Annotated in this window: 47 protein-coding genes and 2 CRISPR repeat arrays (2 of these 49 cut by a window edge); of the genes, 17 read left to right on the top strand and 30 right to left on the bottom strand. The window is 72.6% G+C overall.

What is annotated here, in order from left to right:
• The 4 genes from B086_RS0103780 to B086_RS0103795 all read right to left on the bottom strand — a co-directional run.
• Positions 1-271: the 5' end (the start) of a Maf family protein gene (locus tag B086_RS0103780; protein WP_018565068.1), read on the bottom strand. Its footprint begins 347 nt before the window's first position; the window shows 271 of its 618 coding nt (coding positions 1-271); its start codon is at positions 269-271; its stop codon lies beyond the left edge, outside the window.
• A gap of 76 nt (positions 272-347) precedes the next feature.
• A complete protein-coding gene (gene mmpB, locus B086_RS45860) occupies positions 348-476 on the bottom strand; it encodes a morphogenic membrane protein MmpB (RefSeq protein ID WP_018565069.1) in 129 nt (42 codons plus the stop codon).
• An 89-nt stretch (positions 477-565) separates the two neighbouring features.
• Positions 566-775, bottom strand: coding sequence for an acyl-CoA carboxylase epsilon subunit (locus B086_RS0103790; protein WP_018565070.1), 210 nt, complete (start codon positions 773-775; stop codon positions 566-568).
• Between the two features lie 17 nt (positions 776-792).
• Entirely contained in the window at positions 793-2,385 is a 1,593-nt protein-coding gene (locus B086_RS0103795) for an acyl-CoA carboxylase subunit beta (RefSeq protein WP_018565071.1), read from the bottom strand.
• Positions 2,386-2,498: 113 nt separating this feature from the next.
• Here B086_RS0103795 and B086_RS0103800 point away from each other — a divergent pair, with 113 nt between their 5' ends.
• From B086_RS0103800 to hutH, 5 genes are all read left to right on the top strand, one after another.
• Positions 2,499-3,395 (top strand): biotin--[acetyl-CoA-carboxylase] ligase, encoded by an 897-nt coding sequence (locus B086_RS0103800; protein WP_018565072.1) that lies wholly within the window; start codon positions 2,499-2,501, stop codon positions 3,393-3,395.
• Between the two features lie 398 nt (positions 3,396-3,793).
• Complete coding sequence (locus tag B086_RS0103805) at positions 3,794-4,933, top strand: adenylate/guanylate cyclase domain-containing protein (RefSeq protein ID WP_018565073.1); 1,140 nt, start codon at positions 3,794-3,796, stop codon at positions 4,931-4,933.
• A 1,103-nt stretch (positions 4,934-6,036) separates the two neighbouring features.
• Positions 6,037-6,831, top strand: a complete 795-nt coding sequence (locus tag B086_RS0103810) for an enoyl-CoA hydratase/isomerase family protein (RefSeq protein WP_018565074.1) — start codon at positions 6,037-6,039, stop codon at positions 6,829-6,831.
• Between the two features lie 103 nt (positions 6,832-6,934).
• Positions 6,935-8,086 carry a GGDEF domain-containing protein gene (locus B086_RS0103815; protein ID WP_018565075.1) on the top strand — a complete coding sequence of 384 codons (1,152 nt, stop codon included), beginning with the start codon at positions 6,935-6,937 and terminating at the stop codon, positions 8,084-8,086.
• Positions 8,087-8,219: 133 nt separating this feature from the next.
• Positions 8,220-9,758 carry a histidine ammonia-lyase gene (hutH, locus tag B086_RS0103820; protein WP_018565076.1) on the top strand — a complete coding sequence of 513 codons (1,539 nt, stop codon included), beginning with the start codon at positions 8,220-8,222 and terminating at the stop codon, positions 9,756-9,758.
• 282 nt (positions 9,759-10,040) lie between these two features.
• Here the strand turns inward: hutH and B086_RS0103825 are convergent, their stop codons facing one another.
• A complete protein-coding gene (locus B086_RS0103825; RefSeq protein WP_018565077.1) occupies positions 10,041-10,460 on the bottom strand; it encodes a hypothetical protein in 420 nt (139 codons plus the stop codon).
• A 391-nt stretch (positions 10,461-10,851) separates the two neighbouring features.
• Between B086_RS0103825 and B086_RS0103830 the strand changes: the two genes are divergently transcribed.
• The 3 genes from B086_RS0103830 (at position 10,852) to B086_RS0103840 (ending at position 14,626) form a co-directional block, all read left to right on the top strand.
• Positions 10,852-12,114 carry a L,D-transpeptidase gene (locus B086_RS0103830; RefSeq protein ID WP_199785503.1) on the top strand — a complete coding sequence of 421 codons (1,263 nt, stop codon included), beginning with the start codon at positions 10,852-10,854 and terminating at the stop codon, positions 12,112-12,114.
• Positions 12,115-12,282: 168 nt separating this feature from the next.
• Complete coding sequence (locus B086_RS0103835; protein WP_018565079.1) at positions 12,283-13,770, top strand: ABC transporter permease; 1,488 nt, start codon at positions 12,283-12,285, stop codon at positions 13,768-13,770.
• 160 nt (positions 13,771-13,930) lie between these two features.
• Entirely contained in the window at positions 13,931-14,626 is a 696-nt protein-coding gene (locus B086_RS0103840; protein ID WP_018565080.1) for an ABC transporter ATP-binding protein, read from the top strand.
• Between the two features lie 22 nt (positions 14,627-14,648).
• On the opposite strand, the gene B086_RS0103845 is transcribed toward B086_RS0103840, so the two are convergent.
• A complete protein-coding gene (locus tag B086_RS0103845) occupies positions 14,649-15,593 on the bottom strand; it encodes a helix-turn-helix transcriptional regulator (RefSeq protein WP_018565081.1) in 945 nt (314 codons plus the stop codon).
• Between the two features lie 215 nt (positions 15,594-15,808).
• Here B086_RS0103845 and B086_RS0103850 point away from each other — a divergent pair, with 215 nt between their 5' ends.
• On the top strand, positions 15,809-16,849 hold the full coding sequence (locus B086_RS0103850; protein ID WP_018565082.1) for an NAD(P)-dependent alcohol dehydrogenase: 1,041 nt from the start codon (positions 15,809-15,811) through the stop codon (positions 16,847-16,849).
• Between the two features lie 163 nt (positions 16,850-17,012).
• Here the strand turns inward: B086_RS0103850 and B086_RS0103855 are convergent, their stop codons facing one another.
• The gene (locus tag B086_RS0103855; protein ID WP_026252071.1) at positions 17,013-18,131 is read right to left on the bottom strand and encodes a hypothetical protein; all 1,119 of its coding nucleotides are present in this window, start codon (positions 18,129-18,131) and stop codon (positions 17,013-17,015) included.
• A 127-nt stretch (positions 18,132-18,258) separates the two neighbouring features.
• Here B086_RS0103855 and B086_RS0103860 point away from each other — a divergent pair, with 127 nt between their 5' ends.
• Positions 18,259-19,413 (top strand): cystathionine gamma-synthase, encoded by a 1,155-nt coding sequence (locus B086_RS0103860; protein ID WP_018565084.1) that lies wholly within the window; start codon positions 18,259-18,261, stop codon positions 19,411-19,413.
• Positions 19,414-19,502: 89 nt separating this feature from the next.
• Here the strand turns inward: B086_RS0103860 and B086_RS0103865 are convergent, their stop codons facing one another.
• The 3 genes from B086_RS0103865 to B086_RS0103875 form a co-directional block, all read right to left on the bottom strand.
• Positions 19,503-19,751 (bottom strand): hypothetical protein, encoded by a 249-nt coding sequence (locus tag B086_RS0103865; protein ID WP_018565085.1) that lies wholly within the window; start codon positions 19,749-19,751, stop codon positions 19,503-19,505.
• A gap of 72 nt (positions 19,752-19,823) precedes the next feature.
• Positions 19,824-20,327 (bottom strand): sigma factor-like helix-turn-helix DNA-binding protein, encoded by a 504-nt coding sequence (locus tag B086_RS0103870; RefSeq protein ID WP_026252072.1) that lies wholly within the window; start codon positions 20,325-20,327, stop codon positions 19,824-19,826.
• A 226-nt stretch (positions 20,328-20,553) separates the two neighbouring features.
• A complete protein-coding gene (locus B086_RS0103875) occupies positions 20,554-21,111 on the bottom strand; it encodes a MarR family winged helix-turn-helix transcriptional regulator (RefSeq protein ID WP_234020685.1) in 558 nt (185 codons plus the stop codon).
• Between the two features lie 143 nt (positions 21,112-21,254).
• On the opposite strand from B086_RS0103875, the gene ilvA reads away from it, so the two are divergent.
• A complete protein-coding gene (gene ilvA / locus B086_RS0103880; protein ID WP_018565088.1) occupies positions 21,255-22,505 on the top strand; it encodes a threonine ammonia-lyase in 1,251 nt (416 codons plus the stop codon).
• Positions 22,506-22,665: 160 nt separating this feature from the next.
• On the opposite strand, the gene greA is transcribed toward ilvA, so the two are convergent.
• Entirely contained in the window at positions 22,666-23,166 is a 501-nt protein-coding gene (gene greA, locus B086_RS0103885) for a transcription elongation factor GreA (RefSeq protein ID WP_018565089.1), read from the bottom strand.
• A 176-nt stretch (positions 23,167-23,342) separates the two neighbouring features.
• Entirely contained in the window at positions 23,343-23,741 is a 399-nt protein-coding gene (locus B086_RS0103890; RefSeq protein WP_018565090.1) for a DUF4307 domain-containing protein, read from the bottom strand.
• A 204-nt stretch (positions 23,742-23,945) separates the two neighbouring features.
• Here B086_RS0103890 and mca point away from each other — a divergent pair, with 204 nt between their 5' ends.
• Together mca and B086_RS0103900 are read left to right on the top strand one after the other, a co-directional pair.
• Positions 23,946-24,818 carry a mycothiol conjugate amidase Mca gene (gene mca / locus B086_RS0103895; RefSeq protein ID WP_026252073.1) on the top strand — a complete coding sequence of 291 codons (873 nt, stop codon included), beginning with the start codon at positions 23,946-23,948 and terminating at the stop codon, positions 24,816-24,818.
• A 12-nt stretch (positions 24,819-24,830) separates the two neighbouring features.
• Complete coding sequence (locus tag B086_RS0103900; protein WP_026252074.1) at positions 24,831-25,091, top strand: hypothetical protein; 261 nt, start codon at positions 24,831-24,833, stop codon at positions 25,089-25,091.
• A 148-nt stretch (positions 25,092-25,239) separates the two neighbouring features.
• Here B086_RS0103900 and B086_RS0103905 read toward each other — a convergent pair whose 3' ends face one another.
• The 3 genes from B086_RS0103905 to B086_RS0103915 form a co-directional block, all read right to left on the bottom strand.
• Positions 25,240-28,458: a tetratricopeptide repeat protein gene (locus tag B086_RS0103905; protein ID WP_018565093.1), complete on the bottom strand. Its 3,219-nt coding sequence runs from the start codon at positions 28,456-28,458 to the stop codon at positions 25,240-25,242.
• A 445-nt stretch (positions 28,459-28,903) separates the two neighbouring features.
• Positions 28,904-29,467, bottom strand: a complete 564-nt coding sequence (locus tag B086_RS0103910) for an NUDIX domain-containing protein (RefSeq protein ID WP_051115745.1) — start codon at positions 29,465-29,467, stop codon at positions 28,904-28,906.
• A gap of 13 nt (positions 29,468-29,480) precedes the next feature.
• Positions 29,481-30,818, bottom strand: coding sequence for a hypothetical protein (locus B086_RS0103915; RefSeq protein WP_018565095.1), 1,338 nt, complete (start codon positions 30,816-30,818; stop codon positions 29,481-29,483).
• Between the two features lie 166 nt (positions 30,819-30,984).
• On the opposite strand from B086_RS0103915, the gene B086_RS0103920 reads away from it, so the two are divergent.
• Positions 30,985-31,311 (top strand): hypothetical protein, encoded by a 327-nt coding sequence (locus tag B086_RS0103920; RefSeq protein ID WP_018565096.1) that lies wholly within the window; start codon positions 30,985-30,987, stop codon positions 31,309-31,311.
• Positions 31,312-32,044: 733 nt separating this feature from the next.
• Here the strand turns inward: B086_RS0103920 and B086_RS45270 are convergent.
• From B086_RS45270 to B086_RS0103975, 9 genes are all read right to left on the bottom strand, one after another.
• A complete protein-coding gene (locus B086_RS45270; RefSeq protein ID WP_026252077.1) occupies positions 32,045-32,251 on the bottom strand; it encodes a helix-turn-helix domain-containing protein in 207 nt (68 codons plus the stop codon).
• An 8-nt stretch (positions 32,252-32,259) separates the two neighbouring features.
• Positions 32,260-34,604: direct repeats of the CRISPR family, unit length 29 nt; unit sequence CGGACCACCTCCGCTCGCGCGGAGAGCAC.
• A gap of 462 nt (positions 34,605-35,066) precedes the next feature.
• Positions 35,067-35,387: a type I-E CRISPR-associated endoribonuclease Cas2e gene (gene cas2e / locus B086_RS0103940; protein WP_026252078.1), complete on the bottom strand. Its 321-nt coding sequence runs from the start codon at positions 35,385-35,387 to the stop codon at positions 35,067-35,069.
• Between the two features lie 51 nt (positions 35,388-35,438).
• Entirely contained in the window at positions 35,439-36,503 is a 1,065-nt protein-coding gene (gene cas1e / locus B086_RS0103945; protein WP_018565100.1) for a type I-E CRISPR-associated endonuclease Cas1e, read from the bottom strand.
• Between the two features lie 85 nt (positions 36,504-36,588).
• Positions 36,589-37,344, bottom strand: a complete 756-nt coding sequence (locus B086_RS0103950) for a type I-E CRISPR-associated protein Cas6/Cse3/CasE (protein WP_051115746.1) — start codon at positions 37,342-37,344, stop codon at positions 36,589-36,591.
• Positions 37,341-38,171, bottom strand: a complete 831-nt coding sequence (gene cas5e, locus B086_RS0103955; RefSeq protein WP_018565102.1) for a type I-E CRISPR-associated protein Cas5/CasD — start codon at positions 38,169-38,171, stop codon at positions 37,341-37,343. Before cas5e ends, B086_RS0103950 begins: the two co-directional genes overlap by 4 nt.
• A complete protein-coding gene (gene cas7e / locus B086_RS0103960) occupies positions 38,168-39,328 on the bottom strand; it encodes a type I-E CRISPR-associated protein Cas7/Cse4/CasC (protein ID WP_018565103.1) in 1,161 nt (386 codons plus the stop codon). Before cas7e ends, cas5e begins: the two co-directional genes overlap by 4 nt.
• Positions 39,329-39,437: 109 nt before the next feature.
• Complete coding sequence (casB, locus tag B086_RS41825; protein WP_018565104.1) at positions 39,438-40,157, bottom strand: type I-E CRISPR-associated protein Cse2/CasB; 720 nt, start codon at positions 40,155-40,157, stop codon at positions 39,438-39,440.
• A gap of 42 nt (positions 40,158-40,199) precedes the next feature.
• Complete coding sequence (gene casA / locus B086_RS0103970; RefSeq protein ID WP_267880880.1) at positions 40,200-42,086, bottom strand: type I-E CRISPR-associated protein Cse1/CasA; 1,887 nt, start codon at positions 42,084-42,086, stop codon at positions 40,200-40,202.
• Entirely contained in the window at positions 42,083-45,004 is a 2,922-nt protein-coding gene (locus tag B086_RS0103975; protein WP_018565106.1) for a CRISPR-associated endonuclease Cas3'', read from the bottom strand. Before B086_RS0103975 ends, casA begins: the two co-directional genes overlap by 4 nt.
• Positions 45,005-46,427: 1,423 nt before the next feature.
• Between B086_RS0103975 and B086_RS39070 the strand changes: the two genes are divergently transcribed.
• Positions 46,428-46,610: a hypothetical protein gene (locus B086_RS39070; RefSeq protein ID WP_018565108.1), complete on the top strand. Its 183-nt coding sequence runs from the start codon at positions 46,428-46,430 to the stop codon at positions 46,608-46,610.
• Positions 46,611-46,663: 53 nt separating this feature from the next.
• Here the strand turns inward: B086_RS39070 and B086_RS0103990 are convergent, their stop codons facing one another.
• Genes B086_RS0103990 through B086_RS0104000 form a run of 3 tightly spaced genes read right to left on the bottom strand, consistent with a single transcriptional unit; the run spans position 46,664 to position 48,298 of the window.
• Positions 46,664-47,515: a helix-turn-helix domain-containing protein gene (locus tag B086_RS0103990; RefSeq protein ID WP_026252080.1), complete on the bottom strand. Its 852-nt coding sequence runs from the start codon at positions 47,513-47,515 to the stop codon at positions 46,664-46,666.
• A gap of 20 nt (positions 47,516-47,535) precedes the next feature.
• Positions 47,536-48,066, bottom strand: a complete 531-nt coding sequence (locus B086_RS0103995) for a DUF6879 family protein (protein ID WP_018565110.1) — start codon at positions 48,064-48,066, stop codon at positions 47,536-47,538.
• Positions 48,038-48,298 (bottom strand): hypothetical protein, encoded by a 261-nt coding sequence (locus B086_RS0104000; RefSeq protein ID WP_018565111.1) that lies wholly within the window; start codon positions 48,296-48,298, stop codon positions 48,038-48,040. The genes B086_RS0103995 and B086_RS0104000 overlap by 29 nt, the downstream gene beginning before the upstream one ends.
• A 672-nt stretch (positions 48,299-48,970) precedes the next feature.
• Here B086_RS0104000 and B086_RS0104005 point away from each other — a divergent pair.
• On the top strand, positions 48,971-49,453 hold the full coding sequence (locus tag B086_RS0104005; RefSeq protein ID WP_018565112.1) for a hypothetical protein: 483 nt from the start codon (positions 48,971-48,973) through the stop codon (positions 49,451-49,453).
• A gap of 479 nt (positions 49,454-49,932) precedes the next feature.
• Positions 49,933-52,950: a CRISPR direct-repeat array (repeat unit 29 nt; unit sequence CGGACCACCTCCGCTCGCGCGGAGACCAC).
• Positions 52,951-53,265: 315 nt separating this feature from the next.
• The gene (locus B086_RS0104020) at positions 53,266-55,296 is read left to right on the top strand and encodes a thioredoxin domain-containing protein (RefSeq protein ID WP_026252081.1); all 2,031 of its coding nucleotides are present in this window, start codon (positions 53,266-53,268) and stop codon (positions 55,294-55,296) included.
• 75 nt (positions 55,297-55,371) lie between these two features.
• Here the strand turns inward: B086_RS0104020 and B086_RS0104025 are convergent, their stop codons facing one another.
• The 3 genes from B086_RS0104025 to trhA all read right to left on the bottom strand — a co-directional run.
• Positions 55,372-56,103: a Mut7-C RNAse domain-containing protein gene (locus B086_RS0104025; RefSeq protein WP_018565116.1), complete on the bottom strand. Its 732-nt coding sequence runs from the start codon at positions 56,101-56,103 to the stop codon at positions 55,372-55,374.
• A 59-nt stretch (positions 56,104-56,162) separates the two neighbouring features.
• Positions 56,163-56,831: a TetR/AcrR family transcriptional regulator gene (locus tag B086_RS0104030; RefSeq protein ID WP_018565117.1), complete on the bottom strand. Its 669-nt coding sequence runs from the start codon at positions 56,829-56,831 to the stop codon at positions 56,163-56,165.
• A 140-nt stretch (positions 56,832-56,971) separates the two neighbouring features.
• Positions 56,972-57,534 carry the 3' portion of a PAQR family membrane homeostasis protein TrhA gene (gene trhA, locus B086_RS0104035; protein ID WP_026252082.1) on the bottom strand. It continues 151 nt past the right edge of the window, so only the last 563 of its 714 coding nucleotides appear in the window; its start codon lies beyond the right edge, outside the window — the gene reads right to left on this strand; its stop codon occupies positions 56,972-56,974.

Consider the following 57,534-nt stretch of genomic DNA (forward strand, 5'->3'; position numbering starts at 1 on the left):
CGGCGGGCTTGCCGAGCGCCCGGCCGTCCAGGTCGAGCACCGAGTCGCAGCCGATCACCAGGGCACCGGCGGCCTCCGGCCGGGCCGCCACGACGGACGCCTTCGCCTGGGCCAGGGCGAGCGCCAGTTCGGCGGGCGTGGGCGCGCTGACCGCGTCCTCGTCGACCCCGCTCACGATCACCTCGGGGTCCAGTCCGGCCTGCCGCAGCAGACCGAGCCGGGCGGGGGACTGGGAGGCGAGTACGAGTCGGCGGCGCGGCTGGTCAGTCATGCGGTCAGCGTATCGGCGCGGGCCGCCCGCCCGCTCGTCCCGGCCCGTCCGTCCCGGCCCGCTCGTCCCGGACCGCTCATCTCAGCCCGATCGCGAACATCGCGAGCACCATGGCCAGCGCCATGAGGACACCGAGCCGCCGCAACATCGCCTGCATGTCGCGCAGTTCCTTCGGCGGCTCGTTGTCGGGGTCGGACCACAGCATCCCTCGATGGTCCGGCGGGGGACGGGTCCGGCGCCTGAGTACGCGTACTCAAGTTGGCGGCCGGGCCCGCCGGGCGCCCCCAGGGCTGCTCAGCCGGGCCAGTACGTGCGGGCCCAGGCCGCCGGGCCCGGCCGCGGGGTGCGGTGCGCGGCGATCCGGGACGGGTCGGACCAGGAGTCGCGGGGGCCGGGCGCGCCGGACGGCTCGGCGGTGGCCGCCGCGGCGCGCGCCCTGACCACCGCCAGTGCGGCGGCCAGCTCCTCGGGGGTCGGGTTGCCTCGTAGGACCTTGATCGTCATGTGGTCTCCCGGCGGGCTCAGAGGGGGATGTTGCCGTGCTTCTTGGGCGGCAGGGACTCCCGCTTGGTGCGCAGCTGGCGCAGGCCGCGCACCAGGTGGGCGCGGGTGTCGGAGGGCCTGATCACCGCGTCGACATAGCCGCGTTCGGCGGCGGTGTAGGGGTTGAGCAGGGTGTCCTCGTACTCCTGGATCAGCCGGGCCCGGGTGGCGTCGGCGTCGTCGGCCGCCGCGATGGTGCGCCGGTGCAGGATGTTGACGGCGCCCTGGGCGCCCATGACGGCGATCTGCGCGGTGGGCCAGGCCAGGTTGAGGTCGGCGCCCAGGTGCTTGGAGCCCATCACGTCGTAGGCGCCGCCGAACGCCTTGCGGGTGATGACGGTGATCAGCGGGACGGTGGCCTCGGCGTAGGCGAAGATCAGCTTGGCGCCGCGGCGGATGATGCCGTCGTGCTCCTGGCCGACGCCGGGCAGGAAGCCGGGGACGTCGACGAAGGTCAGCACCGGGATGTTGAACGCGTCGCAGGTGCGGACGAAGCGGGCGGCCTTCTCGCTGGCGTCGATGTCCAGGCAGCCGGCGAACTGCATCGGCTGGTTGGCGACGAGGCCCACCGGGTGGCCCTCCACCCGGCCGTAGCCGGTGAGGATGTTGGGCGCGAACAGCGGCTGCGTCTCGAAGAACTCCCCGTCGTCCAGCACGTGTTCGATCACGGTGTGCATGTCGTACGGCTGGTTGGCGCTGTCCGGGACCAGGGTGTCCAGCTCCCGGTCCTCGTCGGTGACCGCGAGATCGGCCTGCTCGGGGAAGACCGGCGGCTCGGAGAGGTTGTTGGACGGCAGGTACGACAGGAGCTGCTTGACGTACTCGACCGCGTCCTTCTCGTCGCCCGCCATGTGGTGGGCGACACCGGAGGCGGTGTTGTGGGTGCGGGCGCCGCCCAGCTCCTCGAAGCCGACGTCCTCGCCGGTGACGGTCTTGATGACGTCCGGGCCGGTGATGAACATGTGCGAGGTCTGGTCGACCATGACCGTGAAGTCGGTGATCGCGGGCGAGTAGACCGCCCCGCCCGCGCACGGGCCGACGACCAGGCTGATCTGCGGGATGACACCGGAGGCGTGCGTGTTGCGGCGGAAGATCTCGCCGTACGCGCCCAGCGAGGCCACACCCTCCTGGATGCGGGCGCCCCCGGAGTCGTTGATGCCGATGACCGGGCAGCCGGTCTTGAGCGCGAAGTCCATGACCTTGACGATCTTCTGGCCGTACACCTCGCCCAGCGCGCCGCCGAAGACCGTGAAGTCCTGCGAGAACACGGCGACGGGACGGCCGTCGACCGTGCCGTAGCCGGTGACCACGCCGTCCCCGTAAGGGCGGTTGGCGTCCAGGCCGAAGTTGCTGGAGCGGTGCCGGGCGAACTCGTCCAGCTCGACGAACGAGTCCTCGTCCAGGAGCAGTTCGATGCGCTCGCGGGCGGTCAGCTTGCCCTTGGCGTGCTGCTTCTCGACCGCGCGGTCCGAACCGGCGTGCGTCGCTTCCTCGATACGCCGCTGGAGATCCGCGAGTTTGCCCGCGGTCGTGTGGATGTCGATCTCTTGGCGCTCTTCCGGCTCGGACATCGGGATCGCGGCTCCCTGCCTGCTCAAAAACGGGGGGACGGTTACTCATCCGTAGAGTAATGGGGGCCCCTCCGTCCGGCAGTGCGGCGTTTCCCACACCTAGGGTGGGTTGCATGACGCCGCGAGATGCAGCAGACGACAGCCACGGCACACCGGGCGACTCCGGGCGGTCCGGCCGCTGGTCCGACCTGGACCGGCCGCCCCTCAACGCGGCCGCGCTGCGGCGCGGTCTGGTGCGCGACGGCGGCCTGTGGACCCGGGTGGAGGTCGTGCAGCGCACCGGCTCCACCAACGCCGATCTGGTGGCGCGCGCCGCGGCGGGCGAGGCGGCCGAGGGCACCGTCCTGATCGCCGAGGAGCAGACGGCGGCGCGGGGCCGGCTGGACCGCCGCTGGACGGCGCCCGCCCGCTCCGGGCTCTTCTTCTCGGTGCTGCTGCGGCCCGGCGACGGCGTGCCGGTGGCCCGCTGGGGCTGGCTGCCGCTGCTCACCGGCGTGGCCGTCGCCACCGGTCTGGCCAGGGCCGCCGGGGTCGACACCGCCCTGAAGTGGCCCAACGACCTGCTGGTCACCGTGGACGGCGAGGAGCGCAAGGCCGGCGGCATCCTGGCGGAGGGCGCCGGTGACGGCGGCGTCGTCATCGGCGTCGGCATCAACGTCACCCTGCGCCAGGACGAACTGCCCGTGCCGCAGGCCGGCTCCCTGGCGCTGGCCGGGGCCGTGAGCACCGACCGCGATCCGCTGCTGCGCGCCGTGCTGCGCTCCCTGGAGGAGTGGTACGGCCGGTGGCGCGCTGCCGACGGCGATCCGGCCGCCGCGGGCCTCCAGGAGACCTACGCCGCAGGCTGCGCCACCCTGGGCCGCACCGTGCGCGCCGAACTCCCCGGGGACCGCTCCCTCGTCGGCGAGGCGGTCGCGGTCGACGGCGACGGCCGTCTGGTCCTCGCCACCCAGGACGGGGTGCAGCAGCCGGTGGGGGCGGGGGACATCGTGCATCTGCGGCCCGCGTAGGGGAGCAGGCGAGTAGGTGAGTAGGGGGGAGTAGCGGAGTTAGGCGCGCAGAGACGTAGGGACGTAGGGACGTAGGGGCGGAGGGGAACGGCAGAGGAGCAGCGGGAGGGGAACAGGGGAGGGGCGGGCGGTCTGTGCGCCGGGCGTGCGCCTGGCGCGGTGGGTGTGCGCTCCGTGCGCCGGGGTGCTCCCGGAGGGGGGCCAGGAGGGGGCCCGGAGGGCGCTTCCCGGGCGGGGCGCGAAGGGCGCGGGAGCAGGGGGTCGCGCGGGTGCGCGGACGGTGACGGCCCAGTTCAGGTCACCCTTCGGGGCGGACTGGCGGAGTGAGCTGGGGCACATCTGCCGTAGAGTTGAGGCCGGTCGGTACCTGACCGTGGCAGATCGGAAGGGCAGCAGGCGTGACCGTCGACGACACGGGCTCGGGCGCGCAGGACGCGGACGGCCGGGGGGACCCCCACGCCGCCGACCCCGCCGATTCCGGCGAGGACCCGCTCGCGCTCCGTCTCGAACAGCTCATCCTGGGCGCGGAGCGCCGCTACACCCCCTTCCAGGCGGCCCGCAGCGCGGGCGTCTCCATGGAGCTGGCCTCCCGCTTCTGGCGGGCCATGGGCTTCGCGGACATCGGCCAGGCCAAGGCGCTCACCGAGGCCGACGTCCTGGCGCTGCGGCGGCTGGCCGGTCTGGTGGAGGCCGGGCTGCTCAGCGAGGCCATGGCCGTGCAGGTCGCCCGCTCCACCGGGCAGACCACCGCCCGGCTGGCCGAATGGCAGATCGACTCCTTCCTGGAGGGCCTGACCGAGCCGCCCGAGCCGGGCATGACCCGCACCGAGGTCACCTATCCGATCGTCGAGCTGCTCCTGCCCGAGCTGGAGGAGTTCCTGGTCTACGTCTGGCGGCGGCAGCTCGCCGCCTCCGCCGGGCGGGTCGTGCAGGTCGCCGACGACGAGGAGATGGTGGACCGCCGCCTGGCCGTCGGCTTCGCCGACCTCGTCGGCTTCACCCGGCTGACCCGCCGGATGGAGGAGGAGGAGCTGGGCGAGCTGGTCGAGGCCTTCGAGACGACCGCCGCCGACCTGGTGGCCGCGCGCGGCGGACGGCTGATCAAGACCCTCGGCGACGAGGTGCTGTACGCCGCCGACGACGCGGGCACCGCCGCCGACATCGCGCTGCGCCTGGTCGAGACCATGGAGAACGACGAGACCATGCCGGAGCTGCGGGTCGGGATGGCCTTCGGCACGGTGACCACCCGCATGGGCGACGTCTTCGGCACGACCGTCAACCTCGCCTCCCGGCTGACCTCCATAGCCCCGCGCGACGCCGTGCTCGTCGACAGCGCCTTCGCCGAGGAGCTGATCCGCACGGGCGACTCCCCGGCGTCCGAGGCGGCGGCGGCCGAGGCCGCGGCAGCGGCGGAGAAGGAGGGCGCGGAGCCCCCGGTGTACCGCTTCGCCCTCCAGCCGACCTGGCAGCGCCCGGTGCGCGGCCTCGGCGTGGTGGAACCGTGGCTGCTCACCCGGCGGGCCGACGCGCCGCAGTGACGGGGGCGGGGGCGCGGCCGGGCGTGCCGGACGGGCGCGTGGGGTGCGTGCGGGTGCGCGCGGTGGTGCGTCTCAGCGGAGTCCGACGCAGAGCTTGTTTCAGCGGAGTCCGACGCAGAGCTTGATGAACGGCAGGCACAGGCGCCCGCCGTCACCGCCGCCTGAGGGCGGGGCCGGGGGCGCGGATGCCGGTGTGGTCCTGGGGGACGGTGGGCGGGTCTGCTGCGCGGGGGCGGTCGGGCGGGCGGTGGTCCGCGCGGGTGTCCGAGGCGTACCGGCGGAAGCGGCCGGGCGCGCCGGACCGCCCCCGGACGCGTGCGTGGCTCCCGGCGGAGGAGCCGGGGCCGTGGGCCCGCTCATACCGGGCAGGGGAGCGGGCGGCGCCGCTCCCGCTCCCGGGGCGGCCACGGTGCCGATCCCGCCCATGGGGAGCGGCGCGGTGGGCAGTGCCGAGGGGCCCGTCCGGTCCGGGGCCGCGGATCCCGGGGACGCCGTGGTGGCGATTCCGGCGGGCCCGCCACCCGGGCCGCCCCCTGGCCGGGTGCCCGGTCCGGTGTCCGCGCGCGGCGCCGCCTCCGCCGCCCCGGGACCGCCGGCCTGCGGCGAGGTCTGCGCGCTCTGCGGTGTCAGGCGTACGAGACTCAGCACACCGGCGGCGAGGGCGAGGCCCCCGGCGGTGAGCAGTACCCGGCGGGGCCGGGGCCTGCGGTGCCGGCCCCGGACGTGCGGGAGGCGGAACGGCGCCCCGGGGCCGCCGACCGCGGCACCTATGGCGCCCATGCCGTCCCGGGCACCCTGCCGTCCCGTACCGGCCGTGTCCGTCGTCATCGCCGCACCCTCCCCGAACGCCCCGCGCCCCCGTCGCGCCTGGCGCGACGCACGTTATGCGTCGGCGCAGGCGGTTTCACGGGGGTTGGGCGGGATGTCACCCGAACGGGTGGCCGGGCCGCCCCGAGTCCGTACAAGTCCGCACGAGTCCGCACGAGTCTGTGCAAGTCCGTGCGAGCCCGTACGGGCCCTCGGGGTCGCCCCTTCCGTCGCGCGCGGGGCGGCTGAGATGATCGGGGCCGGATGCTGTTAACCCGCGTTAACCGGAGGGTGTCATGAGCGAGGAGCGGTTCGGGGAGTTCGTGCTGGTGCGGCGGCACGACCAGGTGGCGGAACTCGTCCTGGACCGGCCCCAGGCCATGAACGCCGTGTCCACGGACATGGCCCGGTCGATCGCCGGGGCGTGCGCGGCGCTCGCCGCCGATCCCGGGGCGCGCGTGGTCGTGCTGACCTCCACGCACGAACGGGCGTTCTGCGTCGGCGCCGACCTGAAGGAGCGCAACTCCTTCAGTGACGCCGACCTCCGGCGCCAGCGGCCGGTCGCGCGCGGGGCGTACACCGGCGTACTGGAGCTGCCGATGCCGACCGTCGCCGCGGTGCACGGCTTCGCGCTCGGCGGCGGGTTCGAGCTGGCGCTGTCCTGCGATGTGATCGTGGCCGACCGCACGGCCGTGGTCGGGCTGCCCGAGGTGTCCGTGGGGGTGATTCCCGGCGGCGGCGGTACGCAGCTGCTGCCCCGGCGGGTCGGCGCGGCGCGGGCCGCGGAGCTGATCTTCACCGCCCGGCGGCTGGAGGCGGCCGAGGCGCACGGTCTGGGGCTGGTGGACGTGCTGGTGAACGAGGGCCGGGACCGTACCGAGGCGCTGGAACTGGCCGCCCGGATGGCGGCCAACTCCCCGGTCGGCCTGCGCGCCGCCAAGCGCGCGCTGCGGCTCGGCCAGGGGCTCGACCTGCGCGCGGGCCTGGAGGTCGAGGACGCGGCCTGGCGTACGGCGGCCTTCTCGGCGGACCGTGCCGAGGGCGTCGCGGCTTTCAACGAGAAGCGCGCCCCGCGCTGGCCGGGCGAGTGAGAGCGCCCGGCGGCCCGGCCTGACGCGCGGCCGGTCCCCGGCGGGTCCCCCGGGCGCCCCCACCGATGTCCCGGTCCGCGCGAAACATCCCTAGCCTGGGGTGATGGGCGAGAACAGGCGGCTGGCCGCCGTCGTGGCGTTGGCACAGGGGATGGCCGCGGCGCACAGTCCGCGCGAGTCGTGGCGGGCGGCGGCGCTCGGGGCGTGCGGGGCGCTGGAGGGAAGCTTCGCCGCGCTCTCGGTGTGGGAGCGCGAGCGCGGGCGGCTGCGGGTGCTGGTGAACGTGGGGGAGCGCTCTCCCGGGGAGGAGGAGTTCCCGGAGGGCGAGGCGTACCCGGTGCACCAGTTCCCGGAGATCGCCGAGTTCCTGCACGAGCGGTGGGCGTCCGGCGGGGAGCCGGACGCCTGGGTGGAGACCGCCGAGGGGCCGGCCGAGGGGCGGCCCGGCTACTGCCACCAGCGGGTCGCCGCGCTGCGCAGGCGCGGGCGCGGCAGCTGCGTGGTCGCGCCGATCGTGCTGCACGGGCGGGCCTGGGGCGAGCTGTACGTCGCCCGCTCGGCCGGTGCCCCCTTCTTCGGGCGGGCCGACGCCGACTTCGCCACGGTCCTGGCCGCGGTGGTCGCGGCGGGCCTCGCCCAGACGGAGCGGCTGGAGGAGGCCCACAGGCTGGCCTTCACGGACGCGCTCACCGGGCTCGCCAACCGGCGCGCGGTGGACGTACGGCTGGAGGAGGCGATCGAGCGGCACCGGGAGGACGGGGTCGTGGTGAGCCTGGTCGTCTGCGACCTCAACGGCCTCAAGCGGGTCAACGACACCCTCGGCCACGCGGTCGGCGACCGGCTGCTGGAACGGTTCGGCTCGGTGCTGTCGCTGTGCGGGGCGATGGTGCCGGGGGCGCTCGCGGCCCGGCTGGGCGGGGACGAGTTCTGCCTGCTGGCGGTCGGCCCCTCCGTCGAGGAGGTGGTCAAGGCGGCGGACGAGCTGTGCCGCCGCGCGGCCGGGCTGGAGCTGGGGGAGGGCGTCGCCTGCGGGGTGGCGTCGACCGAGGACGCGGTCGGGCCGGTGCGCTCGGCCCGCCGGCTGTTCCGGCTCGCGGACGCCGCGCAGTACCGGGCGAAGGCGCTGCGCACGGACCATCCGGTGGTCGCCGGGCGGGAGGGCCCCGGGGATCCGGTGGTCCGGCTGGCCGACGAGCCCTCGCCCACGCCCGAGGCGCCGGTCGAACGGCGCAGCTTCCGGGGCCGCCCCCGGTGAGGCCCTGGCCCCGGGTGAGCCGGGTGAGCCGGGCAGGCCGGGCGGGCCGCCGGGCCATCCGCTGGGTAAGGGGCACTCCCGGCACCCACTAGTGACACCGTCGCATTCACTGCGTACGCTCCTGAATATGGATATGCACACTGTGGTGGTGGGGACGTCCGGTGTCACCGCGTCCGACGTCCTCGCCGTGGCGCGCGCCGGCGCGCGGGTCGAACTCTCCGAGCAGGCGGTGGCGGCCCTCGCGGCGGCCCGCGAGGTCGTGGACGCGCTGGCGGCCAAGCCCGAGCCCGTCTACGGCGTCAGCACCGGCTTCGGCGCCCTGGCGACCCGGCACATCAGCCCCGAGCTGCGTGCCCGGCTCCAGCGCAACATCGTCCGCTCGCACGCCGCGGGCATGGGCCCGCGGGTCGAGCGCGAGGTCGTACGCGCTCTGATGTTCCTGCGGCTGAAGACCGTCTGCTCGGGCCACACCGGGGTGCGCCCCGAGGTCGCGCAGACCATGGCCGACGTCCTCAACGCGGGCATCACCCCGGTCGTGCACGAGTACGGCTCCCTCGGCTGCTCCGGTGACCTGGCCCCGCTCTCGCACTGCGCGCTCACGCTGATGGGCGAGGGCGACGCGGAGGGCCCGGACGGTACGGTGCGGCCCGCCGCCGAGCTGCTCGCCGAGCACGGCATCGCGCCCGTCGAACTGCGCGAGAAGGAGGGCCTCGCCCTCCTCAACGGCACCGACGGCATGCTCGGCATGCTGGTCATGGCCCTCGCCGACCTCGACACCCTCTACAAGTCCGCCGACATCACCGCCGCCCTCTCGCTGGAGGCGCTGCTCGGCACCGACAAGGTGCTCGCCCCCGAGCTGCACGCCATCCGCCCGCACCCGGGCCAGGGCGCCTCCGCCGCCAACATGCTCGCCGTGCTCAAGGGCTCCCAGCTCACCGGGCACCACCAGGACGACGCGCCGCGCGTCCAGGACGCCTACTCCGTGCGCTGCGCCCCGCAGGTCGCCGGTGCCGGCCGGGACACCCTGGCGCACGCCCGGCTCGTCGCCGAACGCGAACTCGCCGCGGCCGTCGACAACCCCGTCGTCCTGCCGGACGGCCGGGTGGAGTCCAACGGCAACTTCCACGGCGCCCCGGTCGCCTATGTACTGGACTTCCTCGCCATCGCCGCCGCCGACCTCGGCTCCATCGCCGAGCGCCGCACGGACCGGCTGCTGGACAAGAACCGCAGCCACGGCCTGCCCCCGTTCCTCGCCGACGACCCCGGCGTGGACTCCGGGCTCATGATCGCCCAGTACACCCAGGCCGCGCTGGTCAGCGAGCTGAAGCGGCTGGCCGTGCCCGCCTCCGCCGACTCCATCCCGTCCTCCGCCATGCAGGAGGACCACGTCTCCATGGGCTGGTCGGCGGCGCGCAAGCTGCGCACGGCGGTGGGCAACCTGACCCGGATCATCGCGATCGAGCTGTACGCCGCCGCGCGCGCCGTCGAGCTGCGGGCGGGCCTGGAACCGGCCCCGGCCAGCCGGGCGGTCATCGAGGCCGCGCGCGCCGCCGGGGTGGGCGGTCCCGGCCCGGACCGCTTCCTGGCGCCCGACCTGGCCGCCGCCGACACCTTCGTGGCCCAGGGCGCGCTGGTCGCGGCGGCGGAGACGGTCACCGGCCCGCTGAACTGAGCCCTGTCCGCGCCGGGCGGGACGGGGCGGACACCTGCCCCATGCCGGGCCACCCGCGGGGGTCCGTGCCCGCCCGGCACGGGGCAGGTGTCCGTCCGCGCCCGCCCGGCCGGGGAGGCGTCCACGGGTCGGCCGGCCTGCCGGTCGGGGCCTCGGTGCGTGGTCGGGCGGAAGAAGTGCGCGCTCACGCGGCCGCGCCCTCCGTCCCACCCGTGGGCAGGATTGGTGGGGCCGACCCGCTCGGGTCGGGTGGGAGCGCCGGGGCCGCCCCGCCAGGGGCCGTCAGAAGCCGAGGCGTTCCCGGCGTACCGAATACACCACGAAGCCGGCGCCCGCGGCGAGGAAGAGGGATCCGCCGATGACGTAGGGGGTGGTGTCGATGCTTCCGGTGTCGGCCAGCTCAGTGCCGTCGGCCGGGAGGGATCCGGCGGAGGCCGCCGCGTCCCCGGCCGTGCTGACGGCCGTCGTGTCCGCTGACGTGTCCGCCGCCGAGGTGCGCACCGCCGTGGTCCGCATCCCGGTGCCGTCCGTCGGCGTACCCGCGGCCCGGCCCTGCCGGGTGGCCTGCGCGGTCGGTACCGCGTCGGCCACCGTTCTCGTCGGCGCGTCCCCGCTCGCGCTCGCGGAGGGGACGAACCACAGGGCGCCCAGCAGGGTGCCCGCGGCGGTGGCGGTCAGCAGCGTACGGCGAGCGGTTGACACGGAATATCGATCCCCTTGTGGCACTGGCGAATTGGCCGTGTGGGGCGATCGTAGTGAACGTCACGGGTCACGGGAAAGTCACGGGAGGTTTGAGATCCGGCCGGTCGTGGCGGGCGTCGTGGACTGTCACTCTTTGTACCGTTTCGTCCGCTCCGGGTGTACGAGTGCGGCCGGTGTGACGCACGACACCGGGACGGCCCGTACCGGCGCGGGCGGCCGTCCGGCATGACGCCGTCCAGCCGGGGCAGGGACTTGGCGGGACGGGCGGCGCCCGGGGCCGTGCCGACGTGGCGAGGCCCACACTCGGGCGCCCTGGGGAACGGGACGAAACGGTCGTAGCGTTGATGATTCGCGACGGGGGGAATCGGGGGTCCTGGGGATTACGGCAACGATGGAGAAGCGTGTGATGACGAACAGTAGGCGGCGTAGGGCCCTGATGGGCTCGTCCGCACTGCTCGGCGGTGTACTGGTGCTCACGGCCTGTTCCGGCAGCAGCAACGCGGCCGGCGGAGGCGACGGCGACCCCTCGCAGGCCAAGGCCGACAAGGCCGCGGCCCAGCAGACGTCGGAGGCCCAGATCAAGATCACTCCGGCGGACGGTTCCGCCGACGCCTCCATCAACAACTCGGCCGCGGTCACCGTGGCCAAGGGCACGCTGACGGACGTCACCATGACGACCGCGGACGGCAAGGCCGTCAAGGGCGAGATATCCGCCGACAAGGCGAGCTGGAAGCCCAGCGCCCCGCTGGCCCGCTCCACCACCTACAAGGTCGCCGCCACCGCCACGGACGCCAAGGGCCGCGCCGCCCACGAGAACGCCTCGTTCACCACGGTCGCTCCGGCGCACAGCTTCATCGGCACCTTCACGCCGGACAACGGCAGCACCGTCGGCGTGGGCATGCCGGTCTCGATCAACTTCGACAAGTCGATCACCGACAAGGCGGCCGTGCAGAAGCACATCACCGTCAGCTCCTCCGGCGGCCAGCAGGTCGTCGGCCACTGGTTCGGCGCCAACCGCCTCGACTTCCGCCCCGAGCAGTACTGGAAGGAAGGCTCCACCGTCACGCTCAAGCTCGACCTCGACGGCGTCCAGGGCGCGCAGGGCGTCTACGGCGTCCAGCAGAAGACGGTCACCTTCCACATCGGCCGCAACCAGGTCTCCTACGTCGACGCGAAGACCAAGCAGATGAAGGTCACGCGGAACGGAAAGACCGTCAAGACCATCCCGATCTCCGCCGGTTCGCCCGAGCACACCACCTACGAGGGCGCGATGGTGATCTCGGAGAAGTTCACCCAGACCCGGATGAACGGCGCGTCGGTCGGCTTCACGGACTCCGACGGCAAGGGCGAGTACGACATCAAGGACGTCCCGCACGCCATGCGCCTGACCACCTCCGGCACCTTCATCCACGGCGCCTACTGGAACGCGCCGTCCGTCTTCGGCAGCGCCAACACCAGCCACGGCTGCGTCGGCCTCCAGGACACCAAGGGCGCCAAGGACACCAAGACGCCCGCCGCGTGGTTCTACAACCACTCCCTGATCGGTGACGTCGTCGTGGTCCAGCACACCGGTGACAGGACGGTCTCCCCGGACAACGGCCTCAACGGCTGGAACATGAGCTGGTCCCAGTGGAAGGCCGGCTCCGCCGCCTGACCCGCCTGACCCGCCTGACCCGCCTGACCCGCCCGTACCGCGCACCGGCGCCGCTCCTTCTGAAAGGGGCGGCGCCGTTCGCCGTGCCGCGGCCGTCCGCCGGGCTTCTCATCCTTCTCTTATGGCGGGCTTATCCCTTCATCACGGGACGTCCCTAGCTTGCGGCGCATGTTCTTCACCTACCTGAGGCGCGAGCTGCGCCGCCGCAGAAAGGCGGCCCTCGTCGTCGCCTCCGGTCTCGCGCTGGGGATCGCCCTGGTCATCGTGGTCACCTCCGTGTCCGACGGCATGAGCAAGGCCCAGGACAAGGTCCTCCAGTCGCTCTACGGGCTGGGCACGGACATGACCGTGACCAAGGCGGCCACGCCCACCTCCGGCGCGTCCCAGCGCCCGCGCTTCAAGTTCGACGCGAAGGGCGACGGCGACAGCTCCAGCCAGAGCAGCGACATGGTCCGGGCGCAGGGCTTCACCACCCTGCCCGCCGCCACGGTGACCCAGGTCGCCGGGCAGAAGGGCGTCTCCGCCGCCGTCGGTGGGCTCAGCCTCAACGTCGTCAAGGTCGACGGCCAGTTCACCCGCGGCCAGTTCCGGATGCGCGGCGGTGAGAGCGGCGGGGGCGGCGAGGGCGGCCGGCGCGGTGCCCAGCCCACCCCGCAGGGCGAGGTCGAGGGCGGCGGCGCCGACTTCGACGTCAACCAGTACACGGTCTACGGCACCGACGTCACCCAGCCCGCGCTCGGCCCGCTGACCTCCTCGAAGATCACCGGCGGCCGCACCTTCAAGACCACCGAGACCGACGCCGAGGTCGCCGTCGCCGACGCGGCCTACGCCAAGGAGAAGAAGCTCGCGGTCGGCTCCACGGTCACCGTCAAGAACGTGAAGTACCAGGTGATCGGCATCGCCACCGCCACCAGCGGCGACGCGGCGGCCAACCTCTACCTGCCGCTGAAGCAGGCGCAGACGCTCAGCGGCGACAAGGACAAGGTCACCACGGTCTACGTCAAGGCGGCCGGCTCCCAGCAGATCGACGCCGTCAAGAGCGCCATCCAGAAGAACGTCCCGGGGACCACGGTCACCACCTCCGCCGACCTCGCGAAGACCGTCTCCGGGTCCCTGTCCACCGCCTCCGACCTGGCCTCCAACGTCGGCAAGTGGCTGTCCGTCGCGGTGCTGATCGCCGCGTTCCTGGTCGCCGGGCTGCTGACCTCCTCGGCGGTCTCCCGCCGGGTGCGCGAGTTCGGCACGCTCAAGGCGCTGGGCTGGCGGTCCGGCCGGGTGACCCGGCAGGTGGTCGGCGAGGCCGTCGTCAACGGCCTGATCGGCGGTGTCCTCGGCATCGCGCTCGGCCTGGCGGGCGCATACGCCGTGAGCGCGATCAGCCCGACGCTCCAGGCACAGCTCGGCTCCTCGGGCGCGGGCTCCGGCGGGCGCGGCGGCTTCGGCGGTGGCTTCGGCGGCGGTGGCGGAGGCGGCTTCGGCGGTCCCGGCCGGCAGGCGGCGAAGTCCCTCGACGTCGCGCTCACCGCGCCGGTCGGTCTCACCACCATCGCCGTCGCGGTCGGCCTCGCGGTGGCCGGCGGCCTCATCGCGGGCGCGTTCGGCGGCTGGCGCGCCTCACGGCTGCGCCCGGCGGACGCACTGCGCCGCGTCGCGTAGCACCCGCACGCCCGCGTACGCAGGGCCCCGCGCCCGCGTACGGAGGGGCCCGTGCCCCATGTGTCACGCGCCCGCGTACGGAGGCTTTCGTGGTCTCCGTACGCCCCCGGCGTCCGCGCCCCCCGCCCCCGTCCTCTCCAGCAGCCCAGGAGCCATCCACATGTACGAACTCAGAGGCGTCACCAAGCACTACACCCGGGGCAAGCAGACCGTCCACGCCCTCGACGGGGTCGACCTGACCATCGGCGACGGCGACCGGCTGGTCATCCAGGGACCCACCGGCGGCGGCAAGTCGACCCTGCTCCAGATGCTCGGCGGACTGGACCGGCCGACCTCGGGCGAGGTCGTGCTCGACGGCACCGACCTGGCCGCACTCTCCGAGGCCCGGCTCACCCGGGTGCGCAGCGAGAACATCGGCTTCGTCTTCCAGTCCTTCAACCTGATCCCCACGCTGACCGCGCAGGAGAACGTGGAGACCGCCCTCGTCCCGCTCGGCGTCAAGGCCCGCGAACGCCGCGAACGCGCCGCCGAGGCGCTGACGTCGGTCGGCCTCGGCGAACGGCTCGGCCATCTGCCCGGCGAGATGTCCGGCGGCCAGCAGCAGCGCGTCGCCATCGCCCGCGCGCTGGTCAAGCGGCCCAAGGTGCTGCTCGCCGACGAACCCACCGGCAACCTGGACGAGTCGACCCGCGACGAGATCATGGGCGTGCTCGAAGGTCTGTGGAAGGAGCACGGGCTGACGTTCGTCATGGTCACCCACGACTCCACGATCGCGAAGAGGGCCCCGCGCCTGGCGACCCTGCGCAAGGGCCGCATCACCGTCAAGGAGAACACCGCGGGCCCGGTCACGGCCTGACCCGCGCACGCCCCCGGCGCCGCTACGGCGTCGGGCTGCCGCTCCCCGTCCGTGTCGCGTCCGCGCCCCAGCTGGCCAGCAGGCGCAGCGACTCGACCGACGGGGAGTCCGGCTCGGGGTGGTAGACGGTCATGGTCAGCTCACCGGCGTCGGCGACCTTGAACGACTCGTAGCGCAGGGCCAGTTCGCCGACGAGCGGATGGCGCAGCAGCTTGACGCCGTGGCTCTTCTCCTTGACGTCGTGCGTGGCCCACAGACGGCGGAAGTCCTCGCTCTTCACGGACAGTTCGCCGACCAGCGCCGACAGCCGCGGGTCGTCCGGATAGCAGCCGGCCTCCATGTGCAGCGAGAGCACGACGTCGATCGCCTTCTGCTCCCAGTCGGCGTACAGGTCGCGGGTCTCCGGATGCAGGAAGACCAGCCGGGCCCAGTTCCGCTCCGGGGCGGGCAGCCGGGACCAGTCACCGAAGACGGCCGCCGCCATCCGGTTCCAGGCCAGCAGCTCCGAGCGCCGCCCGACGATGTACGCCGGGACGCCGTCCATCGTGTCCAGGAGCTGCCGCAGCGAGGGCCGCACCTGCTGGGTCGGCGCGCTCTGCCGCTTCTTGTGCTTGGGCTTGGCCAGATGGGTCAGATGGGCGTGCTCGGCGTCGGTCAGGCGCAGCGCGCGGGCGATGGAGTCCAGCACCTCGGCGGAGACATTGCGGCCGTTGCCCTGCTCCAGGCGCGTGTAGTACGCCACCGAGACCCCGGCGAGCTGGGCCAGCTCCTCGCGGCGCAGTCCGGGGACCCGGCGGTGGCGCCCGTAGTGCGGCAGCCCGACGTCCTCCGGCCGCAGCCGGGCGCGGCGGGTCCGCAGGAACTCGCTCAGCTCGGCCCGGCGCTCCAGACCGGCCCCGGCGTCCACGCCGACGCCCCGGCCGGCTCCGGGGGCGGCTCCGGGTGCGCTGTCCGGCTTGTCGTCCATACGTCCAGTATCACCGGTCCTACGCACCGCATCCTGCCCCCGCCAGTGGTAGGCACGCTGGTCGTAGGCAGAGGCGTGGCCTGGGTGAACGGCGCCCGAGCGGGCACTGTGGAGGGCGTGCCCGGCACGAAGGCAATGGCAGCGCAGAACGCAGCCGACAGGCAGCGCAGAAGGCAGCCGGGCACGGCAGGCAACCACCGAGGAGAACCCTCCGCATGACCACCGTCGCCGCATACGCCGCGCCCGCAGCGAAGGCACCGCTGGAGCGCACCACCATCGAACGCCGGGCAGTCGGCGAGTTCGATGTGCTGATCGACATCAAGTTCGCGGGCATCTGCCACTCGGACATCCACCAGGCCCGCGAAGGCTGGGGCGAGGCCCTCTTCCCGATGGTCCCCGGCCACGAGATCGCGGGTGTCGTCTCCGAGGTCGGCCCCGGCGTCACCCGCCACGCCGTCGGGGACCGGGTGGGCGTCGGCTGCATGGTCGACTCCTGCCGCACCTGCGAGAACTGCGCCGCGGGCCTGGAGCAGTACTGCACCAGCCGCCCCACCTGGACGTACAACGCCGTCGGCAAGGACGGGGAGCCCACCTACGGCGGCTACTCGCAGAAGATCGTGGTCGACGAGAACTACGTCGTCCGCATCCCCGACGGCCTGGCCCTGGACGTGGCCGCCCCGCTGCTGTGCGCCGGCATCACCACGTACTCCCCGCTGAGGCACTGGAACACCGGCCCCGGCAAGAAGGTCGCCGTGGTGGGCTTCGGCGGCCTGGGCCATGTCGGCGTCAAGCTCGCCCACGCGCTCGGCGCGGAGGTGACCGTCCTCTCGCAGTCCCTGCGCAAGCAGGACGACGGGCTGCGCCTGGGCGCCGACCACTACCACGCCACCAGCGACCCGGAGACGTTCGAGCGGCTCAGGGGCAGCTTCGACCTGATCCTCAACACCGTCTCGGCGCCGCTCGACTTCCCGGCCTTCCTGTCCCTGCTGCGCCTGGACGGCGCCATGGTGAACGTCGGCCTGCCCGAGGAGCCGGTGCAGATCCCCTACGGCGCCCTCTTCGGCAACCGCCGCAACCTCACCAGCTCCAACATCGGCGGCATCGCCGAGACCCAGGAGATGCTCGACTTCTGTGCCGCCCACGGCATCGGCGCCGAGATCGAACTGATCGACGCGTCCCGCGTCAACGAGGCGTACGAACGCGTCCAGTCCAGCGACGTCCGCTACCGCTTCGTGATCGACACCTCGACGATCTGACCCCGACCGGCCCCGGGACCGGCCCCGGTCCTGGTCCCACCGCCCCCGCCCGCACCGCGCGGGCGGAGGCGGTGGCGCGTCGCCTCCGGGCGGAGCGGGCCGGTGCCGCCCGGCCCTGAACCCGGCCCCGGCCCCGACCGGTCGTCGAGTGCCCCCGGGGCGGTCACTGGGGCAGGGTCGCCGGGCTTCCGCCGTTCGCCTCGTAGCCCGCCACCGCGAGGGCGCGGTAGACGGCGAACTCGGCGGCGGGGTCCTCGGAGAGGATCCAGGGGAGGGCGCCGACATGGCCGTCGACGTGTATGAGCTGGTTCATGGCCTCGGCCCAGCGCTCGGAGCGGACCAGGAAGAAGACGAGCAGATGGCGCACGTGCGCGGCCATCGGGTCGCCGGGGCGGGCGCCGTGGAGGGCGTGCAGGGCGCCGTGGACCGCCTTGGTGACGACCTCGCTCTGGTAGAAGCCGCGGACCAGGTTCACCTCCGGCAGGTGCTCGAAGACCGCGAAGAGCGGCATGGCGGCCAGCAGCGAGCCCCGCGGGGCGCGCGCCGCGGCGGCCTCGGCGAACTCCATGGCCAGCTCCCGCGAGCCCTGCCACTTCTCGCACCAGTAGTGCAGCGCCGCCAGATGGGCGCCCATGTGGGTGGGGGCGCGGTCCAGGATCTTCAGCCAGAGCTGCTCGAACTCCGGCCGGGAATAGGCCAGGCCGCGCGCCACCGACAGCTCGGTGATGTACGGCACGGGGTCGCCGGGGGCCAGCAGCGCGGCCCGGCCGCAGGACTCCCTGGCCTCCTCCATGATGATCCGGAACTCGTCCGTCCCCGGCGTCGACGTCCGCCACGCCTGCTGCACCAGGAACTCGGCGTGCACCGCCGCGCCGCCCGCGTCCTTGGGCGCCTCGGCCCGCCACACCCGCAGCCACTGGCCGCCGGGCGTCTCACTGACCCCGCCCGGACGCTGCTGCAACTCCAGCGAGGCGGCACCGGCGAACGCCTGCACGCGCTGCCAGCGCAGCTCGCCCGCCGCCTCGGTGCCCGCCAGCAGCTGGGCCGCGGCGCGGTAGTCCTGGGTGCGCTGCACCAGGTCCAGCACGTCCAGCAGGTCCTGGTCGGGGCCGGGCATGCGGACGTCCAGCTCCTCCTGGCGCACGAACCCGTAGTCCGCCGGGTCCGCGGCGTCCGGGTGTCCCGGCGGGACCTGCTCGATGCCGCCGCGCCTGCGCCTGAGGAAGGGCAGCAGCACGAAGCTCAGCAGGACCACTGCTGTCAGGACCCAGAGAATCTCCATGCCTCAAGCGAACCAGACCGCGCCGACAATTGGCCAACCTGCGCCCCGGCCTGTGGATAACCCCGGCGGCACCGCCGTCGTGCCGGGTGTCCCGCGCCGGTGCCCCGGGAGCACTACGCTCGGGCCCATGAGCGACGAGCACATCAGTCAGCACTTCGAGACCCTCGCGATCCACGCGGGCAACACCGCCGATCCCCTCACCGGCGCGGTCGTCCCGCCGATCTACCAGGTCTCGACCTACAAGCAGGACGGCGTGGGCGGTCTGCGCGGCGGCTACGAGTACAGCCGCAGCGCCAACCCCACCAGGACCGCCCTGGAGGAGAACCTCGCCGCCCTGGAGGGCGGCCGCCGGGGCCTCGCGTTCGCGTCCGGGCTGGCGGCCGAGGACTGCCTGCTGCGCACGCTGCTCGCCCCGGGCGACCACGTCGTGATCCCGAACGACGCCTACGGCGGCACGTTCCGCCTGTTCGCCAAGGTCGTCTCCCGCTGGGGCGTGGAGTGGTCGGTCGCCGACACCAGCGACCCGGCCGCCGTACGGGCCGCCCTCACCCCGCGGACCAAGGTCGTGTGGGTGGAGACCCCCTCCAACCCGCTGCTCGGCATCACCGACATCGCCGCCGTCGCCCAGGTCGCCCGGGACGCCGGAGCGAAGCTGGTCGTGGACAACACCTTCGCCACCCCCTACCTCCAGCAGCCGCTGGCGCTCGGCGCCGACGTGGTCGTGCACTCGCTGACCAAGTACATGGGCGGCCACTCGGACGTCGTCGGCGGCGCGCTGATCGTGAGCGACACCGCACTCGGGGACGAGCTGGCGTACCACCAGAACGCCATGGGCGCGGTCGCCGGGCCCTTCGACTCCTGGCTGGTGCTGCGCGGCACCAAGACGCTCGCGGTCCGCATGGACCGGCACAGCGAGAACGCCACGAAGGTCGCCGACATGCTGTCCCGGCACCCGCGGGTGACGCGGGTCCTGTACCCGGGGCTGCCCGACCACCCGGGCCACGAGGTCGCCGCCAAGCAGATGAAGGCGTTCGGCGGCATGGTCTCCTTCCGCGTCGAGGGCGGCGAGGAGACGGCCGTGGCGGTCTGCGACCGGGCGAAGGTGTTCACGCTCGGCGAGTCGCTGGGCGGTGTCGAGTCCCTGATCGAGCACCCGGGGCGCATGACCCACGCCTCCGCGGCGGGCTCCGCCCTGGAGGTCCCGGCCGACCTGGTCCGGCTCTCCGTGGGCATCGAGAACGTCGACGACCTGCTGGAGGACCTCCAGCAGGCCCTCGGCTAGCCGGTACGAGCCGGTACGAGCCGCTGGTGGGGCGCCCCCGGTGCCCCACCGGTCGCCCCCAGGGGACTCACCGGCGGCCCCTCGGCGCCTCACCAGCCGGTCACGGGCGGGGTCGTCTGCGAGGGCGGCTGAGCCCAGGGGCGTACCGTCAGCGCCCACACGGTGAACGCCACCGCCGTGGCGCACAGCAGCAGCCACAGGGCGCGCCGGGCCACCGTCCGGCGGCGCAGCATGCGCCCGCCGCGGCGCACGGCGTCCTCGTACAGCCCGGCGGGCACCTGCGGCGGTGTCTGCTCCAGGAGCCGCCGTACGGCCGCCTCACGTTCCGCTCTGTTCACATCCGCCCCCGTCGTTCCTCTGCGCCCGAACCTCTGCGTTCCCCGCCCCCGCGTCTGCGTCTACGTCTACGTCTACGAGGGCGCCGCCCTGCTTCCGCTCGCGGCCGGGACGGGACGGGCGGGCGCCCGGGTGAGGGTGGCGATGGCCCGGTCGCCGATGACACGGACGCGTTCGGGCGGCAGGCCGAGCAGCGCGGCGGCCTGCTCCTCGGCGACGCCCTCGTACAGCCGGAGGACGACGACCAGACGCTCCTGCGGGGTGAGCACGGCCAGGGTCCCGGGCGGCTCCGGACGGCCGCGGCCCCGCACCCCGTGCTGGTGCCACGCCTCGCGGGCGAACCGCGCGGCCAGCGCCTGCCGGGCCCGCTCGTAGGGGTCCTCGCCGCGCAGCCGGTCCCAGCACGCGTACGTGTGCGCGAGGGCCAGGGTCAGCAGGCGCCGCGCGCGCGGGTTGCCGTCCGGGGCCTCCGCGGTGAGCAGGGTGGCGGTGTGCAGCAGCCGTCCGGCCGCGCCCGCGACGAACGCCTCGAAGTCCCGCGCCCGGCGTACGCCGTTCGACACCTGCCGTTCTCGCACCGCGCCTCCTGCCAGGCGATCCGGAAGACGGGGATCCGGCCGCGCACGCGCCCCGAGAACCGGTGCGCCCGGGGCCCCGGGTCTCATACCAGGCCAGCGGCGGCCCGCCGGTCAAGAGCCGCGCGGGAGCAAGAGCCGCGCGGGAGGCGGCCCGGCGGACCGGCCCCGGCCGGGGGTGGCGCGGCGGCGGAACCGCCGGGAAGGCGGAGGGGGGAACGGCCGGGGGTCAGGAGGTCTGGCAGCCCGACGAGTCCGTGGCGTCCGGAGCGCCCGGCTCGCGGCCCGCCGTACCGCCCTGCGGCGCCTGGCGGGCGGACAGCGCGCCGTTGAAGCGGGTCAGCAGCGAGCAGAAGGCGGCCCGTTCCTGCGGGGTCCAGTCCTCGGTCAGCTCGGCCATCAGCCGGCGCCGCGAGGTGCGGACCTCCTCCAGCCGGGCCAGCCCGCGCGGGGAGAGCTGGAGCACCACGGCCCGCCCGTCCTCGGGGTGGGAGGTGCGCTTGACGAGCCCGGTGTCCACGAGCGGCGCCACCTGCCGGGTGACGGTGGAGGAGTCGATGCCCATGCTCCCGGCGAGCGCCTTGACGCCCATCGGGCCCTCCTTGTCGAGCCGGTTGAGCAGCAGGTACGCGGCTCGGTCCATGGAGTTGCGCACCTGCCCGACCCCGCCGAGCCGGGTCTGTTCCGCGCGGCGGGCGAACAGCGCGACCTCGTGCTGGAGGGTTTCGAGGAGACCGGTGTCACCGACGGTCGTCATGTCCATCGACATTTCAGGTGTAGTGGGCATGGCCGGAGGCTCACTTCTGACGGGCTGCTGGGTTGGGGGACAGGGTACGCGGCCGGGAGGCGGGCCGTACCGGCGCTGCGCAAACCGGTCTCGCGGTTCGGTCGCACCAGCGCGCCGCGACCGTGAGCTGCGAGACTCGAAACATGAGTTACGGCACGGCTGCGTCCTTCCCGTCCTTCCCGTCCGTCACGCTGGACGACGTGCGGGGCGCGCAGAAGATGCTCTCGGGCGTGGCGCGGGTGACCGCCCTGGAGAGCAACCGGCACCTGTCGGAGCTGGCGGGCGCGCCGGTGCTCCTGAAGTGCGAGAACCTCCAGCGCACGGGCTCCTTCAAGCTGCGCGGCGCCTACGTCCGGATCGCCGGGCTGCTGCCGGAGGAGCGCGCCGCGGGCGTGGTCGCCGCGAGCGCGGGCAACCACGCCCAGGGCGTCGCGCTGGCGTCGGCGCTGCTCGGGGTGCACGCCACGGTGTTCATGCCGGTCGGGGCCCCGCTGCCGAAGATCAGCGCGACCCGCGGATACGGCGCCGAGGTGCGGCTGCACGGCCAGGTGGTCGACGAGACGCTGGCCGCCGCGCAGGAGTACGCCGCCGAGACCGGCGCGGTCTTCATCCACCCCTTCGACCACCCGGACGTGATCGCGGGCCAGGGCACGGTCGGGCTGGAGATCCTGGAGCAGTGCCCGCAGGTGCGCACGATCGTCGTGGGCATCGGCGGCGGCGGGCTCGCGGCCGGGATCGCGGTGGCGGTCAAGACGCTCCACCCCGAGGTGCGGATCATCGGGGTGCAGGCGGCGGGCTCGGCGGCGTACCCGCCCTCGCTGGCGGCCGGGCGCCCGGTGGCGATCGGGAACCCGACGACGATGGCCGACGGCATCCGGGTCGGCCGCCCCGGCGATGTGCCGTTCGAGATCGTGTCCGAGCTGGTGGACGAGGTGTGCACGGTCGGCGAGGACCAGCTCTCCGCCGCGCTGCTGCTCTGCCTGGAGCGGGCCAAGCTGGTGGTGGAACCGGCCGGTGCCAGCCCGGTCGCGGCGCTGCTGGGCGGGGAGCGGGGTGCCGGGGCGGCCCTGGAGGGCCCGGTGGTGGCCGTGCTCTCCGGGGGGAACGTCGACCCGGTGCTGCTCCAGCGGGTGCTGCGGCACGGGATGGCGGCGCAGGGCCGCTACCTGGCCGTACGGCTGCGGCTGACGGACCGGCCGGGGGCGCTGGCCACCCTGCTGGGCGTGCTGTCGGCGACGGACGCCAACGTCCTCGACGTGAGCCACGTACGGACCGATCCGCGGCTGGGGCTCACGGAGGCCGAGGTGGAACTGCACCTGGAGACGAAGGGGCCCGCGCACTGCGCCGAGGTCCGCGAGGCGCTGCGCGAGGCCGGATACACGGTCATCGCCTGACCTGGGCGCCGGGCACACGGTCATCGCCCGAGCACCGGCGCACGCCGGCGCTCGGGCGATGACCCGCCGCACCACGGCGAAGCCCCCCGTGCTCCAGGAAGGAGCACGGGGGGCTTCGGCCGTCCGTCCGTGCGGCGGGTCGGCCCGCCGGTGCGCGGACTCAGCCGTTGTACGGCTCCGCCTTGAGGATGGTCACCGAGGCCTTCTTGCCGTTCGGCAGCTCGTACTCCGCTTCCTCGCCGACCTTGTGGCCGAGCACTCCGGAGCCCAGCGGGGACTGGGGGGAGTAGGTCTCGATGTCGGCGCTCGCGTACTCACGGGAGGCCAGCAGGAAGGTGAGCGTGTCGTCCTCGTCGCCGTCGAAGGCGATCGTGACGACCATGCCGGGCGCGACCGCACCGTCCGCGGAGGCCGGAGCCTCGCCGACCTGGGCGTTCTCCAGGAGCTGGGTCAGCTGGCGCACGCGGAGCTCCTGCTTGCCCTGCTCCTCCTTGGCCGCGTGGTACCCACCGTTCTCGCGCAGGTCCCCCTCCTCGCGCGCGGCCGCGATCTTGGCGGCGATCTCGGTGCGCGCAGGACCAGTAAGGTACTCAAGCTCGTCCTTGAGCTTGTTGTACGCCTCCTGGGTCAGCCAGGTGACGTTCTCGCTGGTCTGGGTCACAGGTGCTCCTCGTCGGTACTGGGAATACAAAGCATCGCCCTACCCAGAAGAATGGTCCCTCATGGATGGGCGAAACCACGAGCCTAACAATTCAGCGGCGAAAGGGGGAGGACATAAGGCATCTAAATTACGTCAACGCAGGTCAGGGCCTACGTATTCCGGATGACGCCCCGGTGTCAGCCGGCGTGGCAGCCCAGCAGCTCGCCGGTCGTGCCCCGGGACGTGGTACGCAGCGTCAGCACCTGGTCGATCTGCTTGGCGTCCTGGTCGAAGCGGAAGTCGGCCCGGCCCACCTCGGTGCCGTCGGCCGCCTGCGAGCGCAGCGTGCAGTAGCCGCGCGCCCCGGCGTCCTTGTGGACCTCCAGATGGATGCGCACCGCGTCGTCGGACGCCTGGAAGGAGACGACCTGCGCGCTGATCTTGTTCTCGCCGACGTAGTGGTAGGCGAAGTAACCGACCAGGGCGAGCAGCAGGGCGCCCAGCACGGCACCGGCGATCTTGAGCTTGTGGTCGGCGCGCTCGTCCGCGGAGCGGCCGTAGCGGCCCTCGGGGAGCCGGGTGCTCGCCGTACTCATGATCGTCCTCTCGGCAGGGGCGGGACGGCCGTCCCGCGCGGGGACTCCGGAGCCGCACCCCGGAATTATTCGTCCTCCGATTCGGTCACTATAGAAGCCCCGGCCCGCCGCTCGACCCGCCACCCCGGCCCGACGACCCACCCGGGGCGGCACCTGTGGAACGCCCGGTGCACCGGGCACCGACTTGACCTTGAGGATTGAGCCTTGACTGACCAGCTGCGACTGATGGCCGTGCACGCGCACCCCGACGACGAGTCGAGCAAGGGCGCGGCCACCATGGCCAAGTACGTGTCCGAGGGGGTGGACGTGCTGGTGGTGACCTGCACGGGCGGAGAGCGCGGCTCCATCCTCAACCCGAAGCTCCAGGGCGACGCGTACATCGAGGAGAACATCCACGAAGTGCGCAAGAAGGAGATGGACGAGGCCCGGGAGATCCTCGGCGTCAAGCAGGACTGGCTCGGCTTCGTCGACTCGGGCCTGCCCGAGGGAGACCCGCTGCCGCCGCTGCCCGAGGGCTGCTTCGCCCTGGAGGACGTCGACCGGGCGGCCGGTGAGCTGGTGCGCCGCATCCGCTCCTTCCGCCCGCAGGTGATCACCACCTACGACGAGAACGGCGGCTACCCGCACCCCGACCACATCATGACCCACAAGATCACGATGGTGGCGTTCGAGGGCGCGGCGGACACCGGCACGTACCCGGAGGAGGAGTACGGCCCGGCGTACCGGCCGGTGAAGCTGTACTACAACCAGGGCTTCAACCGCGCCCGCACCGAGGCCCTGCACAAGGCGCTGCTCGACCGGGGCCTGGAGTCGCCCTACGGCGAGTGGCTGGAGCGCTGGGAGAAGTCCGGCCACAAGGACCGCACCCTGACCACGCACGTGCCCTGCGCGGACTTCTTCGAGATCCGCGACAAGGCGCTGATCGCGCACGCCACGCAGATCGATCCGGACGGCGGCTGGTTCCGGGTGCCGATGGACGTCCAGAAGGAGGTCTGGCCGACCGAGGAGTACGAGCTGGCGAAGTCGCTCGTGGACACCTCGCTCCCCGAGGACGACCTCTTTGCGGGTGTCCGGTAGCCCTGAGGGAGAATGCCTGACATGAGCGCAAGCGCGAGCCTGGCAACGACGCATCTGGTCACCCTGGCCGAGTTCGACAAGAACAAGGTCACCCCCGGCGTCCTCGGTTTCATCGTCTTCGCGGTGATGGCCCTGGCGGTGTGGTTCCTGATGAAGTCCATGAACCGCCACATGGGCAAGGTCGACTTCAAGGAGACCCCGGAGACGGACGGGAGCACCGCCGGCGGTCCGGGCGCCCCGGGCACCGGCCGGGCGCACCCCTCCAAGGGCTGAGTCCGCCGCGGGGACCGGGCCTGAGTCCGCCGCGAGGACCGGGCCGGGCCGCGCGTCCGGCCCCGGGGATGATCGCGTCCGGCCCCGAGGGTGGTTCCGCCCGCCGGCCGGGCCGGTGAGGCCGGTCCAGGGACGGGCGGAACCATCCTCAGGCGTGCCCGGACCCACCGGCCGGGACCGCCTCCACGCCCATCACCTCGCGGGCGTGCCGGTCCGGCACCATCCCCAGGGGCCACGCCTGCCAGCCCGCCTCCAGGCTCACCCCGCGCTCCAGCACCAGCAGATACGCGTCGATGTACCCCTCCAGCTTGCGGTCCCGCAGCCGGTGCCCGGCGCGGGCCAGCGCGGACAGGTCCTCCTGGGCGACCGCCGTACCCACCTCCACCCCGCCCGGCGCCGCGTACGGCAGCAGCGTGCAGCGCAGGAACCGCGCCCAGTCCTCGCCGCGCCGGTCGCCGTACGACGTGAACAGGGCCAGCGCCTCGTCGCACAGGGCCAGCGCCTGCGGTGTACGGGTGTTGCCCGCGTCCACCACGGCCAGCTCCAGGCACGTCCACGCCTCGCCGTGCGCCACCCCGATGCGCTGGAAGTCGGCGCGGGCGTCGACCAGGAGCTGACGGGCGAAGCCGGAGTTGCGCAGCGAACCGGTCTGCGCCGCCCGCTGGTCGCGCGTCACCCGGGCCGAGTGGTGCCGGGCGCAGGCCAGCCCGTAGACGTCCCGCATCCGGGAGAACATCGTGCGCGCCCGCTCCAGCTCGCGCACCGCCCGGTCCAGGTCGCCGGTCTCCTCCAGCGCCTGCCCCAGGTAGTACAGCGACCACGCCTCGCCGCGCGCGTCCTCGTTGTCCCGGTGCCGCCCCGCCGCGCCGCGCAGCGCCTCCACGGCCTCCGCCGTCTCCCCGGCCAGCAGCCGGGCCCGCGCGAGCTGGGTCAGCGCCCACGCCTCGCCGCGCGCGTCCCGGGTGCGGCCGTAGCGCTCCAGGGCCTCGCGCAGATCCTCCTCGGCGCGCTCCACCTCGCCCTGGCGCAGCGCGAGCTGCCCGAGCTGGAAGTGCGCCCACGCCTCGCCGTGCACCGAACCGCCCTCCCGGTGCAGCACCAGGGACCGCGTCAGCAGGTCCAGCGCCTCGGCGAGACGGCCCCGGTCGCGCTCCACGGCCGCCAGCGCGTGCATCGTCCACGCCCGGTCACCGGCCAGCTCCGGTACGTCCTGGAGCGCCATGGCCTCGCGCAGCCGGGCCGCCGCCTCGGTCAGGTTGCCCTGGTGGTGCAGGGTGATGCCGAGCGAGTTCAGCGCGCGGGCCGCGCCCGCGTCGTGGTGCGCCTCCCGGTACAGGTCGACCACCGAGGCCAGGGTGGTGCGCGCCTTGTCCAGCTCGCCGAGCTGCCGGGCGGCGATGCCGGTCCGCCACTGCACCGAGCGCACCAGCAGCCCCTGGTCGACGGCCTGCGTCAGCTCGCTGATCTCGCCCAGCCGGTACAGGTCGCCGCGCAGCAGGCAGTAGTCGCACAGCGCGCCCAGCAGATTCAGCACGGCCGCCTGGTTCACGCCCTCCGCGTGCCGCAGGGCCGCCGTGATGAAGCTCGACTCGTCGTCCAGCCAGCGCAGCGCCTCGTCCAGGGAGGTGAAGCCGTGCGGGCTGAAGCGGTCCGAGCGGGTCGAGTTGTTGCCGTCGACCAGGCGCAGCACCGAGTCGGCCAGCTCGGCGTAGTTCCCGATCAGCCGCTCCTGCGCGGCCGTCCGCTCGGCGGGCTCCTCCTCGTCCAGCAGCCGGGCGTGCGCGAAGGCCCGCACCAGGTCGTGCAGCCGGTAGCGGCTGCCGCGCACATGGTCGAGGAGACCGGCGCCGGCCAGGGCCTCAAGCTGCCGGCCCGCCTCCGCCTCGTCGGTGGCCAGCAGCGCGGCCGCCGCGGCGCCGCCCAGCGAGGCCCGGCCCGCCAGGGCCAGCCGGCGCAGCAGCCGCCGGGCCGCCTCCGACTGGTCGGTGTAGCGCAGCCACAGCGCCCGCTCGACCGGTTCCACCGGGCCGTACGCTCCGAGGTCGGCGGCCAGTCGGCGGGGCGAGCGCGGGCCGAGCGAGGAGCCCGCCACGCGCAGCGCCAGCGGCAGCCCGCCGCACAGCTCGCGGATCCGCTCGGCGGACTCCGCGTCGTACGGGCCGGACCCGTCCTGCGCCGCGGCGCCCAGCAGCTCCTCGGAACCCGCCTCGTCCAGGGCCTCCACCGGCAGCTGGTGCACCCAGGCCGACAGCTCGGCGGGCAGCTCCAGCGGGGCGGGGGCGGTGACCAGGACCAGGCTGTCGGACCGCTCGGGCACCAGCGCCCGGACCTGCCCGGCGTCCGAGGCGTCGTCCAGCACGATCGTCACCGGCAGCCCGGTCAGATGCTGGTCGTACAGCTCGCCCAGCCGCCTCACCTGCTGCTCGGCCGAGGAGCGGTCGCGGAACAGCAGTTGCTCGCGGGGCGCGCCGAGCCGGTTCAACAGATGCAGCAGCGCGTCCCGGGTGGGCAGCGGCGGCTCGTCCGCGCTGCCGCCGCGCAGGTCGACGACGACCGCGCCGCGGAACTGGTCGCGCAGTTCGTGCGCGGCCCGTACGGCGAGCGTGGAACGGCCGGAGCCGGGCGTGCCGTGCAGGACGACGACCGTGGGCCGGGTCTCGGTGTGCGCGCGGGCCGCCTGCACCCACTGCCTGATCCGGGCCAGCTCCGCCCTGCGCCCGGCGAACACACCGACCGGCTCAGGCAGTTGCCCGAACGACTGCTCCAGCACACTGCGCCTGCGGGCCGCCGCGCTCTTGTCGGTGCCGCGCAGCCGGGGCGCGGCCTTCTTCTTCGGCGTGGTGGACGCGGTCAGGAGGCGCTGCTGGTCCAGGAAGGGCCGGATACCGCGCACCTCCAGCGCGGTCAGCCATTGCAGCCGCAACTGCTCGGACCCGCCGGGCTGACCCGCCGCGCCCGCCCGGTGGTGGGCGGCGGGCAGATGCGCGGCACCCGCCTTGACGACGGTGGCGGCGGCCCCGGCCACCCCCGCGACGGCGCCCGCGCCCAGCGCGGTGCCCGTGCCGGTGCCCAGCGCCAGGTCGGCCACCGCGGCGGCGACGGCGGCTACGGCCGCCACCAGCAGGGGAGTTCCGGCGCCCTCGCGCGCGTAGCGCTGCCCGAAGGTGAGCTGCCCGGCCGCCGCCTCGTCCAGCGCCCGCGTGTACGCCTCGTACTCCTCCTGCGCCGCCCGCGCCAGCGCGTCGAGCCCGGCCCTCGCCCGCGACAGCAGCACGGCACCGTCCGTCCGCCCGCCCGACCGCCGCACCTCCTCCTCCACCGCCCGCACCAGCAGCCGTTCGGCCTCCGCCCGATGAGCGTCCCGCATGTCCCGTCCCCCTCCGGCGGCAACTCCTTCGCCTGCAAGTGTCCTTCGAGCGGGGCGCGAGCGCGAGGGGGTGGCGATCAACGGGCACCAAGGGGTGAGTCGGGGGGTGCGGAGAGTGACGGCTGGTGCGCGGGCCGCTGTCGTGTGACGTGGTTGCGGCTGCGGCTGCGGCTGCGGTTGCGGCTGCGGCTGCGGTTATGGCTATGGCTGCGGATGGCGGGGTGGCGGGTGGCGGGGCGGTGAGAGCGGCGAGGACGAGCAGGGCGGGCTCCGGTACCTGGAGGGCGCGGACCCGGCCCACGCGCCCGCCCGGACGAACTGCGGCTTCGGCGCCCCGAGCTGGGCGAGTTCAAGGGTGGACCACCTCCGCTCGCGCGGAGAGCACGCCCTCGTCCTCCTTCGGGAGGGCGGAGGCCCTTTCGTCGTACCTGGGCGTGAGCGGCGGCTACCTGATGCGCTGCTGGTGGAGCATCAACAGCGCCGCCACCGCAGACGCTGACCGGATCTCGCCGCGGGCCACCAGCTCGGGCACCCGCTTCAGCGGCACCCACTCCCGGCGCGCGGACTCGAAGGCGTCGCGGGGCTCGCCGATGCGCTCGGCGCGGTCGGACCAGTAGACCCGGTGATGGCTGGTCGAGATCCCCGGCATCGGATCGACGGCGAGCAGCAGCTGCATCGGGCCCGGCCGCCAGCCGGTCTCCTCCTCGAACTCGCGCGCCGCCGCGGCCGCCGGGTCCTCGCCCTCGCTCGTGCCGCCCGAGGGCAGCTCCCAGCCCCAGGCGTCGGTGATGAAGCGGTGGCGCCACAGCAGCAGGACCTCGTCGGCCTCGTTCACCACCGCGGCGACCGCGACGGGGCGCAGCCTGATGACGGTGTGGTCGAGGTGCCGGCCGTCGGGCAGCTCGACGTCGGCCATCGCCACCTTGAGCCAGCGGTTCTCGTACACGGTGCGCTCACCCACGTTGCGCCACACAGACACGTCAGGACCTCTCGTCGGGTACGGGCCCATCCCAGCACACCGGCTACAGCGGGATGCGCAGCATGTCGTCGATCCGGTCGACGACATCGGCCGTCGCCCGGCTCCCGAGCCGGGCCATGCTGCGGCGCAGCGTGGTCAGCCGGCCTTGTAGCCGCTGGGACTCCATGCCCTGCATCGTGTCGAGCATGGTGACGGCGGTCTCGGTCGCGCGGTCGGCGGCGCCGGCGCGCAGGTGGACGTCGGAGAGTGTGGCGAGCCGGTGCACGCGGCCGCGGGCGTGGGTCTGCGTGGCGGCGGCCTCGGCGGCGTATGCCTCGGCGGGCCGGGTGTCGCCGAGCCGCATGAGGGCGTCGGCCAGGTTAGCTTGGAGCAGGCCGGGCCCGACGTAGCCGGTCTCGTCGGGCTCCTCGGCCGGGCGGATCTGTCCGGCCGCGGTCTCGGCCAGCGTCATCGCCCGGTGCGCGCCGCTCTGGTCGCCCATCCGGGAGAACGCCTTGGCCTGCATGGCGTGCAGGTCGCAGGCGAGGGCCGGGGAGATGGCGTGGCCCGCGGTGCGCACAGCGGCCTCGGCGAAGGCGACGGCCTGGCGGTGCTGCTTCATGAACAGCGCCTGGTTGACCAGCACCGCGATGACGTACCCGCCGAACGCGCGGTCGCCGCTGGCCTTGGCCAGGCGCAGGGCCTGGTGGAAGTAGTGCTGGGCCAGGCCCTGGGCATCGGAGTCGTACGAGCAGATCCCGGCGATCGCGACCAGGCCGCCGGTGGCGCGGTGGAGTTCGCGCCCGACCTGGTCGGTGTAGGCGCCGCGCACCAGCGGGGCGGCCTCCGTGGTCAGGAACCGCAGGATGCGGGCGCGCGTCGCTACGCCGCCGGCTTTCCGGTACATCTGCTCGTAGTGCCCGCGGGCACTACGCAGCAGGTCGACGTCGGACAGGCCGACGCGGGGCGTGCCGTCCCGGGAGACGTCCGCGTCGTCCGGCGGGTGCTCCCACTCCCAGACGGGGCCGACGGCGGGCAGCCCGGTGATGACTAGGGCGGCCTGGAGGTCGGCGCGCTGCTGCATGTCTCCGCGCCACAGGGCGGTAGAGCGCTCGATGAACCCGCCCAGCGGGGTGACCGTGGCCTGCTGTCCGGTGGCGGTGCCCATGCCGATGTCGTCAAGCGTGACCGGGCGGGCGAGACGCTCCCCGAGGACCTCGCAGATCAGCTCGGGCACGATGCCGCGGGGCCGCTGGCCCTTGAGCCACCGGATCACCGAGCTGTGGTCGTAGCGCATCGTCCGGCCGCGGGCCCGGCCAGCCGTGTTCACGCGGGCGGCCAGTCCCTTGCGGGACATCCCGGCCTCGTCCAGTGCGGCGTCCAGGAGGGTGTTCGGTTCCATAGCGTGCCCCTTGTGTCACTCAGTGTGCGGAGCCTAACCACCCCTGGTTCACACAGTGTGTGAATCACGCAATGCGGCCCACCCTCTGCACACACTGCCGCGCGCCCGGACCGGGCGGTCACCATCGCCTCATGACCACCACTCCCACATCTGACCAGGCACTGCGGTGAGTGTCCTGGAGCTGCCGGCGGACGCACGCGGGCTGCTGGATCTGCCAATGCTCGACGGCCTCACCGACGACCAGTCCCGTGGCGCGGACTGCGTCTGGTGCGCGGACGGCCCCCTGAGCGTGGCCGCCGCCGTCAACCTCGGCGAGCAGCACGCCACCCCAGACCGCGCCTGGTTCCCGCGCTCCTGCCGCAGCTGCGTGAGCGACCGCGCCCGCCGCGCCCTCGCCCGTCACACTCCGCTGTGCGAGCAGTGCACCGACGACCCGCACATCTGCCAGATCAACAGGACCCTTCACCTCCTGCTCCTGGAGGGCAGCCAGTGACCGAAGCAGGGATCACCTCAGCTCTCCTTCTCGAAGTCCCGCCCGGCCTGCCCCTCACCGCGGAGCAGGTCACCGGAACCGTATGCGTCTGGTGCGTCGCCCCCCTGACCGATGACGCCCGCGTCGACCTCGGAGGCCGTGGCACGTTCCGCCCGCACAGCTGCGCCCGCTGTCACCAAGCGCTCACCGACATGCACACCATCCGGGCCCAGTGGTACGAGCATTGCGAGTCATGCGAGACCTGCCGGGCGGACGCCCGGTGCGTCTACGCCGACGTGCTGCGCCTCCACTATGCGGAGGTCCGGCAGACGGCCGGCAGGCAGCCGATGATGTGCCTCTCGTGCGGCCAAGAGATGACCTGGGCGGAGCGGTGCAGGCCGGTCAACGCGATCGGATTCTCCCGGCCGCTCCGCGGGTTCGCGCACATCGTGGCGTGCCCACAGCCCAAGCCCAGAAGGGCCAGCGCCTGATGATCTGCGACCACTGTGCCATGCCAATCCAGCCCGGTGAGCAGTTCGACACCACGGACATCGAGACCGGATCGGGGGTGGCCGCCCCGGTACACCGTCACCGCTGGCCGTGCACCCCTCCCGCGCCGCAGCAGACCGTGCCGGAGTCGATGCCACGGTGGCTGCGGCGGTAGGTCGGCCGAGCCCCCCGCTCCTGGCTCGCTGCCGACAGCGCCGGGCGCGGGAGAGCGGCCGCCCCCGCAATCCCCCGCCAGGGCGGCCGCTCAGCTGACCAGCTCGTGCACAGGGACCCCGATGGCCCGCGCGATACGCAGCAGCGGTCGCAAAGTCGGGTTCGCCCGGCCGGCCTCGATGTCCTGGTAGTGGGCCCTGTTCATCGGCACCGCGAGGATCACCCGCTCCTGGGTCAGGTTGCGGGACTCACGGACGTCGCGGATGCGTCTGCCGATGCGCTGCCCCTCGCTGTTCAGCCAGTCGTCGGACCACCTCCGCTCGCGCGGAGAGCACGTGCCCTGCGGGCCCTTCTGCTCGGTCTCGGCCGAACCACCTCCGCTCGTGCGGAGAGCACCTCGACGGGGAGGGCGCTCACGGGTTGATCTCCGGACCACCTCCGCTCGCGCGGAGAGCACCCCCCGCAGCAATGGCACAGAAAGTGCAGTTCTGGACCACCTCCGCTCGCGCGGAGAGCACGTGACATCGAACGTTGATCGTGTGCCACTGAGCGGACCACCTCGGCTCGCGCGGAGAGCACCGGCGTCCGAGGGCGCCGGCCCGATACGCCTTCGGACCACCTCCGCTCGCGCGGAGAGCACCGGACGTGAACCTGATCCCCGCGCTTGTACGCCGGACCACCTCCGCTCGCGCGGAGAGCACACGCGCCGAGCACGGGGCTCGTGCGAGCCTCCGGACCACCTCCGCTCGCGCGGAGAGCACCGGATCCGGACACTACGTGCGCGGGCCCGAGTCGGACCACCTCCGCTCGCGCGGAGAGCACGGCGAGCAGACGTCGCTCGGCGCAGGGTCGGACGGACCACCTCCGCTCGCGCGGAGAGCACAACAGCGGGGACATGGAGGCGGCGTGGGCCGTCGGACCACCTCCGCTCGCGCGGAGAGCACTGCAACGACGAGGTCTCCACCGTAGCAACTACGGACCACCTCCGCTCGCGCGGAGAGCACTGGGCGTTCATCATCAGCGACGTCGGGCTGGACGGACCACCTCCGCTCGCGCGGAGAGCACGGCTCTTGATCCCCCTATTACTTGGACGGTTCTGGACCACCTCCGCTCGCGCGGAGAGCACCGGACCACGACGTGTCGCGGCACCCAAGTGGGCGGACCACCTCCGCTCGCGCGGAGAGCACGCCGCGACCGCCGTGATCAGGTTCTCCTCATCCGGACCACCTCCGCTCGCGCGGAGAGCACATGTTCGGGCTCGGCGTGATCCGGCACCGCAACGGACCACCTCCGCTCGCGCGGAGAGCACTTCTCCTCCCGGTCATCCCGCTCACCCCGGAGCGGACCACCTCCGCTCGCGCGGAGAGCACGCTTCGGTGGTCTGAATGGTCATGGGGGTGGCCGGACCACCTCCGCTCGCGCGGAGAGCACGCGATCGGGTCCTCGTCCACCGGCCGCTCGAACGGACCACCTCCGCTCGCGCGGAGAGCACTGGACGATCGGCGCGGTCGCCGTGGTCGAGGACGGACCACCTCCGCTCGCGCGGAGAGCACTCGGCGTAGGCCTCGGACGCGTCGTCGTGGTGCGGACCACCTCCGCTCGCGCGGAGAGCACTGTTCCTCCACCGGGCCACACCCTTGCCACCGCGGACCACCTCCGCTCGCGCGGAGAGCACCTGCTGGCCGCTGACGCCCACACGACGCTCGTCGGACCACCTCCGCTCGCGCGGAGAGCACATCCGGTCCGGCGTCGGAGGCTTCCGGCCGGGCGGACCACCTCCGCTCGCGCGGAGAGCACCTCGACTGGGGCTGGGGCTGGTTCGCGTACGTCGGACCACCTCCGCTCGCGCGGAGAGCACCCGTCGTACCGGGCCGCCCGCCGGTGCGAGAACGGACCACCTCCGCTCGCGCGGAGAGCACGTTCCACTGCTCTACATTCATGCCGCCACCTGCGGACCACCTCCGCTCGCGCGGAGAGCACCTGTATCCGAGGGCCTCGGCAACGTCATCGTGCGGACCACCTCCGCTCGCGCGGAGAGCACACCGAGCTGGCCGCCGAGGCCGAGCCCGAGCCGGGACCACCTCCGCTCGCGCGGAGAGCACGTTGCCAGGGCGATCGAGATCTCGGATTCCGGCGGACCACCTCCGCTCGCGCGGAGAGCACTGGATGGCCACCACGCACCGGGTGCGCTCCGACGGACCACCTCCGCTCGCGCGGAGAGCACGCCCGGCGGCAGGGCAGTCGGGCACCTACTCGCGGACCACCTCCGCTCGCGCGGAGAGCACCGGCGGAGGGCCGGGCGGTGTGTGGCGGTGCGCGGACCACCTCCGCTCGCGCGGAGAGCACCCCCCGAGCAGCGATGAGACGCCGCTCGGGGGCGGACCACCTCCGCTCGCGCGGAGAGCACGACTGCTGCGCGAGTGAGTACCATCTCGGGGTCGGACCACCTCCGCTCGCGCGGAGAGCACGAGTCCATCCCGCCGGACGAGACCTGGCAGCACGGACCACCTCCGCTCGCGCGGAGAGCACTTGGTGTTCGGGAGCGGCCCCAGCGGCTCACGCGGACCACCTCCGCTCGCGCGGAGAGCACTCCCTGTGGGACACCTCGCCGCTCGCGCAGGTCGGACCACCTCCGCTCGCGCGGAGAGCACCCTTCCTGACCTGCAGTATCAGAAGGGCTTTGCTGTTTCTTTGCCGGGGGTGGTGCTCGGTGGCAAGTGAGTGGCAGGCATGGCATGCACTGTAGTCGGCGCCGGCTTTCAGGGGACAGGAGTGGCTGGTCAGCTTGTCCTCGTCAATGCAGGAGCAAGCTGACCGATCGCACCGCGTGACTGAGTGCCGGACAGTTCATCCCGTTGCGCTGCCGGGTGGGCTTGTTGTGAGGTGAGGTGCACGAACCGGGTGAGTTTGTGCCTCGTGATGTGCGAGGGGCGGAGAATCGCCGGATCGCGAGGGTGTTCTCGGTGTCGTGGTGCGGCATGAGGCGGGCAGGGCAAGGGGCATGGGTTGGGTTCGATCCTGCCGCCGCAATGGCTCGGAAGAGCGCGGTACAACACCGTCGGCGACAGGAATCCCGCGCGGCGCGACGCGGTGGGTGGCCGCCGGTGTCGGATTCAGAAGGGATCCGCCACCGCCTCGTCTCCGTCGTCGTCAGGGCGGAAGGCGACGAGGGTGAGGCCGTCGAAGTCCTGGGGAATCCGGCGGCGTTCACCTGCGGTGTGAAGAGTGAACCCTTGTTCGGTCGGGGAAGGGTGGAGGAGGACAGCGGCGCCGGTGCCGATGGATGCCGTGACGACGGACCAGAGTTCCTCGCGAACGCGGGCGGAGAGGGTTCCGACGTAGAGGCCGGGAGTCGGTTCGATCATCCAGCGTGTGAGTGCTCCGCGGACGTGATCAGGAACGGCAGTGGTGGCGAGGACGGTCATGATCGGCAAGGGCTCTCCCTGGTGAACAAAGCCGGGGTTCGTTGATGAGGAGGAGTCCGGTCAGAGCGGATCGGGGTCCTGTTCACCAGGAGGGGCTGCCGGGCCGGAGAGGTCTGGCAGGGGCTTGTCGTCCGCAGCCAGCGATCCGGCGGCGTCACGTGCGTAGTTGACGCCGGCCGCGACCGAACCGGCACGTGGGTCCCAGAGGTTGACCATGCGGACGCTGTGCCCGTCGGGAAGCGGCTCGGCCTCGTCCGGGGCGAGGAGGCTCTGGACGTCGGCGACGATGCGGGGCAGGAGCCTGTACAGGCGCAGCTGTTCACGGAAGCTTCGGCGGGCGGCGGCCTCGGGGTCGTGACGGTCGTGCAGGGAGAAGGCGAGAGGGACGGTCAGCTCGGCCTTGTACAGGTCGGCGATGTCGTAGACGAAGGCGAGTTGCGTTCCCTGGTGGACGTAGCCGAGGGCCGGGGAGCAGCCGAGGGCGGTGAGGGCGGCGTGCACGATGCCGTAGAGGCAGGTATTGGCTGAGGAGAGCGCCAGGTTCACGGGGTCCTGGGTGTCCCAGGAGTCCGGGTCGTAGCTGCGGCGGAAGCGGCCGATGCGATGTTGCTGGGCGAGGAGTTTGTAGAGGGCCTTCATCCGCTGCCCCTCCAGTCCGCGGAGTTGCTGGAGCGTGGTGGCCGCGGGGACCGGGACCTTGAAGCGCATGGTGTACATGCGACGGGCCACGTCGAGACGCAGGACGGGGTCACTCCAGTGCTGAACCTGCTGTTCCAGCCACCGGGTGGTGAGAGCGGGCGGGACCGTGGAGGAATAGCAGCGCACTCCACCGGACCCGACGCACACGACGGTGGTGCCGTGGCGGGCGAACGTGGCCAGCGCCGGCTGGGTGATGGAGGTGCCGGGCCCGAGCAGGACGCAGGAGAGCGCCGAGGTGGGGATGTAGACGCGCGTGGTCTCGTTGTCGGCGGTGGTGGTCTCGGCGCAGACGCCGGTGTCGTCCTGGACGATGCGCACGACGTCGGCGTAGAGGAACGAGAGGGAATCACCCACCCGCGGCAGCATGGCGAGCGTGGGCGCGGCGATCCGGCGGCGGGCGGACTTCTTGTCGTGCGGGGAGGGCATGGCGCGGTTACTCCTGAGAGGGACGGCAACCGGCCGCGTACGGTCCGGGGCTGCCGTGGTGTGTCGTAGGTTCCCGCGAGCCGGTTCAGCCGTCGAGGCGGGCGGGGGCGAGGCTGAGCAGCCCGCAGCCGTAGGACTTTCCCCGGCCGATTCCGGCCAGCAGAGCGACGCGGAGCTTGACGGGGTCGCGGACCACGGCCACACCTTCGTAGAGGGTGGCCGCGTAGGGAACCCGGATGTCCTTGTCCTGCCTGGGTGAGGTCCCCGCTCCCCTTCCGCCCCGCCGAGAGGCCGGCGCGTGGTAGGCGGTCATGGGGTCGCTGGTGCTCGGCAGGAGGCTGCGCAAGGCCAGGCCGGAGGCCGACGCGCGATCGGCCCACCATCGGGCGGCGTCCTCGCCGCTCAGCGGGATGGCCTGTTTCCAGGAGCCGGCGGTGCTGGTGCGACCGCATCGACGGACGGCGTTGCCGAGGAAGCGGTAGCGGACGGGCAGTCCAGGACGCAGTGCGGTGAGCATGGGCGTCATGTCGCGGGTCTGCGTCTCGGCGTAGCCGTTGGGCAGACGGCCGGTGTCGACGGCGACGCGGGTCTGGACGAGCAGGACGGGCGGCCCCATATGGGCGGTGTCGAGGCGGAAGAGGACTCCGGCGGTGGCACGGGGGCTGTCGCCGAGGCCGTCCGGGAGCAGCGACATCACACGCCGGTGGAGGGCGGCGGTGTTGCCCAGGTCCCTGTGGACCTGGCGATGGGCGGGGTTAAGAACCAGGCGGGTGAGCCATGCCTGCGGCACCGCCTCCTCGGCGTACGCGGTTCGGGGCGCGGGAATGGGCGTGGCTGTCATGGAGTCCCCCCGGTGCTCGGGCCGTTCAGATAGGTGTCGAGGGCGGCCAGGTAGTCGGTGCCGTATCCGCCGCAGGGTCCTGTGAAGGGGCGGACCGTCGCGTAGGCGGTGCGCTGCCGGTACCGGCGGTCGTGCGCGGTGAGGCGTACGGGGTCGTCGTTGAGGACGGTGACGACCGCCTGCGGGCCCGTGGCCTCGTCCCCTTGGGGCGGAAAGGGGGTGTCGGAGGTGTAGTGCACGTGCGGGGGCGCGTCCGACGCGGGACGTGCCAGGGGCACGCGGGCGAAGAGTTCCGTCAGCGGGTCGTCGACGTCGGTTCGCAGCACGAACACGGCACCGGGCGGGCAGGAGCGTCGGCCCATGTGGGGTGGCCAGTGCGGGCGGCGCAGGGCCGAGCCGCAGTCGGCGAGCAGCTCCGCGTGGCCAGGGCCCTCGGCTGTGACGGCGACGGTGAAGACGGCGTCGGCCAGGTAGTGGCGATTGGTCACGACGGTGGCCGACCCCGCCTGGCGACGGGCACCCGAGGCCGTGGGGACGGTGCGGTGGCGCGGGAATCCGCCACCGACCGTGTGGAAGTCGCGCAGCCGGGTCCCCGGCCGGTCCACGCGAAGGGTGAAGCGGAGACGGGCGAGATCGGCGAAGGGGACTCCGGCGGCGCCGGGGCCCGCCCCGTCGCGGGCCTGGTCACGGGTGATGCCCAAGGCGGAGGCGAGGAGACCGATGAGACCGGAACGGGTGGGGTGCGCGGCGGTGTCACGGTCAGTGAAGTCGCTGTGCTCACCCCAGGACTGCAACGGCCCGCCGAGCTGGAGCAGGAAGCCGGTCATGCGGCGACGGCCTCGGTCTTCCAGGCCGCTTCGACCGCGCTGGCCACCAGGCCCGGGAAGGATTCCGCGCGGTCCCCGAGTCCGTCGAGGGCGGCGGGGTCGATGCCGGCGTAGGCGCGGTGCACGAGGGCGTCGCTGCCCAGGAGCACGTCGACCTTCTGCGCGTACGCCGAGAGTGCGGAGCGCGAGGGTCCCGCCCAGCCGCCCTCGCCGGGGGAGACGGGCTTCTCGAACGCGGCGGCGTAGGAGACGGGCCGGTCGGCGCGCACGCTCACGTGGACGAGGTCGGGGATGGTGTGGGGGGCCGTCGAGGTCTTCTTCGCACTCGGCATGGAGCTGATGAACGACGAGACGAACGCCGTGGTCAGCTCGCGGGCGGTGGCCGGGTCGGTCACGGTGGAGGCGAGGTCGCGCAGGTCGATGGTGGCGTAGCGGTAGAAGACGCCGCTGCTGAATTCGGCGGTGTTCATGTGTGCGCTACCGGCGTCCTGGGCCCACTGGTCGACGTCGTCGACCGCGGTGAAGAAGTCGCCTTGGACCGAGGTGCTGTGGGTGGTGAAGGCGTGAGCGACCTGTACGGCGCCGTCGACCCCGGCGCCGGGAATCTCGGCGAGCATCCTACCGAACAGGGCGATCGACCCGTTGCGCGAGCGCAGCACCTCGTGCACCTCGTCCTTGGGCAGGACCGGCTTGCCGGCGGCGGACTTCGTGCCGAGGGCCTTCTCCAGCGCGGCGCGGTGCTGCTCGGCGATGTCGGCGAGCCGGCCGACGGCGTCCTCGGGGAGGAAGAGGAGCGAAGCGGTGGCCTGGTCGGCCTTGTCCCGCTCCTTGTCGAGTGCGAGCTTGCTGGCGGTGGAGATCACCACCTGTGCCCCGGCGAACTGCGCGAGTTCCGCGGGCCATCCGCGCTCCTCGTTCAAGAGCGTGGACACCTGCATCGGCAGCCTGCGCGTACGCAGGGCCTTCTCGCCGATCAACTCCTCCACTGCCTTGCGGGTCGGACGCTTCCACGCCTGGCTGGAGACGCGCGTTCGAGTCGTCCCGCCGAAGGTGACGGTCTTCGGCGAACCGAGATCGTCACGATTCACGTTGCTGTAGGGCAGGGTCTGGAGGATGTGAACGTCCAGGAAGCGGGCGCGGTTGATCGAGGTGTTCATGAGCGGAGTTCCTTCGTGGGCGATGGAGCGGTCGGTGTGCCGGGGCGGCGGTTGTACCGGAGGGAGTTTCGGCTGAGCGGCACGACGGTTCAGCGGTGCGGGTGACGGTTCAGCGGTCCGTGACGGCCTTCGCCTTCTCGCGTTCGGCGCCCAGAGTGCGGTAGTAGCTCTCCAGCCAGCGGGTGACGACATCGTCGCGGTACGTGGGCCAGGCGCGCAGGTCTCTGAGGAGGCGGGCGTAGTCGACGTGCACGCCCGCGCCGCTCACGAGACGGACAACGGACGGCAGCATGCGATGCAGACCCTCGATGTCCTGGCGGACCATCAGGTGAAGTCTGTTCTCCGCCCCCTTTTCCTTGATGGCGTCATCGCGGCGGGTGACGGCCAAAGCGAGGCTCTCGCCGAGATTGGTACCGGTCGGACGGAAGCGGTTCGCGCCGGGTCCCTTGTCTGCTGCCGGGGCGGAGTGGCCCTCCTCCTCGTCGTCGCGCGGTGTGCCGGTGTCCACCCGCTGGGCGCGCGGCCGAGCCGCGATCAGGGCGGCGACCGCGTAGAACGGGCGCTTGTCTCCCGCCTCGTACGGGACGAGCGGGAGGTCGGGTCCGTCGTCCTCGGTCTGCCGCGATTTGAGCAGGACGGCGTGAGTGCGTGCGGGGACTTCGTTCACGGGTTTGCCCAGGGCGCGACGGAGAGCCTGCTGTTCGCCGGCATTACGGCACACGGCGATCACACGCGTCACGAAGAGGTCGTGGGACCGGAGGGATTCGGCGCGCTGCGGCGGGGTCTCCGCGGGTTCGCCAGTGATACGGGTGTCATCTGGGGCGGTCATGGGAGCACCGTGTCCTCAGGGGTCGTCGGTCGGGCGGATCGGTCATGCCGAAGGGGGCGGGGGCGGCTTGAGCAGGCTGCGCACGAGCCCTCGGGCCTCCTCGCGGGCTTTGGCGCCACGTGGGGTGGCGGCGACAGTCCGCGTCACCTCGTCGTACGCGTCGAGAGCCAGGCGGCCGAACTCCTGCTGAGGGTGAAGGAAGGCGTCGGTGTGCAGGGCCCCCCAGAAGTGCTGCTCGGCTGCGGGCCAGTAGTGGGCGAGTGCCTCGCCGGGCCAGGGGCCCTCCCCCTTCTCCGGGGCCCTGCCGCCGCCTGCCCGGTCGGCCGTGAAGGGGCTGGTGTAGGCCCGCCAGGCCAGGTGGAGCGCGTAACGCAGCCGGGAAGCGGCCTTCTCGGCCGCGACGCGCGCGTCCTTGACCTCGTTCGCCAGGGCGGTGACGTCGTTCACCGGGCCAGAGTCACCGTTCGCCGGGTCGACGGGATCCGCAGGCGGGGGCGAGAGGAGTTTGTGGAGGACGGGAGGGGTGGTGGCGGAGAAGTAGCTGCGGTCGCGGGTCTGCCCGTCCTGGTCGAAGCCGTAGGCGGTGATGTGCAGTGCCCTGCGGACCGCGGCCGGCAGGCCGCCGGTGAGCCCGTCGATCACCGGTGGCCTGCGGCCGGGCGGCTCGGTACGGTGCAGGAGGATGAGCGCGTCGAGGTCGCGCCAGAGGGCGCGTTCCGCGCTCGCGTCCCGGGGGCGGACGGTGCCGTCCTTGGTCTCGTCCCAGATCAGGTACGGCTCTTTCCCTGTGTCCGGACGCTTCTCGCGCAGTGCCCAGGTGATGGTGGCATCGGTGACCGCCGTGCCCTGCTCGTCCGGGGTCAAGAGGATCGCGTGCTGGTGCCGTTCCGTCAGCATGGACAGCGGTCCGGCCGCGGGCCGCGGAGGGGCGAGCGGGTCGAGGAGTTCCTCCCGCTCCCACGGACAGCCGTCTGTACCGGCTCCGCTCTCGGCCTGGGGCCAGTGCGCGGGTTTCGGGATGCCCAGCAACAACGACTCGTAGAGCGTTCGGCCCTGCGGGTGGAACGAGATCGTTCGCCGCAACGGGCCGCCCATGACATTGCCGTACCGCTTACCGTCGACCGTACGAGGAGTGCACTGGCCGGACGGGCCGTAGTACAGCTGTGCGATCAGGTGGTGCAGTGCCTCCTCCGGCGGCAGCGGGACAGGGGCGTCGTCCGTGAAATGGCCGAGGAAGACGGGGTTGTTCCCGGACGGCCGCGCCATGACCAGCTTGTTCACACCCGAACGCGACGGCGACTCTTCCGCCAGGCGTGGATCTTGCAGAAACGGGCGTCGCGGATCGAAGAGAAACAGACGTGAGCGGTGGGAGTCGAGGTAGCTGTCGACCGCCTCGGCGGGGAATCCGACCGGACGGGACAACAGGGCGTAGCGCTTCTTGTTCCACGCCTTCGCGTCGTCACAGGTGTCGAGCCCGACGATGCGGGCCGCGAGGGCGTACAGCATCCGCATCAGCCCGGCGGCCGCCGGGGGCAGGGGGAGTGCCAGTGCGGTGAAGTCATGCGAACGGAGGAGCAGTTCACGCAGTCCCACCACGCTGATGCGGTCATCGGCGCGAACGGGAATCCAGGGGCGGGTACAGATGTCGAAACGGGGGTCGGGCGGATCGGACAAGGTGACGTGGCCTCCTCGGAGAGAGGTGACGGGAGCCGAAGCACTCGGTGTGACGTACGGTGAAGGCGCTCCGCGAAGGCGGAGGTGGACCGACGCTCCGTGGCGTTCCGTCGAGGAGTCGGCCTTCTCCCCGCGCAGGCGGGGGTGGTCCCGGGCAAGCGGGGACGGCTGGTCAGGAACAGGGTCTCCTGACCAGCCATCAGCAGAGTACGTGAAGACGCTACGTGGCGTGCGAAGAACTGAGGATCCCGTCACCCCTTCTCCGCCCGGAGACCGAGGGCGTGGTCCACCCTGAGGTCGAGGTCCCCGAAGCTGGATCCGCGGACGCCCTGGGACGTCACGCGGTGGGGGAGGAGTACGAGGCGGGCCAGCCGTGGTTCCTTCCGCCAGGCTGCCGGGGGACGGTGTTCGGCTGTGCATGCCGCACGCCATGCGCCGTGGCGGTAGGGCACGACGAGGTTGAGGAGGGTGCGGACCTCGGCACGGGTGAAGCGGCCGTCTCGTCCGCTGCCGCGCGCGGGCAACGGAATCGTGCGGGCCTCGTCCAGCCAGCGGTGGTCGTCCGCGTCCTGGTAGACCGGCAGGAGCTGAACCGTGTCCGCGCCGAGGCGGGTGGCGATGAGGTCGGCGTCCGCCTCGCTGTTGGTCAGGCCGTGCAGGTCGGCCGCAGCGGGCGGAGGGATCATGACCAGGTTCGCGAGCCCCTGGCGTGCCATGTCGTCGCCCAGCCGGTCGATGTCACGCTTGAGGAGTTCCTCCGGGTCTTGTGAACAGAACTCCGCTTTGTAGACACCGTCCACGAGAGCTTGGACATCTCCGGGAATCGCGACCGTTGTCCCCTGCCGCGCGGCCAGCGGCTCCTCGGTGCGCTGCAAGAGCGAGTCCGAGTAGACATCGCCCCAGCTCCTCGGCGCCTTCGTCGTCCCCTGCGCCGGAGAAGCCAGGACGACGAGGCGGGGGCCGACGGCCCACGCGGGACGCGGGGTCGCGGAGTGCCGCCAGACGCGGCCGGCGCGCTGGAGCAGTTGGGCCATGGGCGCCAGATCGGAGAGGACGAGGTCGAAGTCGAGATCGAGTGACTGTTCGATCACCTGTGTGGCGACGAGGATCGCGCCGCGTGGGAGCGGTGGCCTCCGGGTCTCCTTCTTGTCGCCGCGGCCGAACCAGGATTCCGCCTCGGCGGTCAGCTCAGCACGGCGGTAGGCCGGGAAGCGGGAGTGCAGCAGGCGCAGCAGTGTGCCCTCGCCCGGCGTTTCGCCCGTACCGCTCGCCCGGTCGTCCCAGCCGGTGTACCCCGGACCGTGGATTCCCGTGAGGTGTGCGCGCAGGGCTGTGTACGTGTCCTGGGCCTCGCCGACCGTCGTACAGATGACGGCGGCACATCCGCCTGCTCGCGCGACCTGCTCCAACTCCTCGAACACAACGCTCAGTCGGCCGTCGGGAACGGACGGGTCATAGGTGTGTGTCACCCGCCGGACGGTGATGTCGAGCGCGCGGGAGCGCACTGTGCCGACCGGCGTCGACGGCGTGATGACCGCGCCGGTGCGCCCGTCCGCGTAGAGCCATCCCGGGTAACCCGGCGTCGGCAGCCCGGCCCCACTGCCGATGCCGGCGCCCGTCAGATACGCGCGGACGAGACCACGCGCCGTCTCACCGGTCAGAGTCGCGGACAGCAAAATGACCGGTACGCCCATCGCGCCGAGCCAGTTCAGCAGACGGAGCAGCAACGCGTGGGTGAAGGCGTCGTAGGAGTGCGCCTCGTCGACCACGACCGTCTTGCCGGCCAGCCCCAGGTGCCGCAACGCGTTGTACCGCAAGGGCAGTACGCCCATGAGGGCCTGATCGATCGTGCCGACGGAGATCGGCGCGAGCAGGCCACGCCACCGCTGCCGCAGCCAGCGGCTCGCCTCCACCGATACACCGTCACCTCCGGAGGCGGCCGAGTGGTCGGCGTCGTGCGACAGGACACGCGACTCCGGGGCGTCCGCTCCCTTCGTCCCGCTGCTCCCGTCGGCCGGTTGATAGCGCTCGTGGAGGTCGGCGTCCCTGTGAGTGAGCGTGACCTGTGCGCTGTCCGTGAGATTCCGCAGCGCGAAATCGCTTACGCGCTCGTACATCTGGTTCGCCGTGGCCTGGGTCGGCAGGGCGAAGAACACGCCGCTGCCCCCGACCGCGTCCCCCATCACCGTCGCGGCGTGCAGCGCGACCTCGGTCTTCCCCTCCCCCGTGGGTGCCGTCACCAGCAGGATCCCCGGCCCTGAGACCTTGTTCCGCAGCCCCTGCTCGACGCTGCGCTGCAATGGATGCGGATCCGTGATCTCCGGGAACTGCTCAGCGAAGTCATGGGTCCGGAAGACGGCGCGGCCCAGCCCGGCGTCCGCGACGATCCCGGGCGCGAGCGCGCTCATCTCGGTGGCATGGGCCCGTACGGCTCCGGGCGTGCCCGGCTCCGGACGGTTGAACCAAGCGGTCAGCCGCTCCTCCACCACGTGTTCCTGGCTGGCCAGCCAGTCGGCGACGATCACGAGCCCCGCGATCACCACGGCACTCGCCACCGGAACCGCCTCGACCTGGGGGACAGGCGGCTTTCCCAGCAGTTCCCGCAAGAGCGCGACGTGTTCACGCCTTTCCCGGGCCCAGGCGCCACTGCCCAGCTCCACCATGCCGCCGTCGGCCAGCTCCAGCTCGTCCTCCTCGATCCCGAGGGGGTAGCGTCCGTGGTGCCCGCCGAGGATCTGCCCCACCTGGCAACGCAGCTGGTACTCGGCCATGCCGTCCTCGGGATAGCCGAGCCCGCCGAGCAGTCCCGGAACCGCCTTGGCCGTGGCGTGTTCGTGGCCGACCCGACCGACCTGACTGTCCCTGCTCCGGTCGTGCGTGTAGCGCGGCTCGCCGAGAAAGCCGCAGTGTCCCGGATGTTCGTCACGCGCCGCGTCCTGGAAAGCGGGCAAGATCTTTCCGATGTCGTGGAGACCTGCCCAGAGCATCACCACCGGCCGGGCATCTCGCACCTCCAGACGCAGCGCCGTCGCGATCCGCTCGCGCTGCCCCGCCTCCAGCACCTCGTCCCACAACACCCCGGCAATCAGGGCCGTATCCACCAGATGCCCCATCAACGGGTAGGGCCGCCTCAGACCCTTGGCCTTGCCCCACAACCGGCTGTCAACCACCACGGCCCTCCCGCACTGTCGCCGACGTCCACTCCTCTCACTCCAGCACGAGCCACTGACAACAGGGCCCGGTGCGCGACGGCGGACTGCCCGATGAGACGGCGGAGAAGCTACATATCCGCAGGTGAGGAGGTGGTCTCCGCGCGGGTGGAGGCGGCTGACAGTCCTGCGCACGTGGTGACGCGGGGCACTCGGGCGCGCCTGGGCCGCCACGATGCGGCTCCCCTTCCCGGGTGGGTGGGGAGAGAGGAGGCGAGGGGATGGAAGAGGCCAGGCAGGGAGCAACTGAAGGCTTCGTCGCAGTGGGATACCGTTCGCTGGGCGTCGGGCTCGGCTCTCATGCGTGTTCAGCGTCGCTGTCGACCTCGTCCGCAGGGGCGGTGCCGGGTTCGTGCGCCGGAGCGGGCCCCGTTCGGGCCGTCGTCCTCAACGAACCTGCCCGTCTTGGCTTTCCTCCGCTCGCGCGGAGACCACGGGGGCATGAGTTAGTCACTGACTGTCGACGGTGGACCACGAGGCGGTCTGTTGCGGTGCGGCGGGCCGGCACGCTCCGATGTTCCGGTCGGCGGGGCCGGCCACACCGGACCCGATCTCGGGGCGGAGTGTGCCGTACGGCTGGCCGGGCCGCATCGGCCGGTCGCAGTAGGCGCAGATCACTGGCCGCACGAGCCGCACGGCTCGTTGGCGCTCACGTACAGCTTGTTGCCGTTCTCGTCAGTTTCCCAGATGGTGGCTCAGGACCCGCCGCATCCGGGGGTCGGGCATGAAATGTTCTCTCGGACCTGTGGCATCGCTACTCGCATTCGTCTTGAGCGTCCCGCAGCGCGGGCACTGCGTCCTGACCAAGGAGCGCAGACGACCCTGCTGGTCGTACGAGTACTCATCACGTACAGATCCGGCGCACCCGCCGGTGCCGCAGGACGTCGCCCCGGTCAGGGACGCGTACGGGCCAGAGGTGATGGTGCTGGCCCTGCACTCCAGGCACGGTGACGGGTGAATGCCCTCGTCATTGACGATGTACGTGACGACTTCCGGCTTGTGGCAGTTGGGGCAGATAGCGGCCATGGACGTGCAAGACTCCCTGGGTAGCACCACTTGGGTGACAACGCGTCCAACGACCGTTACCTGCACCGGTCACTGCCGTTCCCGGGGTGGCTGCGCAGGCCAGGGAGGTGACGCCCGCGTGGTCCACACCCGCCCCCAGTCGTGCAGCGGCGTCACCGTCAGCAGCAGGACGAGACCGTGGCTGTCGCCGGTCGGGGTGATGATCTGCCCGGCTCCGCAGCGCGCAGCGACGACGCCGGACCACCTCCGCTCGCGTGGAGACCACGGGTTCCGCGGCTCCTACGCCCTCGCGCTCGCCGGACCACCTCCGCTCGCGCGGAGAGCACTCCAGAACCGGGCTACCAACAGGCGTAGCGACTTCATGGCGATCACCGAGCGCCTCGACCGGGAGGTGAAGGAGGAACGCACCCAGCGGAAGCGGAAGCCGTTGACGCGCGCCTACTTGGATCTGCGCCGGTGGGCGCGCCGCGTGGGCCCGGACACTCCGGTCGGGCCGGCGCCCGAGCCACCGGTCGAACTGGACCTGACACCCTGGCAGTCGTGATCCGCGGCCCTGCTCTCCTTCAAGGGCGGGGCCGCTTCGTCGTTCCTGGGAAGTCAGTGCAGGGCTTCGATGGCCTTCACGATCAGGCCCCGCGCCGCTGCTCCGTACACGGCCAGGCCGCGCAGTTCCTCGAACGCCCTGGCGTACAGGGCGATCTCCGAGGGCTGAGTGATCTGGACTCGGGCGGCGAGCAGCTCGACGGAGACGAGCGTGTCGTCGTACATGTGGAACAGTTCCTGGGGCCACACGGGGCGTGTAGGAGTTGAGCTCGGGATGATGCCCAGCGATACCTGCGGCAGGGCGCCTGCGGTGAGCAGGTACCCGAGCTGAGCGGCCATCGCGTCCTGGTTGCCGAGTTGGTAGTGCAGCACCGGTTCTTCGATGACCATGGAGAACCGGCGGCCGGGTTCGTGGATGATCCGTGACCTTTCCAGGCGGGCGGCGACTGCGTCGGCGACGTCGTCAGGGATGCCGCGGAAGCGGGTGATCGTGGACATGAGCCCGCGCGCGTAGCCCTCGGTCTGGAGCAATCCAGGAACCATGGTGGGCGAGTAGATCCGGAACAGCCTGGTCGCCTTGAACAGCGGGACGTAGCTGTTCTGTAGCTGCTTCAGCCCGGTGCGGGACTTCCGCCGCCACTCGGTGTACATCGACTCGGCCGTGCGGGATCGAGCGATGATGTCGTCGGCCTGTTCTCCGGCGCCGCACGCTTCGCACCAGCGGCGGATGTCGTCGGCCGAGGGCGGGGTGCGGGCGCCCTCGATCCGGTATGTCTTGGGGTGGGACCAGCCGCAGCGAGAGGCCAGCTCAGCCCCTGTGATCCCGGCGTCAGCGCGAAGCTCCTTCAGGCGCTGCGCGACGGCTTCGCGAGCGGCCTGCGCCGACGAGGACGGGGACGGGGACATGGGCATGAGCCGGCCTGGCCTTACTGGCTGATCGTGTACTGGTGGTGCGGGATGGCGCGCGTCCACGCCCCTTCGAAGGCGTCGGCGCACAACTTCACGGCGGCCGGGTCCTCACTGATCTCCCCTCCTGCCGAGGCGCCCTCGCCAGTGAAGTGGTTCCAGCGGATGAGGCGGCCGTCGATCAGCCAGAAGTCGTTGCCCGGCAACGGGATGCCGGAGGCGTAGCGGCGGGGAAGCCAGCGCACCTGTTCGCCCGCAGCGATGTTGGTGAAGGTGCCGTCGTACAGGAAGCGGGTGTACTCACTGACCGGCTCGGACACGATCCGGGCCCGGCGTACGACGACGCCCCGGCCCACGGTCTCCTGGATGAGGTCGAGCCACGGCCGCCACCAGGAGGCGCGGTCCGCCGGGTCGTGGCGGAATCCGGCTCGCCAGTCGGCGAACGGGCCCTTCTCGTAGTCGACGGCGTAGGAGTCGCGCATCTCCAGATGGACGGCGGTCCGTGTGGCCGAGCCGAGGAGATCAGCCCACGTCGGCACGTTCGACGGCATCGCACGCCTCCCTGATCATCGGCACCATCCGGGCAGGAATACGGATCACTGCCTCGTGGTCCGGGATCCCCACCGCGTGGCCCGGCACTTCGAACGCCGCGCACTGGGCACGAAGCTGCGGGCTCGGCTTCCACCCTTGGAGAACGAGTTCTTTCGCGTCCTGATCGACCCACACGGTTGGGCTCTCGCCGTCCCCCGTGTTCGGATCGACCCCGATGAACTGTAGGTGCACTGCCGCCTCCACTGCTCTCGGTGTTCAGAGATGTACATCACCGTCGTCCCGAGCCAGTAGCTGGTCAAGCCCCTTGATAAGACGCGTGCACATGCATGCACATCGCTGGCCGTGACGAGGGGCGCACTCCTAGCTTCGAGTGGCACGACAAAGCCCCGGCGAGGCGGCGAGCCTCCCGAGGCGCGGCCGACTGCGAAGGAGTCGACGTGACGTGCAGCAAGGTACCGCTCTCCCGCCCCCAGAACAGCCGTCAGCATCCCGCCGCTCCCGCCGCTCACCGAGCTGTCCAACTACCAGACCCATGGCATCACCTGCGTGTGGTGCGGCATCGGGCTGTCCGCGCGGAAGGCCGTCGGCCTCGGCCCGCGCAAGCTCCGTGGCGGCGGGGTCACGCGCTGGTTCCCCGCGGCTGCCGCCGCCTGCGCGAGAGAGAAGGCATACCTCGCGCTCTTCGCTCACGCCTCGCTCTGCAACACCGGCCGCCGCGTCGCCGCGGACATCTGCCCGAACGGGCCGCGACCTCTATCGCCTGTCCCGAGATGGCCGCTGGCAGCAGCTCTGAAGACTCCCGCCCGGCCGGTGAATCCCGCGAAGAACCCCGGCACGGGCGGGGCGCCATCCCCATCCGCATCAAGCGCGAAGGAGATCACTGTGACGATACCTCCCGGGCCGATGGACCCGCCCGAGACCGTACCGGCGCTGCCCCGCATGCTCATCACCGGCACCCAGTTCGCCAGCTGCCGCGGCACCGTCATGGATGCCAACCCGGACATGTCCGAGGAGATGGCCGGCCGCATCGTCGACGAGGCCCTGAAGTTCGTGGCGGCCTGCGCGAAGAACCCCGGCACGGGCCTGGCCCCGTCTCGGATCGTGGACGAGGGCTGGCATGCCCTGATCCTGCACACCGTGATGTACGCCGAGCTGTGCGACGCGCTCGGCGGCCAGTTGGTCCACCACTACCCGGGCTACGACCCGACGAACTACGACCCCCCGATCCTCGACCGCACCCGCGAGAAGATCACAGAGTTCGGGTGGGAACCGGACCCGGAGCTGTGGGGACCGCCGTCCAACGAGACCCTCGTCTCGGTGGCCGCGAAGTGCCAGCATGCCCCCGAGTGCACCATTCGGCCGATGCCCAAGCCCGAGTGGCCCTAGCCTGAACTGGACTCAGGAGGTGGCCATGTCGTCCGAGTGGATTGACCCACGGTACGCGGACCTGGTCGCGGCGTGGAAGCGCGCGCAGCAACCGGACTCCCGCAACCCGCAAGAGCCGAAGCCCGTGCGGGGCTTCGTGATTCCCCACCGGCCGTGACCGGCAAGTGAGACCGCGGCCCGCCCCTGCCACCCACGTCGGGGGCGGGCCGCTTACCCCACCAACTCGTGCAGAGGGACCCCGATGGCCCGCGCGATGCGCAACAAGGTCCGCAGGGCCGGGTTTGCCCGGTCGGCCTCGAGGCGAGCTTGCGTCGGCCCCACTTCGGTTCGATGTGCGCGGTCCACAGGGACAGCTTGCGGTGTCGGGTGGTCGGGCGGGCCGGTTCGCGACCGGGCCACCACTCCGTCCACCAGGCGGCGAGGGTGATCTCGCCCCGCTTCGGATCGAGGTAGATACCAGACCGGACGGACTCACGGACCGGACCACCTCCGCTCGCGCGGAGACCACGCGACCCCGGCCCGGCGGGCGGCGTCCATCGCCGGACCACCTCCGCTCGCGCGGAGACCACTGGGTGCCGGCCTTCGCGGCGCGCAGGTCCTCCGGACCACCTCCGCTCGCGCGGAGACCACTCTGCACCCGCAGTTTCTCGCACGGCACGCCGCGGACCACCTCCGCTCGCGCGGAGACCACTCACCTCGGGCGGGCCGACGTGGTTGTGGTCGCGGACCACCTCCGCTCGCGCGGAGACCACATCCAGCGCCTCATCCCCGGCAGCACGCCCGCCGGACCACCTCCGCTCGCGCGGAGACCACGCTCGGCCTCCTCGGGCTGGAACGCCAAGGATCGGACCACCTCCGCTCGCGCGGAGACCACCGCATCGCGCCGGGCTCGGACGAAGCCGACCACGGACCACCTCCGCTCGCGCGGAGACCACTCCAGCATCGACTGCGGCACCACCACCCGAGCCGGACCACCTCCGCTCGCGCGGGGACCACTCGACCCAGAGGTCGGCCAGGTATCCGTTGGTCGGACCACCTCCGCTCGCGCGGAGACCACCTCGCCAGCCGCAGCACGATCGCCACGATCGGCGGACCATTTCCGCTCGCGCGGAGACCACGCCCAGCGCCTCAGCCGGATCAGTCCCAGCACCGGACCACCTCCGCTCGCGCGGAGACCACCCCTGAACGTGGAAGTCCCCGAGGATCTGCAGCGGACCACCTCCGCTCGCGCGGAGACCACGATCCGGGGTACGCGTACTCTGCGCTCAGCCACGGACCACCTCCGCTCGCGCGGAGACCACGGCTCCGGCGAAGGTGAGCGCGCGGGAGAACGCGGACCACCTCCGCTCGCGCGGAGACCACGCCATGCTCACTTCCCCATGGCCGCGCGCAGGCGGACCACCTCCGCTCGCGCGGAGACCACCAGGCCGCCGCGGACTCCACCGGGCTCGGCGTCGGACCACCTCCGCTCGCGCGGAGACCACCGCAGGTAGGCGTAGGCGTCGCTCGGGTCCTGCGGACCACCTCCGCTCGCGCGGAGACCACACCCAGAGCCGGGCGACGAACAGACGCTCGGACGGACCACCTCCGCTCGCGCGGAGACCACCCCGAGCTCGCCGGGCGGGTCCAGGCCGCAAGCGGACCACCTCCGCTCGCGCGGAGACCACCCCGGCAAGGGCACGTGGAGACGCTGTTCGCGCGGACCACCTCCGCTCGCGCGGAGACCACCGTCGCACCTGGATGGGGATTCGCAGGCTGAACGGACCACCTCCGCTCGCGCGGAGACCACGCGAGCGCGCGCACCACCAACCTGCGGATCCGCGGACCACCTCCGCTCGCGCGGAGACCACCCCGCACCCGTCAAGGTCGTGGTCGCCGGCGGCGGACCACCTCCGCTCGCGCGGAGACCACGCCCGCCTGCGATGTTCCCTCGCGCTCGCTGGCGGACTACCTCCGCTCGCGCGGAGACCACACCGGGGTGCCGTCCTCGTAGAGCCTCGTCGCCGGACCACCTCCGCTCGCGCGGAGACCACGATCACCGTCGAGCTGTCCCCCCGCACCGCCGCGGACCACCTCCGCTCGCGCGGAGACCACATCGGGCTGTGTCCGGTGCGGGTGGACGGCGGCGGACCACCTCCGCTCGCGCGGAGACCACCCCATCTTGCGGTACAGGGCCTCGTCCGACACCGGACCACCTCCGCTCGCGCGGAGACCACCGCCGCACCTGCGCCGGGCTGCCCGTGCACATCGGACCACCTCCGCTCGCGCGGAGACCACGTCGAGATCGGCCCGGACAGGGCGTGTCGCAGCGGACCACCTCCGCTCGCGCGGAGACCACCCCCAGTGAGCGCGGACGGTCTCCACCGTGGTCGGACCACCTCCGCTCGCGCGGAGACCACGACGTCTACCTGATGAATCAGGCGGGTCTCACCGGACCACCTCCGCTCGCGCGGAGACCACGAAGCCCCGCTCATCCTGTCCTGCGTCGACGACGGACCACCTCCGCTCGCGCGGAGACCACTCCTCCCGACCGAAGTCGGGGGAGCGGATCTCCGGACCACCTCCGCTCGCGCGGAGACCACCTCCGGGTGTCCACAGAGGAGCAGGTCAAAGGCGGACCACCTCCGCTCGCGCGGAGACCACCGTCGCGGGGCGGGCCCGTGCCTGCTCGACGGCGGACCACCTCCGCTCGCGCGGAGACCACCCAGCCTTCCTGAAGCCCCGGGATGCCTGGGACGGACCACCTCCGCTCGCGCGGAGACCACCGTCGCGGGGCGGGCCCGTGCCTGCTCGACGGCGGACCACCTCCGCTCGCGCGGAGACCACCCAGCCTTCCTGAAGCCCCGGGATGCCTGGGACGGACCACCTCCGCTCGCGCGGAGACCACCTCATGGGGCCCCCGTGCGTTCGGTGTGCTGGCGGACTACCTCCGCTCGCGCGGAGACCACCGCATGGAGGCCATGCGGCGCGCCTGACACCCCGGACCACCTCCGCTCGCGCGGAGACCACTTCTGGCCGGTGCCCTTGCCGGTGGCGTAGAGCGGACCACCTCCGCTCGCGCGGAGACCACCGGCTGGTCGGACGGAGGGCGCGTCTGATGGGCGGACCACCTCCGCTCGCGCGGAGACCACACTCATGGGCGGCGGTCGCAGGCATGCTGTCTCGGACCACCTCCGCTCGCGCGGAGACCACCTGGGGTGGAGGATGACAGTCGCGCGCACAGGCGGACCACCTCCGCTCGCGCGGAGACCACTCGAGGAACGCCGCGCCCTCCTCAAAGACCAGCGGACCACCTCCGCTCGCGCGGAGACCACTGCGGGCTGTTCCTCCGCTCCTTGAGCTGCACCGGACCACCTCCGCTCGCGCGGAGACCACCTCATGGGGCCCCCGTGCGTTCGGTGTGCTGGCGGACCACCTCCGCTCGCGCGGAGACCACGCGTCGACGACGACCTGCGCGTCGAGGGACGCCGGACCACCTCCGCTCGCGCGGAGACCACCCCCTTTCTGACGTGCAGTGTCAGAGGGGCTTTGCTGGTTCTTTGCCGGGAGTGCTGCTCGGTGGCAGGTGGATGGCAGGCATGGCATGCACTGTAGACGGCACTTGCTTTCAGAGCATAGGAGTGGCTCGGCAGCGTGGCCCGTCAGTGCACGCTGACCGGTCGTTCTGCTTGGCTGAGCGCTGAGCAGGGCGATTGACTCGTTGCAGGTTCCAGCAGGGCGACCGGCGCGGTACGGGAGCGGAAGCCCGTCGGGCGCAAGGATGGGATCGCGGGCTCAGTCGTCACGGCCGGGCGGCGTGAGAGGCTGGCCGCATGAACCGGCTGGCTGGTGTGACCTCGCCCTATCTGCTTCAGCACGCTGACAATCCGGTCGACTGGTGGCCCTGGACGCCGGAGGCGTTCGAGGAGGCGCGGCGGCGGGGTGTGCCTGTGTTGCTCAGCGTCGGGTATTCGGCGTGCCACTGGTGCCACGTCATGGCCCACGAGTCCTTCGAGGACCAGGACACCGCCGACTACCTCAACGAGCACTTCGTCAGTGTCAAGGTGGACCGGGAGGAGCGGCCCGACGTCGATGCCGTGTACATGGAGGCGGTGCAGGCGGCCACCGGGCAGGGCGGGTGGCCGATGACGGTGTTTCTGACGCCGGAGGCCGAGCCGTTCTACTTCGGTACGTACTTCCCGCCCGAGCCCCGGCACGGCATGCCGTCCTTCCGGCAGGTGCTGCAAGGGGTGCAGCAGGCGTGGGAGACGCGGCGGGACGAGGTCACCGAGGTGGCCGGGAAGATCGTGCGGGATCTGGCGCAGCGGGAGTTCGAGCACGGTGGTGCGGGGGCGCCGGGCGGTGAGGAGCTGGGGCAGGCGCTGCTCGCGCTGACCCGGGAGTACGACCCGCAGCGCGGCGGCTTCGGCGGGGCGCCCAAGTTCCCGCCGTCCATGGTGATCGAGTTCCTGCTGCGCCACCACGCCCGCACCGGCTCCGAGGGCGCCCTCCAGATGGCCCGGGACACCTGCGAGCGGATGGCCCGCGGCGGCCTCTACGACCAGCTCGGCGGCGGCTTCGCCCGCTACTCGGTGGACCGCGACTGGGTGGTGCCGCACTTCGAGAAGATGCTGTACGACAACGCCCTGCTGTGCCGCGTCTACGCCCATCTGTGGCGCGCCACCGGCTCCGAGCAGGCCCGCCGGATCGCCCTGGAGACCGCCGACTTCATGGTCCGCGAACTCCGCACCGAGCAGGGCGGGTTCGCCTCCGCGCTGGACGCCGACAGCGACGACGGCACCGGGCGGCACGTCGAGGGCGCCTACTACGTGTGGACGCCCGAGCAGTTGCGCGAGGTGCTCGGCGCCGAGGACGCCGAACTGGCCGCGCAGTACTTCGGTGTCACCGAGGAGGGCACCTTCGAGGAGGGCGCCTCCGTCCTCCAGCTCCCGCTGAGCGAGGGCGTCCACGACGCGGCCCGTATCGACGGCATCCGCCGCCGGCTGCTGGCGGCGCGCGCCGAGCGGCCCGCGCCCGGCCGGGACGACAAGGTCGTCGCCGCCTGGAACGGCCTCGCCGTCGCCGCCCTCGCCGAGACCGGCGCCTACTTCGACCGCCCCGACCTGGTCGAGGCCGCACTCGGCGCCGCCGACCTGCTCGTACGGCTGCACATGGACGAGCACGCGGGCCTGGCGCGCACCAGCAGGAACGGGCGGGCCGGGGCGAACGCCGGGGTGCTGGAGGACTACGCCGATGTCGCCGAGGGTTTCCTCGCGCTCGCCTCGGTCACCTGCGAGGGCGTCTGGCTCGACTTCGCCGGGCTGCTCCTCGACCATGTGCTGACCCGGTTCACCGACCCGGACACCGGCGCCCTCCACGACACCGCCGTCGATGCCGAACAGCTGATCCGCCGCCCGCAGGACCCCACCGACAACGCCGCCCCCTCCGGCTGGACCGCCGCGGCGGGCGCGTTGCTCGGCTACGCCGCGCACACCGGCTCCGCACCCCACCGCACCGCCGCCGAGCGGGCGTTGGGCGTGGTCACGGCGCTCGGCCCGCGAGTGCCGCGCTTCATCGGCTGGGGGCTGGCCGTCGCCGAGGCGCTGCTCGACGGGCCGCGCGAGGTCGCCGTCGTCGGGCCGTCCCTCACCGACGAGAGGACCCGCACCCTGCACCGTACGGCTCTCCTGGCCACCGCGCCCGGCGCCGTCGTCGCCTGCGGCACGCCCGGCGGCGACGAGTTCCCGCTGCTCGCCGACCGCCCGCTGGTGGACGGCGGGGCGACCGCCTACGTCTGCCGCGACTTCACCTGCGACGCCCCGACCACCGACCCCGAACGCCTGCGCGCCGCGCTCGGCGGCTGAACACCCCGGTGCGGCACCCCCGGTGACGGGCGGTGACGCCCGGTGCCAGGCGGTGCCCGAAGGCGGGGGAGGGGGTCAGCCGTCCTGCGGGTGCAGGGCCAGGGCCCTCTCCACGATCGCCTCCAGCTGGTCGTGGTGGGCGCCCTTCCAGTACGCGCGTCCACAGTCGGGGCACTGGGCGAAGACGTCGTAGGTGCGCCGGGTGCCGTGTTCCAGCCGGTCGGCGACCTCGTCCTTGGCGGCCTCGCGCAGCAGGCCGTTGCAGGCGGTGCAGCGGGTCCAGGGGGACAGGGCGGGGCGGAAGCGGTCCAGGACGTCGTGGAGCTGGTCGTCGGGGCGGGTGCTGTAGACGAAGGCGCCCGCCCACAGCTCGCGGCGGCGCAGCAGACCGCGGTCGCGGCTGAGCAGCACCCGCTTCTCGGCCGCGGACCGGGCGGCGAGCGCCGGATCGCCGATGTCCGTCGACTCGTACGCCGTGTCGACGCCGAGCAGGCGCAACCGGCGGGCCAGCGTGCCCAGATGCACGTCGAGGAGGAAGCGCAGCGGGGCGCCGGGCACCCGCTGGGGGCGGTCGACGGCCCCCACCCGTACCGTCTCGGCGGCCCGCGGGACGTGGGAGACCGGTACCTCGCGGCCGTCCACGACCAGCGCGCCGACCTCGGTCAGCGGGACGCCCAGGGACTCCACGACATGGCCGAGCGTGGAGACTCCGTCGGTGACGACCGGGGTGGCGCCCCGGCGCCTGGCCTGGGGGACGAACAGGTGCAGGCCGGGGGCGAACTCGACGTGGATCTCGGGACCGTTCATCGCGTCAGGATGGCACGGGCGGCACACCGCGCCGCAGCCGTTTTCCGGGGCGGCGCGCCTCAGCCCCTCGCCGTGCCCGGGCCATGCTCCAGCACGTCCAGGGTTCGGTCGACGAGGTCCGCGAGGTCGTCGCGGTGGCCGTTCTCGGCCCAGTACAGGAGGGTCTCCAGCAGCGCGCCGATGAGGGACATGGACCAGGCCCTTACCTCCAGGCTCCCGGCGTCCCGGCCGGTGCGCTCGGCCAGGGCGTCGCACAGCAGGCGGCTCGTGACCGACATGCTCTCCGTCATCCGCGAGCGCACCGCGGGCACCTCCGCCATCAGACGGGTGCGCAGCCGCGACACCTCCGGGTCGCCGTCCACCCCCACCGCTATGGCCCGGCGCAGCACGGCCCGCACCGACTCCGGCCACGGCTCGTCGGCGGGCCGGGCACGCAGCTCCGCGGCCAGGAACGGGTCGTGCTCGTCGGTGAGGACGATGTCCTCCTTGGTGGGGAAGTACCGGAAGACGGTCGACGGCGACACCTCGGCGCGCTCCGCGATCTGCTCGATCGTCGTGGTGTCGTACCCCTGCTCCCCGACCAGCGCGTATGTCGCCGCGCGGATCGCCTCCCGGGTCTTGATCTTCTTCCGCTCCCGCAGGCCGAGCCGGGGCCCCTCGGTGGCGGCGCCCCGGCTCCTCGGCGGCGCGGGCGGCGGGGAGAGCTTGGGGGAACGTGCGGCCGTCATGGGGTCATTGTCCGGCATCGGCTCCCCGGGCGGCCATGGCCGGGGCCGCCGGGAAGCCGAAGCCGGGCGAGGGCGCGCGAGAAGGCCACGGCTCGTGCGAGCCGTGGCCTGGGGGGACCGGGGACGGGAGGGGGCGGGGATCAGGCGTGCTGGTACGCCACCAGCGAGATCCCCACGTAGTGGACCGCGAACGCCGCCAGGGTGAAGGAGTGGAAGACCTCGTGGAAGCCGAACCAGCGGGGGGACGGGTTCGGCCGCTTGATGCCGTAGACCAGGCCGCCCGCGCTGTAGAGGAGGCCGCCGGCGACCACCAGGACGAGGACCGCGATGCCGCCGGTGCGCATGAAGTCGGGCAGGAAGAAGACCGCGGCCCAGCCCATGGCGATGTAGCAGGGGGTGTAGAGCCAGCGCGGGGCGCCGACCCAGAAGACGCGGAAGACGATGCCGGCCGCCGCCGCGGCCCAGATGCCCCACAGCAGCCACTGGCCCTTGCCGCCGGGCAGGAGCAGCAGGGTGAGCGGGGTGTAGGTGCCCGCGATGATCAGGAAGATGTTCGCGTGGTCGAGGCGGCGCAGCAGCCCGCCCATCCGCGGGCCCCAGTTGCCCCGGTGGTAGAGGGCGCTCACGCCGAACAGCAGGCAGGCGGTGAGGACGTAGATCCCGCAGGCGATGCGGCCCCGGGGTGAGTCGGCGAGCGCGGTGA

Origin of the sequence: Streptomyces sp. PsTaAH-124, assembly GCF_000373685.1 — a bacterium.
Lineage (GTDB): Bacteria > Actinomycetota > Actinomycetes > Streptomycetales > Streptomycetaceae > Streptomyces > Streptomyces andamanensis.

Bases quoted from the DNA above. Each gene is read 5' to 3' on its own strand.
- mmpB (WP_018565069.1), bottom strand. From the start codon at position 476: ATGCTGTGGTCCGACCCCGACAACGAGCCGCCGAAGGAACTGCGCGAC.
- B086_RS0103815 (WP_018565075.1), top strand. From the start codon at position 6,935: ATGGGCGAGAACAGGCGGCTGGCCGCCGTCGTGGCGTTGGCACAGGGG.
- B086_RS0103995 (WP_018565110.1), bottom strand. From the start codon at position 48,066: ATGCCGTCGAACGTGCCGACGTGGGCTGATCTCCTCGGCTCGGCCACA.
- cas7e (WP_018565103.1), bottom strand. From the start codon at position 39,328: ATGAACACCTCGATCAACCGCGCCCGCTTCCTGGACGTTCACATCCTC.
- B086_RS0103915 (WP_018565095.1), bottom strand. From the start codon at position 30,818: ATGGAACCGAACACCCTCCTGGACGCCGCACTGGACGAGGCCGGGATG.
- B086_RS0103990 (WP_026252080.1), bottom strand. From the start codon at position 47,515: ATGTCCCCGTCCCCGTCCTCGTCGGCGCAGGCCGCTCGCGAAGCCGTC.
- B086_RS0103830 (WP_199785503.1), top strand. From the start codon at position 10,852: ATGGAGAAGCGTGTGATGACGAACAGTAGGCGGCGTAGGGCCCTGATG.
- B086_RS0103900 (WP_026252074.1), top strand. From the start codon at position 24,831: ATGCCTGACATGAGCGCAAGCGCGAGCCTGGCAACGACGCATCTGGTC.
- B086_RS0103790 (WP_018565070.1), bottom strand. From the start codon at position 775: ATGACGATCAAGGTCCTACGAGGCAACCCGACCCCCGAGGAGCTGGCC.
- casB (WP_018565104.1), bottom strand. From the start codon at position 40,157: ATGACCGCCCCAGATGACACCCGTATCACTGGCGAACCCGCGGAGACC.
- hutH (WP_018565076.1), top strand. From the start codon at position 8,220: ATGCACACTGTGGTGGTGGGGACGTCCGGTGTCACCGCGTCCGACGTC.
- B086_RS0103835 (WP_018565079.1), top strand. From the start codon at position 12,283: ATGTTCTTCACCTACCTGAGGCGCGAGCTGCGCCGCCGCAGAAAGGCG.
- B086_RS0103860 (WP_018565084.1), top strand. From the start codon at position 18,259: ATGAGCGACGAGCACATCAGTCAGCACTTCGAGACCCTCGCGATCCAC.
- B086_RS0103840 (WP_018565080.1), top strand. From the start codon at position 13,931: ATGTACGAACTCAGAGGCGTCACCAAGCACTACACCCGGGGCAAGCAG.
- B086_RS0103850 (WP_018565082.1), top strand. From the start codon at position 15,809: ATGACCACCGTCGCCGCATACGCCGCGCCCGCAGCGAAGGCACCGCTG.
- B086_RS0103800 (WP_018565072.1), top strand. From the start codon at position 2,499: ATGACGCCGCGAGATGCAGCAGACGACAGCCACGGCACACCGGGCGAC.
- B086_RS0104005 (WP_018565112.1), top strand. From the start codon at position 48,971: ATGGACCCGCCCGAGACCGTACCGGCGCTGCCCCGCATGCTCATCACC.
- B086_RS0103855 (WP_026252071.1), bottom strand. From the start codon at position 18,131: ATGGAGATTCTCTGGGTCCTGACAGCAGTGGTCCTGCTGAGCTTCGTG.
- B086_RS0104020 (WP_026252081.1), top strand. From the start codon at position 53,266: ATGAACCGGCTGGCTGGTGTGACCTCGCCCTATCTGCTTCAGCACGCT.
- B086_RS0103910 (WP_051115745.1), bottom strand. From the start codon at position 29,467: ATGGGCCCGTACCCGACGAGAGGTCCTGACGTGTCTGTGTGGCGCAAC.
- B086_RS0104025 (WP_018565116.1), bottom strand. From the start codon at position 56,103: ATGAACGGTCCCGAGATCCACGTCGAGTTCGCCCCCGGCCTGCACCTG.
- B086_RS39070 (WP_018565108.1), top strand. From the start codon at position 46,428: ATGGCGATCACCGAGCGCCTCGACCGGGAGGTGAAGGAGGAACGCACC.
- B086_RS0103950 (WP_051115746.1), bottom strand. From the start codon at position 37,344: ATGACAGCCACGCCCATTCCCGCGCCCCGAACCGCGTACGCCGAGGAG.
- B086_RS0103810 (WP_018565074.1), top strand. From the start codon at position 6,037: ATGAGCGAGGAGCGGTTCGGGGAGTTCGTGCTGGTGCGGCGGCACGAC.
- B086_RS0103890 (WP_018565090.1), bottom strand. From the start codon at position 23,741: ATGAGTACGGCGAGCACCCGGCTCCCCGAGGGCCGCTACGGCCGCTCC.
- B086_RS0104030 (WP_018565117.1), bottom strand. From the start codon at position 56,831: ATGACGGCCGCACGTTCCCCCAAGCTCTCCCCGCCGCCCGCGCCGCCG.
- B086_RS0103905 (WP_018565093.1), bottom strand. From the start codon at position 28,458: ATGCGGGACGCTCATCGGGCGGAGGCCGAACGGCTGCTGGTGCGGGCG.
- B086_RS0103845 (WP_018565081.1), bottom strand. From the start codon at position 15,593: ATGGACGACAAGCCGGACAGCGCACCCGGAGCCGCCCCCGGAGCCGGC.
- B086_RS0103795 (WP_018565071.1), bottom strand. From the start codon at position 2,385: ATGTCCGAGCCGGAAGAGCGCCAAGAGATCGACATCCACACGACCGCG.
- ilvA (WP_018565088.1), top strand. From the start codon at position 21,255: ATGAGTTACGGCACGGCTGCGTCCTTCCCGTCCTTCCCGTCCGTCACG.
- cas1e (WP_018565100.1), bottom strand. From the start codon at position 36,503: ATGCCCTCCCCGCACGACAAGAAGTCCGCCCGCCGCCGGATCGCCGCG.
- cas5e (WP_018565102.1), bottom strand. From the start codon at position 38,171: ATGACCGGCTTCCTGCTCCAGCTCGGCGGGCCGTTGCAGTCCTGGGGT.
- B086_RS0103875 (WP_234020685.1), bottom strand. From the start codon at position 21,111: ATGCCCACTACACCTGAAATGTCGATGGACATGACGACCGTCGGTGAC.